The sequence below is a fragment of the Corallococcus terminator genome, assembly GCF_049194865.1.
GTDB lineage: Bacteria > Myxococcota > Myxococcia > Myxococcales > Myxococcaceae > Myxococcus > Myxococcus terminator_A.
Window position 1 is genome coordinate 1 of the sequence record NZ_JBLZWL010000145.1, and the last position, 43,827, is coordinate 43,827.

The window sequence follows — 43,827 nt, forward strand, 5'->3', positions numbered from 1 at the left end:
AGAAGGGATGGATGTCATTGGAGCCCGGTCGCACGCCCTCCAGGCGGTAGCGCCCCTGGGCGTCTGTGATGGACTGGAGGGGCATCCGGCCTTGCGAATAGGCCATCAAGCGCACTCCCTGGGCAGGCGTCCCATCGGGCTGGAAGACGGTGCCGATGACGGCGGCGTCATCAGGGGTCGGGGGCAGCGAGAGCTGAGCGGTGATGCTTCCTCCGGCGACGAGCCCCAGCTCCAGTGAGCAGTCTTCCCCGTGGCCCGCGCCGCGCGCGCACAGGTGGAAGATGCCCGGGGTCGCACTGGGAATGCGGGCGATGCCCTCTTCATCCGTCGTCGCCGACTCCAGGGGCTGGTCCAGGTGGACGGGCCTCCGGATGATGGCGACCGTGGCGCCCGCGAGGGGGCGCTGGTCCTGGGCGGAGACGACGCGGACCTCCGCGAGGCCCATCCCATTGAGCGTGGGCGGTGTCATGGGCGCACGCGGCCTGGGTGGGGACGGCTTCGGTGCGGGCGGCCGGATGTCGGGCTCGCTGGAGATGGGCGTGAGCGCGGCCGAGGGAGGCGGTGGGGCGGCACGCGGCACCACCCATTGCTGGCGCAGCAGCGCGGCGAGCCCGAGTGCCATCACGACTCCCGCGGTCGCGACCCATCCAGCCTTTGCACGCATGGTGTGGACCTCCCTGGGGCCTCGCGCCACGCAGGCTGGGCGAGGGGGGTGGAGAGTAGCATTCCAGGTCATGCCACGGCAGCGAGGGGCGCTGTGAAGGACGCGGGACTAGGGTAGGGTGCCCGCCCTTCTCGCACCTCTGGATTCAGCCACCGCATGTCCACCGAAGTTCCTGTTTCAGAGGCCCCGCTCCGGATATCGCTGGGAGCGCGGCTGCGAGCGCTAGGGGCGGAGCTGGCGTTTCCCGTGGCGCTCTTCTTCATCAGCCGGCTGGCGCTGTTGCTGCTCGCGCGCGTGTCGCTCGTGTTCGACAACAGGCTTCACCGCGCGCCCTTCCAGCAGCCGAACCTCGCGGGGCTGGATGCGTTCTGCCGGTGGGACTGTGGTTGGTACACGGAGATTGCCCAGCAGGGCTATGCGAGGCCCCAGGCCACCAACTTCTTCCCGCTCCTGCCGATGCTGGGGCGGCTGGTGCGAGACACCACGGGCCTGAGCATCCAGGTCTCACTGGTGCTGGTGGCCAACATCGCCGGGCTGCTGGGGCTCATCGTCCTGTATCGGCTGTTTCGCGTGCTGGAGGGCGAGGACACGGCCCGCGTCTCGCTGTTGCTCTTCACCGCGTATCCCTTCGCCTTCTTCCAGTCCGCGGGCTACCCCGAGTCCTGGATGGTGTTCCTCACCGCGCTCGCGCTGCTCTTGAGCTTGCGAGGGCGGCACTGGTGGGCGGCGGTCGCGCTGGGCTTCGGCGGACTGGCGCGTCACCTGTCGCTGGTGGCGGGCCTGTCCCTCTTGTTCCAGCAGCTTCGCTCGCGAGGGGGTGGGCTGAAGGCGTGGTTCCACCGCGACATGCTCGCGCTGGCGATTCCGTTGGTGATGACCTCGCTCTACTTCGTCTTCCTCTGGCGGAAGTTCGGCGACCCGCAGATCTGGTGGAAGGTACGAGGGGGCGAGTGGGCGGGAGCCTGGGCGGGGCTGGCGACCTGGTGGAAGGGCGACTGGGCGCCCGAGGTCACCCTCTACGTGACGCTCTCCTTCATCCCCGGCGTGGGGGCCCTCCTGCTCACGGCGCGCAGGCGCTGGTGGACGCTGGCAGCCTTTGGCCTGCCGTTGATGCTGGTGCTGTGGACGGTGGGGCTGGTGGGCCTGGGGCGCTACAGCGCGGCCGTGTGGCCCGCCTTCCTGCCCCTGGGCGCCTGGCTCAGCCGGCACCCCGCGCTGCGAGGGCCCGTGGTGCTCGGCTGTGCGTTGTTTCAGGGCATGCTCGTCTTCCTCTTCGTCCACGCGTACCCTATCAATTGATGCTCGACTCGCCGTATTCCAGGGCGTCTATCCGCACTTGTGCGACTTCGTGGTCGTAGCGAAGTCGCTTCTGGAACCGCCCGTCGTCACGCGTGGGCTTGAATCAGACAGGGTCTAGCACTCATCCCACTTCTTGCCCGCGTAGGCCAGGCCACGCTGCTTGCAGTAGTACTTCCCGTAGTTCAGGCAGTTTCCATACTCGACGTTCCGGAAGGGACCCCTCCACACCGTGTCGGTCGAGCAGTAGACGAAGCAGCAGGCTTTGAGCTCTCCCACGGGAGTGTCTTCGTTGAAGACAGTTTCGTCCTGCCCGATATACTCCTCGGGAATGGCGGTTGGCGCAGGGCTGTCACCATCGAGCGGCTCGTTCGCTGTGCCACCGCAGGCCAGGAGGAGGGTGGCCGCCAGGGAAAGCAGCCATGCATTCTTGAATTGGATCTTCATGGGCGTGTCCTTGAGTGATTGAAGAGGACTAGCATTTCTTCCAGCCATAGGTCTGATAGACGAGTCCCTTCTGCTGGCACTTGTACTTCCCGTACTGATGGCAATTGTTGTATTGAACGGACGGGTAGGGGCCATACCAGTTATCTGAACACTTGATGTGGCAGCAGATGGCGCTACTTCCAACCTCCCCCTGGACCGCCTCTTCATCCTCGGCGCCGAGGTACTCAGACGGGATGGCCTCCGACGAGTCGCTGTCCTGGGGCTGCGTCTCTTCCTGGGGAGCGCCACCACAACCCACGGCAATCACTGCTCCAAGTGCAAGCAGGCACAGACCTCTGAGACTGTTCTTCATGGGAACCTCTTCGAAGGCTCTGGGGGCCGATGCGGAGACCGCGAGCCGGTGTCTCCCAGAGGGTTTATCTTCATTGAGGTTAATAAGGTCTAGCCTGATTTGCCTGTTTTGTGTGCGGGTTGGACAGTCGTGACTGTGTGGCGTGGAAAAAGAGTCAGACGCATGTGCGGAACGGATGGTGCGATTGATTGGATGGGAGATGAATGGGAATGGCAATCGCGCGGGGTGTTCCAAGGTTGTCGGAAGCATGCCCTGGAGCGCCATATAGGAACGAGGAGGCTCTTCGGGGAAGAGCCCCTGATGGGCCATGTCTTCCTGCAGTGCACCGGCAGGTCAGTCGAGGGGCAGGAAGTCTGGCCGGGACGCGCTCTTGGACATGGGGCCGGTGGGCCCGTCGTTGAGGATGCACTCGCCCGCGATGGGCTCGGAGACGTCGCAGCCCGACTTCGGGTTGCCCCAGCGCTCGGTGCGGTTCAGCCAGGACAGGCTCCCCTCGAAGGTGCCCGGCGTGCGCCAGTCGAAGGGCACCAGCGCGCTCCACGTGTCCCAGGCGATGCCTCGGCCAGTGTCATCCGCCAGGAAGTCGCCGTTGGGCAGGTTCCGGTAGATGTGCCGCGCGGCATCCGCGTAGACGCCGTGCGAACCCTGGGCGGAGAAGAGCTCCGGTCGCCAGCCCAAGAGTCCCAGGCCCTTGTCGCCATAGGTGAACGTCTGCCCGCTGGCGTGCTGGCTCAGGTAGACCTGCGACGGGCGGCCCTCCACGAAGCGCACCGTGGCGTGCTCCCAGTCCCCCACGTGGTTGCCAAAGGTGGAGTAGCCCCCCACGCAGCCCCAGGGCGAGTACCAGCCGATGCAGACACGCTTGCCATTGTTGTACGGATAGAACATCCAATACACCACGTCAGTGGTGGACGTGGGCAGGCCATTCACGGTGCGGGTGATGAGCTCCGCATAGACAGGCACCGGCGTCTGATTGGGCCGCTGTCCATCCAGGAACTGCGGGTCCGTGCAGGAGTCACAGCCCAGCGCCTGGTTCGTCACCTGATGGCCGCCCTCCACGTGCACGTTGGCCAGGTGGAACTCCGTGGAGGAGGGGAAGTAGGCCTCGTTCGGGTGCATCCACACGCGAGGGGCGAAGGCCGCCGCCGTGGCCGCGCTCACGGGCAGCCCCTGAAGCTCCGGGTGCGCCGTCGCGCTCTTGTTGATGGACCAGTAGCGGCTGCCTCCCGTGTCGGAGTGACTGGGACGCGCGACGAAGGTGGTGGCGGGCAGTCCCCGGTGGTCCCGGGCCTGTGGCTGCCAGAGCCCCACGTCGTTGTTCGCGCCGGAGCCGCTGTCATTCCAGACGGCGCCTGGATTGGCGGCCACCACGTACTCGCTCTTGAGGCAGCGGATGAGGTCCGTGGAGGGCTTGCCGTATCCCAGCACTCCCACCGCGCCCAGACAGGTGTAGCCAGCGGGCGCGAGGGGCTCCCAGAACGAGCCATCATGGGTGCCGCCAGAGCCCTTGTCGTCCCAGACCCAGACGTAGTCCACGGGCCGCGCGAGCAGGTCTCCCTCGCCCTGCACCACGAGCGCCGTCGAGGGCGCGGGGCCACCGCCGCCGTTGGGCATCATGACATCGCCCAGCGAGTAGTAGCCCGGAGCCTGGGCGAGGTTGGGACGCCAGATGGAGACGTCGTCGTTCGAGCCCGTGCCGCTGTCGTCGTAGATCCACTGGAAGGTCGACACGGGCTTGAGGAGCAGGCGCTGGCTGAAGCGCAGCGGCGCCCTGTCGGAGACGAGGGTGAGGTCCGCGCTCTGGCCCGGTGAGGCGGTCGCCGCGACGAGCTTGTACGTGCCGGGGGCCAGGGAGACGGAGAGCCGCGCCCCCAGGTTGCCCGCGCTGTTGTCATCCTCGGCGAGCACGTTGCCGCTCGCGTCGAGGAGATAGAGGTAGGCGTCCACGGGCGAGGTGAGGGTGAACGTCAACGTCGCCGTGGGGCCCGCGTGGTCGACGACGAAGGTGCGGTTGCCGGGATGAGTGGGGCTCCGGCCCCCCGAGCCAAGCCAGCGCCCATATACGGTGTTGCCCTGGAGTCCCGCGAGGGACGCCTCCGTATCGCGGAGCGCTGTGTCTTCCACGGCCTCCAGCGAACCGCCACATCCCAGCGCGCCCAGTCCCAGCGATGACAACACGAGCCAGCGGAGTGAACCCAGACGTCCAGCGAGCATACGGGCCTCTTCATGTCCCTGCGTGGACGCGCAGGATGCCCTCAAGTCTCTTCAAGACACCAGTGTGACGTCTGGATGGAATGCGTCAGCGTGGGGGGAGCCCGAGCTGGAACGTCAGCCGCACGTTGTCCGAGCGCAGTCCCACCGGACCCTCGAGCGCGAGGGCCTCGGGTGGAAGGTCGCCTTCCCAGGTCAGCACGTCGTCCGTCCACACGCGCAACGTCACGCCGCGCAGCTCCACGCGCAGGGTGTGCTCCTCGTCCCAGCCAGGCGCGCTCACCGCGCTGCGTCGGAAGGGGGCCACGGTGACATAGCCCCGGTTGCCGCAGTCGCTGCTCTGGTGCTGGTCGGGATTGCGCTTGTAGTTGACGACGACGCCTGCCTTCGGAGCGAAGCGCCACATCACATACAGCACGTTGCAGCCGTCGAGCGCGCGCAGCTTGAGGCCCACCTGCTGGCGCTGCGCGCCGGACTGCAAGGCTCGCTGCTCTCCACTGGGCCCTCGGGGCAGGAAGCGCAGCTCGGCGCGTGAGGCCCTGTTCGTGCCGGGCACGACGGCGCGCAGGCGAGCCCCGTCCACGTCGATTCGTCCATCGGTCCGTTCGCGCGGCGAGCCCTGCGTCACCTTCCACTTCGACAAGGGCACCGGGGCGAGCGTCGTCACACGTTCCTTCGTCGGCGGAGGTCGCTCCCACCCGAGGCCCATCAGCGCGCCCAAGCCCAGACAGGCCACGAGGACTCGGCTCCGGGCCACGGTGGGCATCAGGGACGCGTCGTCCCGAGGAACGCCGTGAGCGCCTCCACGTGGGCCGTCAGGTAGGCCTGCTCAGCGCGCAGCCGCGCCAGCTCCAGCAGGAGGTAGTCTCGGAACCGGCGTATCTCTCGCGTCTGGAGCGCCTCCACCTCGCGGAGCTGGCCCTCCAAATCCGTCACGAGCGACGACACCTCCCGCAGCCGCGACTCCTCCATGCGGTGTCGCGAGCGCAGCTCCACCAGCAGCTCGGAGACCTGTTGGTGCACGCCCTCCACCTCGTGCAGCGTCGAGCGGCGGCGACCGTCGCGCGCGCGGGCATTGGCCTTGCCCTGCCACAGGTGGCCCAGGTCATACGTCAGCATCACCTGCCCGAAGAGGGGGACGTCCTGGTCCAGGTCGAAGACCTCGTCGTAGCCGCCGCGAATGCTCAGCTCCCAGGCCTTGGCCCGGCGCAGACTCCCGGCGGCGACCTCCATCGCGTCATCCGCCGCGCGCAGCTCCGCCAGCAGGGACTCCAGCCGCTGGCCCGGAGGAAACGCGGGACGCGCCGCCAGCCGCTCTCGCGCCAGCGTCGTGTCGGTGCTCAGCGAGCGCAGGTTGTCCAGCCGCACCTGCATCGCGTTGAGTTCTTCCAGCGTCGCCCGGCCGTCCCGGAGGTCATCGCGCAGGGCCGTGACGAGCGCCTCCGCGCGGGGCAGGGCGTCCTGGAGCACGCGGGCCCGCGCCTCCAGCGCGGAGTCCTCACCCAGTCCGGAGCCCTGCCTCACCGCGGTCAGGAGCATGGAGAGGGCCTGGTGACGCCGACAGTCGGCCGCCGCGCGTCGGTGAATCTTGCTGCTCCGGTACAGGCCCACGAAGTCGTAGCTCAGGCCCGCCGTCACTCGCAGCTTGGGCTTGCCCAGCGGGAGGCCGCCCTCGGCCTCGCCGGTGTTCACCGCGCCGAAGCTGCCGAACACCTCCGGGGCCAGCTCCAGCGCGGCCTCCGCGTCGCCCAGACCTCCCACCCAGTCGCAGTAGCCGGCCGCGCGGTCCTCCACGCGGACGTCGGGTGGGGATGGCGCGGCGGGCGACTGCGCGAGGGCCGCCGGGCTTCGCGCGGCGAGCAACAGCAACACGCCGCAAGTGAGAGTCTTCCGCATGGGGCTTCTCCACGTTTTCATGGGCGCGTGCACTCACAGCACCAGCGGTGCGCGACCCAGGTGCAGCAGGTCCTCTCGCGCCGACGCGGAGTCGTTGAGCTTCACCTCCACCATCACCCCGCGCAGCATGTGCTGACGGATGGGGTGTTTGATGGAGACCTCGCCCTCCAGCACCCGGCCCACCACGCCCACCTCGCGGCACCAGACGACCTTCGCGGCGCACGCGAAGAGGGGCGTGCCCACGGCCGCGTTGTTCAGGTTCTCGTACGGCACGAAGGCCACCGTCAGGTCCTTCTCGATGGCGCGCAGATAGGGAGAGGCTCGCAGCGACGCGATGAGCGCCTCGTAGCGCTGGGACACGTCGTCGAGCGCCTTCAGGTCATGCTCCAGGCTGCGCAGCGTCGCCTCCGCGCGTCCCTGCTCCAGCACCGAGTGCGTGTACTCACGCTCCAGGAGCAGCACGTCCGGAGTGATTCCCGCGGGCGTGCCATCCTTGCCCATGCCGTCATGCACCGCCGTCAACCCGGCCAGCTCCCGTTGGAGCGAGTCCACTCGCGTGTCCAGGTCCACGGTGGTCTGCGCGAGGTTCAGGTTGCTCTGCGCGAGCTGCGCCAGGTGGTGGTTGATGGTGAGCTTGTCCTCCTGCTGGAGCAGCCGCGCTCCATACATCGCGTCCGTGCGCACGCGGGACAGCCCCGCGTAGGCGCGGTTGGACTTGAGGATCTCCTCCCGGGCCCGGCTGTACTCGTGGCGCAGCGAGGCCAGTCGCTTCGCGACGCGGTCCTTGGATGCGCGCTCACCGCGCAGGGCCACGAGGAAGCGCTGCTGGAAGGCCCGCTCCGCGGACACGGTGCGCTCCGCGTCCTCGATGCGGTTCTCCACCGCGCGTCGCTCCGCGACGACATGGTCCCTGGCTGACGTCTGCGCCGCGAGCTGGGTGTTCAGTGAGAGGATTTGCGGGTCCGTGGGAGACACCACGGTGGGCGTCACCCAGCCATGGCTCAGCAGGAAGAAGCCCTGGACCGCAAGGAAGGACACCAGCGCCGCCAGGATGAGCCCCAGGAGCACCGAGCCCAGGAGCTTGTACGTGGACACGGCGACGGCATTGATGCGATTCGCGATGCGTTGATTCATGGAGAGCCCTCTCCGGCGGGGTTGGGCGGCAAGCCACCGCGGTCTTCAGCGGTGGAAGGCACCTGGGCGGCGCTGGGACTGCCTCGGGTCTCCCAGCTCCCCGAGTCCAGTGTCAGCAGCGCCAGCGGTGTGAAGAGCGCGTACGTCACCGGCATCAGCAGGGCCATGGGCAGGAAGCACGCCCCATGCACCCGTCGGTCCTCGGGCAGGTGCCGAGTCTCCAGCCGGTAGATGATTCCCAGCAGTCCGATGACCAGGAAGTGGAACGAGAGGATGTCCAGGAACTCCCCGGTGAGGACGTTGTGGACGATGACGACGGGGTAGGCGAGCAGCAGCACGAGCTGGGACACGTAGTGGACGGTGATGACCGGATGCAGGCGCCACGCGTGTGACAGGCCGCCGAGCAGGTCGACGAGGTTGGAGCGCCGCCACCGGAGCTGCTGCGAGAAGTAGCTGGCCAGCGTCGCGGGCGCGGCGGTGAAGCAGAACGCGTCCAGCGTGTAGACCGTTTCATAGTCGTGCTTGACGATCTGCCGCGTGAGGAACCGGTCCTCGCCGTACTTGATGGGCACGCCCGCGATGGAGCGCGCCTCCAGGATGGGCTCCAGCTCCAGGAGCACGTGTCGGCGATACGCGGTGAGGCAGCCGGACAGACACATCACCTGTCGGAAGCTGCGCTCCAAATCCTTCAGCCACTGCTGGGCGAAGTGGAACTTGATCTCCACCATGCGCGTCAGCCAGTTCTGGTGGCGGTTCGTCACGAAGGTGCGACCGCCCACTGCGGCGATGCGAGGACTGACGAAGCGGCGGACGAGGTTGCGCACCGCGGACCGGTCCACGATGACGTCCGAGTCCACCGAGACGATGATCTCCGCGTCGACCGCGGCCTGGACGCCCCGGTTGATGCCCTTGCGCTTGCCCAGGTTCTCCGGGTTGCGCATGACCATGACGTTGGCGTGGCCCTCCGCGGCCTTCATCGCCCACGCGTAGCTGTCATCCTTGGAGCAGTCGTCCACCACCACGATTTGCAGCAGCTCGCTGGGGTAGTCCTGCTCCAGCAGGCTGCGGACGGCGTGGAAGATGCCTTTCCCCTCGTTGAAGAGGGGGATGACGATGGCGACACGAGGCCGGTACGTGTCGTCCGCGCGGTCGATGCTGGGCCCGCGCAGGCGCCGCAGGAACGGACCGAGGATGTAGCGGTTCATCAAGACGACGATGAACAGCAGATGGATGGGAAAGAGCTCCATCAGGTCCCGTCCCCACTCACGCCGCCACCCCTTCCCCATGGCGGCATCGACGCCGCCCCCGTTTCTCCCGTGAGGGAGCGGTGGGAAAGTTGGCGGGGAGAGGGCTCGCGCCAACTGCCCCGAGGGACGGAGGAGGGGAAATGCTCACCCAGCCGTCATCGCGCGCCCGGTGCCGTCCGGAACCCGTCAGCCTCCGGGCCCCGAGGGCACCCCGGACTTCGCATGCGCGACGTCCAGGCGGGTCAGTGCGCCGCGGGAGGCGACGGCGACGTCAGCGCGTCCGCGCGCTGCAAGTCCCGGAGCAGCTCCGCCTTGCGGGCATCTCGCTGGGCCGCGGAGGTGAAGGCGATGCCCTCCATCGACTCGCGCGCGGCGAGGGCCACCCGCGCCAGCCCGTCGCGGGAGATGAGGCCCAGCGCGAAGGCCTCCAGCGCGGCGCCCACATAGGTGTCGAAGAAGTGGATGCGCTTCTCGCGCCAGGCGCGGCGGGCGGTCTCCGGGGTGTCCACCACGTCATGGATGAACACGGCGTGGACGGCCTGCGGAGCGGCGGTGAGCATCTTGTCGCCGAACTCCACGTCGCCCTGGCCGCTGTCGCCCACGAAGACGAAGCCGTACTCCGGGAAGACGCGCACGTAGCGCTGGAAGTTGTCGAACTTCTTCGCGGCGATGCGGGAGTTGCCCAGCAGGTGGGTGAGGCTGCCGGAGAGCACGACGTGGGGCGGGACGCCGTGCTTCTTCAGGGTATCGAACGTCAGGTTCTCCACCGCGCCCAGCGGGTCCATGGGCCGCGCGGTGACGAACGTCAGGTCGCCCTCGCGGCCGGGGATGAGGCCGGGCCCGCGGTCCAGCTCCGCGTAGAAGGCGAGCACGCCCGGGTACACCGTCTTGGACGGGTAGCGCGTGTCCTTGAGGTTGGCGAAGAAGGTGTCGTCGATGTCGCTGAGGACCTTGTTCTCCCCGCTGGGCGCCGCCTCACCCTCGCGGTGGATGTGCGAGAGGATCTCCTCCCGCAGCGCCGGGTCGTCCACGTCGTCGAAGAGGAGCTTCTCCAGGTCCTGGTGGTTGTTGCCGGCGTCGAGCAGGTTCTTGAACGCGGTCAGCTCGCGGCCGTGCACGCTCAGGAACATGTCGCGCAGCGCTCGCTCGGCGGTGGTGGGCGTGCCTCCGCGCTGGAGCGCCGTCACCAGGCTGGCGCGCACCGGCAGGGCCAGCTGTGGGGCGCGCTCCCGGCAGAGCATCGTCAAGAGGGCGGTGTGGTGGTCGGGCCCGAAGATGCGGTCATCCAGGTCCCCGAGCAGGGACTCGAGGTCGACGTTGGCCAGGAGGTAGTTCAGCTCGGCGGCGGTGGCGTCCCGCAGGAGGTCCAGGATGCGACGCTCCTCGCTGGTGTCGGTGTGGCCGGCCATGAGCGTGCGCAGCGTCTCCAGCTTCTTCGTCGCGGCGTGCGGATCCATGTTTCTCCCCCCGTTCCGGCGCGAGGCCGGTCTTGGACCTCCGAGCCTACGCGGGGTGCCGTCCGCCGTGGTAGAGGAGAGGCATGTCGACTGTCGTGGGTCCGCTGGAGCTTCGTCCGGACGAAGTCCATGTGTGGATTGTCGAGCCCGAGCGCATCCTGGAACCCAGGCTCCTGGAGGCCTATTGGGGGCTCCTGGACGCAGGGGAGCGCGAGAAGCAGAAGCGCTTCCGCTTCGAGCGGCACCAGAAGCAATACCTGGTGAGTCACGCGCTGGTGCGGCTGACGCTGTCGCGCTACGCGCCGGTGGCACCCTCGGCGTGGAGCTTCTCGACCAACGCGTACGGGAGGCCGGAGGTGCGGGGCGAGTGGGGCGCGCACCTGCGCTTCAACCTGTCGCACACCGACGGCATGGCGCTGGTGGCGGTGGGACTGGACGCGGAGCTGGGCGCGGACGTGGAGGACGCGGAGCGTCACGGTGAGACGGTGGAGATCGCCGACCACTTCTTCGCCAAGCCGGAGGTCGCCGCGCTCCGGGCCCTCCCGGCGGCCGAGCAGCGCGGGCGCTTCTTCGAGTACTGGACGCTCAAGGAGTCCTACATCAAGGCGCGCGGCGCGGGGCTGTCCCTGCCGCTGGACCAGTTCGCCTTCCACCTGGAGGCCGGCAAGGAGCCGCGCATCTCCTTCGATGCGCGGATGGTGGACTCGCCGGAGACGTGGCGCTTCATGCAGCTGCGCCCGTCCGCGCGGCACCAGGCCGCCGTGGCGATGCGGGGGGCCAAGGAGCGGCCCTTCCGCGTGAGCTGGCGGTTCACCGTGCCGCTGGAGTCGGACGGGCCGCCTCGTGTCGAGGAGGCCTGAGCCTCAGGCCGGAGCGGCCATCCACCGCGTGAGGTCTTCGCGGAGGGCGGCGAGAATGGCGTCCTGCTGCTTGCGGATGAAGAAGTGGCCGCCCTCGAAGTGGCGGATGCGGAAGTCGGGGCTGCGCGTCTCCTCGCGCCACGTCTCCAGGCGCGCGAGCGACACGTGCTTGTCCTCGTTGCCGCCCATGACGGAGATGGGCACGTCGAGCTTCACGGGGACGGGGCCGTTCTCCCACCACGCCAGCGCGAAGTCCGCGCGCAGGGTGGGCACCAGCAGCTCCAGCAGCTCACGGTGCTGGAGGATCTCCTCCGGCGTGCCGTCGTAGCGGCGCAGCTCGTTGATGAAGTCCTCCTGCGGCAGGTGGTGGATGGGCTTGCGGTCCGTCTCGCGGGGCGCGCCGGACGCGGCCAGGACGATGCCTCGGGGCAGCGGCCCGTTGCGCGCCTGCAGCCGTCGGGTCAGCTCCAGGGAGATGCGCGAGCCCATGCTGTAGCCGAAGAAGGCGAACGGCTTGTCCAGCAACGGAGCGAGCACCGGCAGCAGCACGTCCATCAGCGCGGACATGTTGTCGATGGGCTTCTCCATCAGCCGCCGCTCACGGCCGGGGAGCTGCACCGCGCACAGCTCCACGCCTGGCGGCAGGCCTCCCTGCCAGCCGCTGTAGATGGACGCGCTGCCTCCGGCGAACGGCAGGCAGAACAGCCGCAGGCGAGGGTCGGGAAGAGGCTTCCGGGAGGGAAACCAACGTTCGGGAGAGTTCAGGTTCGGGGTGGGCGCACTGGGCATGTCGGTATGGTTCTGTCGCACAGCCGAGGAAAACGGGTCAAGGCCTCGGCACTTCGAGCAGGTTGAAGACTTCCACCCAGCATACAGGACTGGCTGACTGCGCTCGGAATCCGTGAATGAGTGGACTGGCAGGGCTCCTGCCGAGGCGTGCTAGCGTTTTCTGGTGAGCTACGAGCTGTCGCACCTGGACGCCCTGGAGGCGGAGTCGGTCTTCATCATCCGGGAGGTGGTCGCCGAGCTGGACAGCCCGGTGCTGCTGTTCTCCGGGGGCAAGGACTCCGCGGTGATGCTGCACCTGGCGGTGAAGGCCTTCGCGCCCGCGCCGCTGCCCTTCCCGCTGATGCACGTGGACACGGGGCACAACTTCCCTGAAGTGCTCCAGTACCGTGACGCGCGCGTGGCGGAGCTGGGCGCGCGGCTGCACGTGGCGTCCGTGCAGGAGGCCATCGACGGGGGCCGGGTGGCGGAGGAGAAGGGGCCGCGCGCCTCGCGCAACCGCGCGCAGACGGTGCCGCTGTTGGAGGCGATTGAAAAGCACCGCTTCAACGCCGTCTTCGGCGGCGCGCGCCGCGACGAGGAGAAGGCGCGCGCGAAGGAGCGGGTGTTCTCGTTCCGCGACGAGTTCGGTCAGTGGGACCCGAAGAACCAGCGCCCGGAGCTGTGGAACCTCTACAACGGCCGCCACCGTCGGGGGGAGCACCTGCGCGTCTTCCCGCTGTCGAACTGGACGGAGCTGGACGTGTGGCAGTACATCGCGCGGGAAGGCGTGGCGCTGCCCTCCATCTACTTCAGCCATCGGCGCGAGGTGTTCCGGCGGGACGGCATGTTGATGGCGTGGTCGCCCTACCTGCCGCTCTTGCCGGGCGAGGAGGTCTCCACGGCGTCGGTGCGCTTCCGCACGGTGGGCGACATGACGTGCACCGCGTGCCTGGAGTCCGGCGCCGTCACGGTGTCGGAGGTCATCACCGAGATTGTCGCCTCGCGTGTCACCGAGCGGGGCGCGAGCCGGGCGGACGACAAGTTCAGCGAGACGGCGATGGAAGACCGCAAGCGCGAGGGGTACTTCTAGTGGAACTGCTTCGTTTCGCGACCGCGGGCTCCGTCGATGACGGCAAGAGCACCCTCATCGGCAGGTTGCTCCATGACACCCGCTCGATTCTGGAGGACCAGCTCGCCGCTGTGGAGCGCACCAGCCGCGCGCGAGGGGACGAGTACGTCAACCTGGCGCTCCTGCTGGACGGCCTGAAGGCCGAGCGCGAGCAGGGCATCACCATCGACGTGGCGTACCGGTACTTCGCCACGGCGCAGCGCAAGTTCATCATCGCGGACACGCCGGGGCACCTTCAGTACACGCGCAACATGGTGACGGGCGCGTCCACGGCGGACCTGGCGCTCATCCTGGTGGACGCGCGCAAGGGCGTGCTGGAGCAGACGCGGCGCCATGCGTTCCTGGCCTCGCTCTTGCGCGTGCCGCACCTGGTGCTGTGCGTGAACAAGATGGACCTGGTGGGCTTCGACGTGGCCGTCTTCGAGCGCATCCGCGAGGAGTTCCGCCAGTTCTCGATGAAGCTCGACGTGGCGGACCTGTCGTTCATCCCCATCTCCGCGCTGGGCGGGGACAACGTGGTGACGCGCTCGGAGCGGATGCCCTGGTACCAGGGGTCCACGCTGCTGCACCACCTGGAGAACGTGCACATCGCGTCGGACCGCAACCTCATCCACGTGCGCTTCCCCGTGCAGAGCGTCATCCGGCCCATGTCGTCGAAGTTCCCGGACTATCGCGCGTACGCGGGGCAGGTGCTGGGCGGTGTGCTGCGGCCGGGCGACGAGGTCATGGCGCTCCCCTCCGGCTTCACCACGCGCATCCGCGAGCTGGACCTTGCGGGGAAGGCGCTGGCGCAGGCGTTCCCGCCCATGTCCGTGAATGTCTCGCTGGCCGACGAGCTGGATATCAGCCGGGGCGACATGCTGTGCCGGCCGGGCAATCCGCCCATGATGGGGCAGGACCTGGATGCGATGGTGTGCTGGCTGGCGGAGGGGGTGTCACTCCAGCCAGGCGCCCGGTTCGCGCTCAAGCACACCACGCGCTCGGCGCGGGCCCAGGTGAAGCAGCTCCACTACCGGCTGGATGTGAATACGCTGAGCCGGGACGAGACGAGTCCCCGGCTCGCGCTCAACGAGATTGGCCGGGTGACGTTGCGCACCACGGTGCCGCTCTTCTTCGACGAGTACCGCCGCAACCGCCACACGGGCAGCTTCATCCTCATTGACGAAGCCACGAACGCGACGGTGGGGGCCGGGATGATCAACGGCCCCGCTGTCTGAGGTGCGCATGAATCGGCAAGGCTCCGGGTTCATCCTCTGGCTGACGGGCATGTCCGGCGCGGGCAAGAGCACGCTCTCGCGAGCGCTGCGCTCGAAGCTGGAGCCGCTGCGTCCGGTGGAGGTGATGGACGGCGACGAGGTGCGCACCTGGCTGACTCGCGGACTGGGCTTCACTCGGGAGGACCGCGAGGAGAACGTCCGGCGCATCGGCCACGTGGCCCGGCTCCTGGCCCGGCACGGCGTGGGCGTCATCGTCGCGGCGATTTCGCCCTACCGGAGCTCGCGCGCGGAGGTGCGGGGGTTGGCCGAGGAGGCGGGGCTGCCCTTCGTGGAGGTCTACATCGAGGCGCCGCTGGACGCGCTCATCGCTCGCGACGTGAAGGGGCTCTACAAGAAGGCGCTCGCGGGGGAACTGCAACACTTCACCGGGGTGTCGGACCCATACGAGGCCCCCGAGGCCCCCGAAGTCACGGTCCGCTCGGACTCGGAGGCGGTGGAGGTGGGGCTGGAGCGCGTGCTGGCCGCGCTCCAGGCCCGGGGCCTCTTGGCGACGCGCGCCGCCTAGAGCACGCGCTCCATGCGCACGTAGGGCCGCTCGGCCTGCATGCCCTTGGAGCGGCAGTGGTCGATGAACTTGTTCGACTCGATGAGCTGCGGAGTCGTCTCGTTGTAGACGAGGATCATCACGTGGCGCAGCCAGGGCTCCTGGCCCATGGCGTAGACGTAGACCTCCTTGGGCGTCAGGTGGTTGGTGATCTCCATGGCGCGGTTGCAGTCGGAGCCGTTGAGGCGCCGCGCCTGGTCCATCTTCCGAGGCAGCGGGTTGGACAACAGCGGGCCGTACATCCAGCTCATCGGGCCGCCCTCGCACTCCATGCCGAGGAACAGGATGTCGATGGGGCCGATGATCTCGCGCAGGTGCTGATACATGCGCGGCTCAATCGCGTTGGAGTCCGCCGCCATCAGGATGGACTTGCCACCGATGCGCACCAGGTGGGCCGTCTTGGCCTGGATGGACAGGTCGCTGTGCTCGCCGAGGAAGGGCAGGCCGGTGATGGAGCCGCCGGGGATGGTGATCTCCTGGAGGTCGTCGATCTCCACCACGTTCTTGAAGCCCGTGTGGTGGAGCATCAGCCGCAGGGACGGGTCCGCCAGCGAGTTGCCGTTGTTGCGCGGGACGATGATGGTGCCCACGCGGTGACGCAGCTGGAGCAGCGTCTCCATCATCAGGTGGTCGGCGTGGCCGTGGGTCAGGACGACGTAGTCCACGTGCTCGGGCAGGTCCGCGTGCGTGTAGCGCGGCAGGTCCGTGGGGAACTCGTAGCTGATGACGGGGTCGGTGAGGATGCTGACCTCCTTCGTCTCCAGCAGCACGCAGGCGTGGCCGAAGTAGCGCACCCGCACGCCCTCGCCGTCGTAGCGAGGCGCCTTGCGAGGCACGACGTCCGTGAAGAGGTCGGCGAACGCCGCGGCGGCCGAGGACGGCACGCCGAGCATCTCCGCCACCTGTCCCGGTGAGCCCGGGGTGTGGCGCATGCGGAACAGTGCGTCCAGGCCCTCGTGGCGGTAGGGCACCTTGAGGTGGACGGGCATGTCCTCCTCGAGGCGCGGCGTGCTGAAGATGTACGGGCGCCAGTCGCCGTCCACCTGCATCAGCGTCACGCTCTGCGCGGACTCTTGATAGAAGCGGCTCTTGTACAGGAGCGGCTCGATGTAGCGCGCGCTGGCGCGGTTGCTGAGGTCATACGTGAGCTCCACGTAGCCGCGCAGCAGGTCCGGCACCTTGGGGTAGAGCGCCTCCAGGGAGCCGCCGTTGTTCGGAGCCATCAGCTGCTCCAGCTCGGCCACCGCCTTGGTGTACGCGAGCATGTGCGCCTGTTCCTTCTGGTTCCGCTCCAGCAGCTCCTTCACCTTGGCCGCGCGCGCGGTGGGGTGGTTGATGAACGGACCGCCCATCAACATCGGGTTCTTCAGCGCGGCCACGTGCACGTCGGGGTTGGCGACGAAGGACTGCATCAGCTTCTGGTGCAGGTTCGTGACGAACAGCGGCGCGGTGGCGGGAGACAGCAGGTACCACCAGGCGTACCACTGGTTGTACAGTGGCTCGAGCGCCACGTTGGGCTTGAGGTACATCGGTCGGTCCAGCATCGGGTTCTCCAGGCGAGCGTCGATTATCTGGGACGACGTGGAGACAGGGAAGCCCCTGTTGACGATCGCCTGCCTGCTGGAGGCGTGGGGTAGGGCCCTCGGTACACACGGGGAGTCTCTCCCTGTCGCGGCTGTTCACCCTGGGGGCTTTCCCCTGCGCTACGATTGCGGCGGACTTTCAAGGGTGCGCATGTTTTGCGCGTCGAAGTCCGGAGGTATCTCCCCGTGACGGCATCTTTGACCTCCTCCGAGTTGCCGCTGGCGTCCTGGGCCCGGCGCCTGGCGCCCTCGGCCATCCAGGACATGTTGCAGAAGATCACCCGGCCCGGCGTGTTCTCGCTGGCGCTGGGGCTCCCCGCCGCGGAGCTGTTTCCCACGCAGGGCATGGCGGAGGCGGCGGCGCGGGTGCTGGCGGAGCAGGTGGGGGCGTTGCAGTACTCGGCGACGTTGGAGCCGCTGCGCGAGCAGGTGGTGGCGCTGATGGCGAAGCGCGGGGTGCGCTGCTCGACGAGTCAGGTGTTCCTGACGACGGGGGCGCAGCAGGGGATGAATCTGCTGACGCGACTCTTGCTGGAGCCAGGGCAGGCGGTGCTGCTGGAGGACCGGGTGTATTCGGGGTTCCAGCAGGTGCTGGACCCGTTCCAGGCGCGGCGGCTCACGGTGAAGCGGGATTCGCGGACGGGGTTGGATCTGGAGGGGGTGGAGGCGCTGCTTGAGTCGGGGGAGCGACCGGCGTTCATGTACACGATGAGCGACGGGCACAATCCGCTCGGGACGAGCCTCGCGATGGCGGAGCGGGAGCGCCTGGTGGAGCTGGCGCGGGAGTACCGCATGCCCATCATCGAGGATGATGCGTATGGGTTCCTGCACTACGAGCAGGGTGGGGCGCTGCCTCCACTGCGCTCGTTGGATGAGCAGTGGGTGTACTACGTCGGCTCGTTCTCGAAGATTCTCGCGCCGGCGTTGCGGGTGGGCTGGGTGGTGGTGCCAGAGGCGCTGGTGTTCAGGCTGGCGACGGTGAAGGAGTCGAGCGACATCGACACGGCGACCTTCACGCAGCGGATGGTGCTTGCGTTCCTGGAGTCGGGGAAGTTGGACGGGCACCTGGAGCGGCTGCGCGGGGAGTACCGGCTGCGGCGGGACACGCTGCTGCGGGCGCTGGAGGAGCACCTGCCGGACGGGGCTTCGTGGACGAAGCCCACGAGCGGAATGTTCGTCTGGGTGGAGCTGCCGGAGCGGTTCGACACCACGGTGTTGCTGGAGCGGGCGCTGGAGACGCAGCAGGTGGCGTTTCTTCCGGGGCAGGCTTTCGCGGTGAGCGGCGGAAGATCGGCGTCACATGGACTGCGATTGAACTTCTCGCACTGCGAGCCGGCGCGCATCGAGGAGGCAGTGCGGCGGTTGGGCACGGTGCTTCGGGCGGGCTGAGTGCGCCTCTGGGGCGGTGGGCTGGAAGAGCGCCACCACCCGCGCCCGGCGTCAGCTTCGGCTCGTTCAGCCCTGGCCTCTTTGCGTATTCCGGCCATGCCGATCAACGATTCCGGATGAAGGCGAACACCCGTTCCGGAGCATGCCGAACACCGGGCTGCGCGCCTGGGAGCAGGTCCGGCCTCACGCTGTCGGAGTGTGAGGCGGAGAGGCTGGCATGGTGCCGTGACGTGATGCCTCTGCCTGTGATCTGACGAAGTCGGGCTGTCGGCGACTCCTTCAATGCAATGCATTCGTCCGTGGCCCGGCGTCCTGTCGGACCGAACGTGGAACCTCTGTCCTTTTGGCCCCTGTGGGGGCCTTTTCTGGAGGCGTCGGTGTTCGTGCGTCGGAACTGGACTGCCGTGTTGCTGTTGCTCTTACCCGGAGCGGGGTTGGCGGAGGAGATTGTCGATCCCCAGGACGACGAAGAGGTGGACGTCCCCCGGACTGCCGAGCCGGAGGGGGACGTGCTGCTTGAGCCTCTCATTGCGGAGGAGGACGAGCGGGCCGAGGACAAGTCTTTGGTTCCAGCCACCCCCGGCTCGAACTCTCAATGGCTGAACCGGCTGAGCCTGGAGACCACGACCTGGACGTTGCTGCCCCGTCGCGGGGCCGGGAGGGACGAAGGCTTTCTGCAGGTGGCGCCGAGGTGGGTTGTGGACCGGCCAGGAATGTTCCACCTCGACCTGGGCGCCCCGGTACGGCTGCGGATGTGGGGTGGCGGGGATGGGGACGGCGTCGTCAGGACGGAGGATTGGGACACGCTGTCCGACTGGGGCCAATGGGTGCGAGCGCTGACGGTGGGAGGCGACGCGCCGAACTTCGTGTGGGCAGGCGCGCTGGAGTCCTACACGCTGCTGTCCGGGCACCTGGTGCGCCGCTACAACAACCGGGGCAACCCGGACTACCACCCCGTCGGGTTGGTGGTGACGGGCATGCTGAGGCCCTTGTATGTGGAGGCCTTCGCTTCGGACGTGCTGGGCGCGCGGCTGCTGGGGGCGGAAGTCGCCCTGGACATTCGGCACCTCCTCTTCGGCCCGGCTCCGCATCCGTTCCAATACATGGTGTCGCTGTCGGCGGTGCATGACTGGGGGAAGGCCGGAGGGACGTTGGAGCCCGTGACGCTGGCCCACGTGGATGGGACGGCCATCCTCGTCCGGCGCGGAAACGACGAAGGCGGCTTCGAGCTGCAGTTGAATGGGGGGTGGGGCGGGCGCCCTGGCGAGGACGGTGCGTGGGGCGCGGTCGCGGGGATGGGCGCGGAGTACATGTCCTCGAGGATGGACCTGCGAGCGCGTCTGGAAGGGCGCCTCCAGCGCGGAGGCTTCCGTCAGGGTGCCTTCGGCCCGGACTACGAGTTGGCGCGCTTCCAGGTGGCGGGGCCGGCCGCCCTGCCGCAGGCGGACGCGCCCTTTCCGGACGGGTTCTCGGCCCACGGCGAGGTGATTCTCACTTGGGACGCGGAGGGCTTGGGCGTGTTGGGGCAGCGCCACTTCCGCCTGACGTTGGGGACCGAGGTTTTCAACTGGGGCCGGGCGGACGTGGACGGCCAACTGGAGGTGCAGGTTCTCCACCGGAACCTCACCGTGGCGGTGGGCGGGTTGGCGGTGGGCGCGGGCCAGCCGGGAGCGCGCTACCTCGCCTCGGGCGAGGCGCGGTGGCGCTTCCTGGGAGGGACGCTGTATGCGGTGGGGCAGGGAGGCACGCTGCTGTTCCCGACGGCGGAAGGTACGCTGAAGCCTGGCGCCTTCGCTTCCGTGGGGCTGGGGATGGACCATGCGCGCTGAGCGGTGTTGGCTCGGCGAGTTCGGCCTCGTGCTGGGAGTGGCGCTCCTGGCCTCCGGGTGCGCCTCGTTGCCGGCGAGGCCGGGCCATGGGGAAGGCCTGGCCTTCAGGCCCTTCTCCGCGCCCTCCCAGGCGGTGGCGGGTGTGTCCCAGGAGGAGCAGTCAGGCTCCGCGGGTGGGCTGCCCGTGGCGGCGCCGATGGGCTTTCGACGCGGGCCTCTGGGGGCGACTGTCAGCAGGGAGGGAACACGAGCTTCGGGCGAGGAGCGCGGCGCCGTCGCCTGTGGTGGCAAGGCCGTGCCTTCGGGATGGCCCCACCTGGATTCCAGCCGAGAGGTGCTGGCGCCATTCCTGGCGTGTGCCTCGCCCGCGGAGTTCGTGGCCATGCAGCGCGGGGTGGACATGGCCGCGCTGGTGGCGTCCCTCGATGACTGGGACGCCGTCCGCCTGGGGGCCTGGGGGCCACTGGACGCGCGGGCGTCGGAAGCGCTCGTCCGCAAGCGCGCGGCCTTCCTCGTCACGGCCTCCGAGAAGTACGGCGTGCCGTATGCCGAGGTGCTCGCCCTCTTCGTTCTCCACTCGGCTTTCGACGACGAGCTGCGTGAGCTGGTGCGACTGCTCGCCCGCGACAAGCAGTTGGAGGAGACGCTGGGCGCAATGGCTGCCGTCCGCGAGGAGCTGACGCGGCGGGGCCAGGAACTGGATGGTTTTCCGGAGCGAGGAGAGCAGGCCCGCGACGTGCTGCGCGGGTTGGGGCGCGCGGGCCGGGACATGCTCTCCAGCACCTTGGTGAGTGGTGAGGCCCGGTACACGGAGCTCATGGCGCTGCGTGGACAGTTGCCACCGCCGTACCAGGCCGCCCTCGACGAAGTGCGGAAGGCGTTGATGGAGCGGCACTACGCGCCGGGAAGTGTCTCGGCCGGGGCGTTCGATTACCTGACCTTCGGCGTGCCGGTGGGCTTCTACCACCTGGCGGTGGGGACGGGGCACGGGGCGTACTCGCTGGCGCAGGGCAGGTACGAGCAGGCCACGCGCGAACTGGCGCCGGCCGCGTTGGCGGTGGCGCTGTACGCCGGGGGCAAGGGCGCTCGGGCATTGGTGGAGTCGCGCGGAGGGATGCGTCGGCTCCAACTGTCGGCGCTCGACGTGGATGGGATGAAGGCGCTGATGGCTCGCCTGGAGGAGCAGTTGGGCGTCAACGCCGCGCGAGACTTGCTGCGCTATCTCCAGGCGAGCCGCGAGGGCGCGCTGGTGGCCGCCGAGTGGGGCGAGGCGGGGCTGCTGGCGCTGTACGAGGCGCGCGGCAATCCATCGAAGGCGCAGGCGGTGCTGGCCGAGGCCAGTCGTGAGTCAGCCGGCCACGCGGCGACAAAGGGCGCGGCAGGGATGCGTGGTGGAGGCTCTGACCTCTCTGCGCGGAACGCCGGGGTGTCCGCCGCGGAGGCCGCGAAGACGAAGTTGCTTCAGGCGGAGCTGGAGTTCACGGGACCCCGCTTCCCGAAGGACGTGAAGCTGCTGAAGAAGCTTGCCCCGAAGCTGGATGCGCCACCGCCGGGAGTCGAGAAGGGGGCGGTGCTCTGGCAAGAGTACGTGGCCTACCGCAAGAGCCGGCTGAAGGAGCTTCAGTCCGGTGACGCCGTCAAGGGCCCCTTGAAGTGGGATGGCTACGAGGGGATGCGCGCCTACTATGCGCGGGGCATGGCCTTCGAGAAGACCATGGTCGCCATCCTTGAGGCGGACGCTGCCTTGCCCCGTGCACAGCGGCGCTGGCTTGGTGACTTCGACCAGCCGCGCATCGAGACGCATGTGGGCGTGGCGAAGGTGGACTTCCGATACGCCGACGTCCTCGTCATCGAAGAGCGCCCTCCACCGGGTCAGCCACCTCGGGTGGAGACGTTCAGCTTCAAGAGTCGTAACCTCGCTGCCTTGGGCGAAGATGCGCTGCCTGTACAGGTGAGTACGGACGCCAGTAACGCAATGAAGTACTACGGTGGAAAGTTGAAGATTCTTCGGGACGGTATGCGACAGCAGGCGGATGTTCGGAGGGTGCGCCTCGTCTACGAGGGCGGAGAACTTCTGCCCGACAACCGAGTTTCGCTGGATGGTGTGGTTGTAGGCACGCAGAGGTCGATTGAGGGCGTGGAGGTGCTGTTTCAATGAAAACGCTGACCTTGCATGACTTGGATAAGGTGAACAATCTTCGCTTCACCTTCGACGGGACCTATGACCCGAGGAATGGTCTGGAGCAAGCTGTTACGCCATTTCTGGAGTCTTTGGAGTCGTGTGCCGACGGGTGGATGCCGACAATCGTCAAGGCCAGCCGGACGCGCAAATACTCCCGAGCCGCAGTAGGTCGTGCGCTGGAAGAACGGCGCCAGGAGTACGGGACGATCATCGGACTGTTTCGGTCAGAAAATCCTGGCGTGTCATTGGTTCTCAATCTCGGGCCTGAGCGAGAACGGTCTGTCTTGAATATCAGTCTCAGTGTGCAGCCACTCACGTTCTTTGATGAAGTGGAGCGCTGTCGCAACTTCGTGCAAGTCGCTCGGGCCTGGGCCTCCCAGTATCCGGCGGACTATGCGGTGGCGCACAGCGATGCAGACATGCATCTCGCGAAATTCCCCTCCTTCGGTCGCGAAAAGGAGACGTGGATGCGAGATGGATTCGACAAGATTTATGAGCTGTTTTGGCTGAACATCTTCGGCCCGAAATTGGTGGAGTCCGTAGGTCGAGAGCGGATGCTCTCGACGCCTGCACACATTGTGGAGGAGCTTCCCAATGGCTCCGTTCTCCTGGTGCTGCGGCCCACTTCCGCCGACTTCGACAGCGAAGAGGCGCGTGTCGCGCAGGCCCTCGCCCATGTCCACCTGCGGCCGGACCACGATTTCGACACGGTGCTACGCACTCTGAAAGAGCGCAGTGCCGTATTCGTTCCCGTCGAGCCGCGCTTTAGTCCTGACGTGGCGCCGCTCCTGGCTCGACTTACGGACGATTCAGGTGTCGCCACGCGGCAGCGGAAGATTACCGAATTCAACTCCCTCCATCCGCCTGAGCCGGAGGAGTGGCTCCCGGTCGCATTGCCATCCGACGTAGAGAACCCGGAGCGTGTCCGCAGCCACTATGACGATCTGTCCGAGGGCCTCGTGGCGGTGCTTCACACGGATGTGCCCTCCATCATGAAGGAGACGCCTGAGTCTCTCACGGACCTCGACTTCCACTTCTGGACGAGCCACTTCCCCGAGCGGTACACGCGCGAGGTCCTCGACGGGCATTCGATACCGGCGTTAGGCGTCTATCTGGGGGACGTGCTGGTGCGGCGACTGGGAGGGACGTGGGTCCTGCGGCAGAAGATGGAAGAGTCACAGGTGCGCGTTGGCAATCGCGTCTGGCTGCCCTTCCTACGCGCACGTCGGTACATGCAGTCCCGCCAGTCGCTGTTGGAGTATTCGCTCACCCAGTTCTTCAGGGAGGCGGAGCGGTACCGGCACTGACTGGGGCGTAGTCGGACCTGACTGCGGGGCCTCGGCTTCCGCTCCGACGGTGATGATGAGCCAGGTCCTCCCCGAAGCGCCGCCCCCTGCTCTCAGCCCGCTTCGACGCGGTCGCAGTAGGCGTCGAACGTTCTCTTCCAGGCTGGGCGCGCGATGCAGCGCCTCTGGAAGGCGAGCAGGTTGGGATGGTCCTTGACGACACTCTCGTCGATGCCGGCGCCCAGCACATGCGTCATCAAGAGGTCCGCGACCGTGAACTCGTCGGTCGCGATGAACTCTCTGCCCGCGAGCCAGCCGTCGAGCTGCTTCAGGCGCATGGCCCCCCACTGGTGAAGCGCATCGCTTCCCGGAGTGCCCTTGCCGCCGTTCAGGTCGACGAACCACGCGCTCAAAATCGGAACTTCGATCGAATTCAGCGCCGCGACGCACCAGCGCAGCACCTGCGCTTCGCCGGCGAGGTCGCGCGGCATCAGCTTGCCGCTCTTGCGCGCGAGGTAGAGCAGGATCGCGCCCGACTCGGTGACGACCACGCCATCGTCGTCGATCACCGGAATCTGTCCGAACGGATTGAGCGCGCGATACGCGGGCGTATCGAGGTCGTGCCGAGGATGATCCATCCCCACGACCTCGTACGGCAGCCCCATTTCTTCCAGCGCCCACAGCACGCGCAGGTCGCGGGTCTTGCCGCGCGCCATCTTGTTCACTCGGGAGAAGCCATAGACCTTGAGCATGCGCGCATCCTACTTCGCGTGCGGATGGGTCGCGCAGGTCTCATTGGGTCGGTAGTCCGCCAGCGCTGGCGCCAAGACCAGATATCCCTGCCAGATGTGTCTGTTTGGCGGTTTTTCGTGTCTTTCTATTGCGCACACAGGGAGCCCGCACAAAGTGAAACAGCCGCAACTCCGTGTGGTCTTTGTGTCCGTTTGTGTCCGTCCAGGCCCCCCTGTTTCATTGGGATTTTGATTCTGTATACTGGTGGATAATTACGCTGACCGTGGACCCTACGGGGCAGAGGTCCGAGGCTGTTCGGCCCCTCCGCCATGAGCGTGATCCTTCCGGCAGCGGTGCGCCACCACGGGTGCTGATGGCGGGAGTTCCCCTGAACGCTGTGTGGAGTCAATTCAATGCCCAAGCCGTGGCCCCGGTGGCCTCTGCTCCTCGCCAGTCTTTTCTCGGCGAGCTCATCTCTCGCGGCTGAGAAACTCACCCCCGTTTCCCTCCCCGCGCTGACGCAACTCCAGGTCCGGGAGCCCGCCCGTGTGGCGGAATCCCTGGCAAGCCTCAAAGCGCAAAGCCTTCAACTCGGGCTGGGTTCGCGGGACGGCTTCCAGCTGTCCAGCTCCAGCACGGACCGCTTTGGTCAGACGCACGCGCGCTTCGCGCAGACATACCAGGGCGTACCCGTGTGGGGCGCCGTGGCCATCACCCACCAGGGACTGTCAGCGAGGGACCTCCGCATCACCACCGACGGCCTGCGCAAGGGCATCCGCCTGGACGTGTCGCCCACGCTGGACGCGAAGTCCGCGGTGACGAAGGCCACCCAGCAACTGGCGCCCAAGGGCGAGTTCGGCGTCGCGCCGAAGAGCGAGCTCATCGTCTATCCCCAGACGCGGCTCGTGAACCGCTACCCCGGCAAGTCCGTCGCCAAGCAGAACGCCGCGGACTTCGACACGCAGGTCGTTGGCTACCGGCTCGCGTACCACGTGCACACCGAGCTGGAGAACGCGAAGGACGGCGTCAAGCACACCGACTTCATCATCGACGCGCACTCGGGCGACGTGCTGAAGAAGTGGAGCTCGCTCCAGACGGCCGCCGCCAAGGGCCTCGGCCGCTCGCAGTACAGCGGTGACGTCCCGTTGGATGTCTTCCAGAACGCCCAGGGCCTCTTCGAGCTGCGCGACGTCACGCGCGCCGGCGGCGAGGGCATCCGGACCTACGACGTCAACCACGCCGCCGTGCAGAACGGCGTCATTCCCACGTTGAACCTCTACACCGACGCCGACAACGTCTGGGGCGACGGGCAGAACTACATCGTCGGTGCCAACAACACCCTGAGCACCAACGGGCAGACCGCCGCCGTCGACGCGCACTACGGCCTGCTGGCGACGTGGGACTTCTTCAAGAAGATCTTCGGCCGCGACGGCGTGGACGGCTTCGGCTCGCCCACCTACAACCGGGTGCACGCCGGCAACCTCTACAACAACGCCTTCTGGAGTGATGGCTGCTTCTGCATGAGCTACGGCGACGGCTCGTTCCCGGCCGCCGACGGCTTCAGGTCCATGGGCGTGCTCGACGTGACGGGCCACGAGATGACCCACGGCGTCACCTCGCACACGGCAGGCCTCATCTACGACGGCGAGTCCGGCGGCCTCAACGAGGCCAACTCGGACATCTTCGGAACCCTGACGGAGTTCTGGGTGGCCAACGGCCGCGGCAGCGTCATTGGTGACGTCGGCGGCAACTGGCTCATGGCCGAGCAACTCAGCGACGTCCCGCTGCGCGTCATGTTCCGCCCGTCGCGGGACGGCTCGAGCGTGGACGCCTGGTACCCCGGCCTTGGCAACATCGACGTGCACTTCAGCAGCGGCCCGATGAACCGTGCCTTCTACTTCCTGTCCCAGGGCGCGCAGCCGCTGTCCGTCGGCACCGACTACTCCAGCACCTATCTGCCCTCGGGCATGAGGGGCATCGGCAACGACAAGGCGGCGGCCATCTGGTACCGCGCGCTCACCGTCTACCTGTTCCCGTCGTCCAACTACATGTCGGCCCGCACCAGCAGCCTCCTGGCCGCGGCGGACCTCTTCGGCTCCCAGTCCAACGAGTACCGCGCGGTGCAGAACGCCTTCGCGGCCATCAACGTGGGCTACACCGCCGGGACCTACGACGACCGCACGAACCCCACCGTCTTCGCGAGCGTCTCTGGCAGCGCGCCTGTGCTCCAACTGCATGCGCAGGCGGACGACAACGTCGGCGTGGCCCGCGTGGAGTTCTCCGTCGATGGCGCCCTGGCGGGGAACGTCTCCGCCCAGCCGTACCAGCTCGCGCTGGACACGACCTCGCTGTCCAACGGCACGCACCAGCTGGTGGCGGTGGCGTACGACGCGGCCGGCAACTCCACCGCGTCCGCTCCGGCGAGCTTCACCGTCTCCAACAGCTTCGAGCAGCTCCTGACCGACCCGGGCTTCGAGCTGGCCGGCCAGGGCTGGACGGCGGACCCGCCGGAGAACATCAACTTCCCGGTCTCCTCCGGCACGCACTCCGGCCAGGGCTACGTGTGGCTCAACGGCTGGGGCACGACGCACGTCGACCGGCTGTGGCAGGACGTCACCATTCCCGCCGGTATCACCCAGGCCTCGCTGACCTTCTTCCTCAACCTCCTCACCGCCGAGACGACGACCACCGCCGTCCGCGACACGCTGACCCTGCAAATACGCGACACCTCGGGCGCGGTGCTGGGGACGGTGGCGACGTGGTCCAACCTGGACGCGACGCTGGGCTGGGTGCAGCAGAGCGTGGACTTGACGGCCTACGCGGGCCAGACGGTGCGCATCTTCGTGGAGGGCAGCGAGAACTCCACGCTCGCCACCAGCTTCCAGTTGGATGACTTCTCGCTGCGCGTCAGCCACGCGGCGGATGCCGAGGCGCCCCGTGTGAGGGCCACCGTGGTCTTCTCCGGCGCGCGCGTGGGCTACCTCGCGGAGGTGTCCGACAACGGCTTCGTCAACGCGGTGGAGTTCCTCGTCGACGGCGTGTCCCTGGGCAACTCGGTCAAGTCGTTCACCCGGGTCGTCAACCTCTCCACGTTGACGGCCGGCGCGCACACGCTCGTCGCCCGGGCCACGGACGCGGGCGGCAACGCGGGGGACTCTCCCACGGTGATGTTCTACGTGGACACCACCGCCACCCAGCGCGTGCTCAATCCCAGCTTCGAGACCTTGACGAGCTGGACGGGGGCGACGACCTTGTCGGGCTCCGCGGGCATCTTCACCAACGCGGCCTTCGCGCGCACGGGCAGCCGCCTGTATGTCTTCTGGACCAATGCGGGTCTGGCGCGGCACTCCGTCCGTCAGTCCCTGGCCATTCCGGCGACCGCGACCTCGGCCATCTACAGCTTCTGGTTGCGCATCTACAACGGTGCGTTCACCGACGCAGTGGCCCACCACACTTTCAGCGCGAAGGTGCGGGACTCCGCCGGCGCCGAGCTGGCGACGCTGAGGACGCTCTCCGACGCGGATGACACCAACGGGGAGTACATCCAGCACCGCTTCGACCTGACCGCGTACCGGGGCCAGACGGTGCAGTTGTTCTTCGACGTGGACCAGACGGCGGCCACGCCGAACCCGGCCGCGGTCACCCAGTTCTTCCTGGACGACGTCAACCTGGTCACCTCCACTCAGGCGGATATCCAGAGCCCAACGCTGTCAGCCGCGGTCGAGGGCAGCTACGGGACGGTGCAGCTCCGGGCCTCCGTGAGCGACAACGTGTGGACGTCCACCCTCGCGTTCCTGGTGGACGGCGCTCCGGTGAGTTCGTTCACGGACGTCCAGGGCATCTACGCGACGGCGTTCGACACGAGGAGCCTGTCCAACGGCTCGCATGAGTTCAAGGCGACGGCCACGGACAAGGGGGGTAACACGACGGAGCGCACGGTGACCTTCGAGGTGCGCAACTCCACCATCCAGGACCAGGGCGCGCCGCACATCACCGCCAGCGTGGAGGGCCTGTTCGAGAACTACACGATGCGGGCCGAGGCCACCGACGACACGGGTGTTGCGTACGTGGAGTTCTACGTGGACGGCGCACTGAAGGGCAGGAGCACGTCCGCGCCGTACACGCTGCCGCTGTTCCCGATTCCGCTGGCGCCGGGGGAGCACGTCCTCGAGGCGGTGGCGTATGACGCCTACGGCAACTGGTCCAAGGCGACCACCCCCTTCACGCTCCATCCCGTCACGGTGGAGTTCGAGGTGGCGCAGCACGTGGTGCCGGTGGGGGCCTCCGTCGCCCTGCGGGCGAACGTGGCGAACGCGGTGGACACGGCGGTGAGCTGGTCCGTGGCGGAGGGCCGCATCTGCGGCACCGTCAGCGCGGACGGCGTCTACGCCGCGCCGATGGTCCGTGGCCTGTGCCACGTGTCCGCGGTGAGCGTCGTGGTACCGACGGCGAAGGCCGTGGCGACCTTCCGGGTCTACACGGGCGACATCAATGGCGACAACGTCGTGGACGGAGAGGACATGGGCCTGCTCGCGCAGGACTACGGCACCAACGGCTCCGAGGAGACCAACCTCGACGGCGTCGGCTCTGTGAACGACAGCGACATCACCCTCTTCGTCAGTCAGTTCGGACGGTAATCCCCATGAAAACGTGGATGAAGCTCATTGTTCCGCTCCTGATTGGGGCGCTGGCGGCCTGCTCCGACTCCGATTCGGGGCCGGTGACGGTGACTCCGAAGAACGTCACGGTGAAGGCCGGTGAGAAGGCGACCTTCAGCGCCTCGGTGAAGGATGCGAAGGACCCGCGCGTCCTCTGGTCGGTGGAGGGAGGCGACTCCCACGGCACCATCAGCAGCTCGGGCATCTACACCGCGCCGGCCGAGGCTGGCACGTACACCGTGGTGGCCACCAACGCGGTGGACACCTCGAAGAAGGACTCGGCCACCGTCAAGGTGGAGGCGGTCCAGACTCCGACGGTCATCGTGAAGGTGACGCCGGAGGTGGCGACCATCGGGCAGGGGACCGCCACGGACCTCACGGCGGAGGTCTCCGGTTCCTCCATCACCGCGGTGCAGTGGTCCGTGGAAGGTGGCGACGAGAACGGCACTGTCAGCAGCACGGGTCGGTACACGGCGCCGAACAGGCCGGGTACGTACACCGTGACGGCCACCAGCGTGGCGGACCCGACGAAGAAGGGCTCTGCCTCCGTCACGGTGGAGCCTGTCGTCGTCGGGGAGGTGACGGTGACGGTGAGCCCCTCGTCGGGCAGCACCACCTGGGATGGCACCGTCCAGCTGACGGCCGAGGTCACCGGCACCAACAACCTCGCGGTGCAGTGGTCCGTGGAGGGTGGCGACGCGAACGGCTTCGTCAGCAGCACGGGCGTGTACCGCGCGCCGAACAAGACGGGCACGTACACCGTGACGGCCACCAGCGTGGCGGACCCGACGAAGAAGGGCTCCGCCTCCGTCGCGGTGGAGCCTGTCGTCGTCGAGGCAGTGGCGGTGACTGTCTCTCCGAAGACGGGCACGGTGGAGCAGGATGGCTCCTTCTCCCTGTCCGCGCAGGTTACCGGGACGAACAACCTCGCGGTGCAGTGGTCCGTGGCGGGCGGTGACGACAATGGCACCGTGAGCAGCACGGGCGTGTACCGGGCGCCGCGCCGCGCGGGCACGTTCGTCGTGAGGGCCACCAGCGTGGCGGACCCGACGAAGTCCGACTCGGCCACCCTCACCGTGGGCGCCATCGTCGTTCCGACGGTGGAGGTGAGTGTCACTCCGAAGACGGCGACGGTGGGGCAGGGGGCCGTCGTCAATCTCACGGCCGAAGTCACGGGCACTTCCGTCGTCGCGGTGACCTGGGCCGTCGAGGGTGGTTCGTCCAACGGCACCGTGAGCAGCACGGGTGTGTACGCCGCGCCGAACAGGCCGGGCACGTACATCGTGACGGCCACCAGCGTGGCGGATGCGTCGAAGAAGGACTCCGCCGTCATCACCGTGCCCGTCGCCGGCACGGTGAACTACGTGGACCCCACGGGGACGGGCTGGCGCCTGGTTCGCAACGCCAGCCTGTCCACGGGCAACACGCTGGTGCTGGACCTGGTGGGTCCCACGGGCCAGTCCGGCCGCGGCGCGGACCTGACGCTGGGGCTGGATGCGGCCACCGCGTCCTGGTCCACCGTGGACGGCTCCGAGTACGTGGCCAACCGTGGCTACGAGCTCGGCGCCGCGCCCCAGTTGCTCAAGTCGGGCGTGAAGGGCAGCAGGCTGAGCGTGGGCGTGTACCAGAAGGGCGCTCCGGCGCACGCGTACGACGGTGCGCTGCTGTCCGTGGCGCTGACCGTGGAGGCCATCGCCGAGACGCCGGCCGGTATCGTGGTGCCGCTGACCGTCATCAAGGCGCACGCGCTGCCAGCTTCCGGCCCGCTGCAGGCCATCAGCGTGGCGGTGGGCACCATCACCACCGCTCAGTAGTCCGGGGCCAGAAGCAGTGAGAGCGGCGGCCTTCCCCAGGGGAGGCCGCCGTTTTCATTGGCCGCTGCACCTGCTGCCGCCTCGCGCGCCGTCTTGAGATTCCGACTCCGTAGCGCGCCGTTCAACGCGATTCGCGCGAACGCGCTTGCGTTCAATTAACCGAATGGTTAATTTCCCAATGGGTTAAATAAGCCATGCCGATCGATCCGCTCAGCGCCACCTTTGCCGCACTCGCCGACCCGACCCGGCGCGCGATCCTCGCGCGGCTCTCGAAGGGTGAAACCTCCGTCACGGAGCTCGCGCAGCCTTTCGAAATGAGCCTCCCTGCCGTGACGAAGCACCTCAAGGTGATGGAGCGCGCGGGGCTGATTACGCGGAGCCGCGAAGCGCAGTGGCGACCCTGCCGACTCGCGCCGAAGCCGTTGAAGGACGCGAACGCATGGCTCGAGCACTACCGCGAATTCTGGGAGGGCAGCTTCGACCGGCTCGAGGACTACCTCGCCGACCTCCAGGGGCAGAAGCGCCCGGAGCGTGCCCGCAAAGTTCCAGCGCCGAAGAGGCCCAAACGAGGAACACACACATGAATGCAGCGCTCGACCTGAACGAACTCGCGAAGCGGCAGCTGGAACTCTCGCGGCTGATCAGCGCCCCGCGCGCGCTGGTCTTTCAGGCGTTCACCGACGCGAAGATGATCTCCAACTGGTGGGGGCCGAACGGCTTCCGCACGACGACGGTGAGCAAGGATGTGCGTCCGGGTGGCGCGTGGAAGTTCACCATGCACGGACCCGATGGCACCGACTTCCCGAACCACATCGTCTACACGAAGGTCGTCCCCAACGAGCGGCTCGAGTGGGATCACGGCTCGAAGGAGGGCGAGGTGATGTTCAAGGCCGTCGTCACCTTCAAGGATGAGGCGGGAAAGACGCGCGTCACGTTGCAGCACACGTTGCCCACCGTCGAAGCGCGCGAGCAGGCGGCGAAGTACGCAGTTGAAGGTGGCAATCAAACGCTCGCGCGACTCGAGCAGCACCTTGCGACGCAGCAGTAGTCGCGCGTCGCTACGGCGCCTCGCGGCCTCGGGGCCACGGCGCTGTGGTTGCCGGGCCGCGCTTCTCCCTGCTCTCGTGCGTGAGGTGCCCGCTTCGGCGTGGCACACGCATCGCAAAGGTGCCGGTTCATGAGCATTCCGAAGACTCAGTGGCGAGGAAGGTGTCTCGCCCTGGGCATCACCCTTGCCGCTGGCACCCGCGCGGCGGCCGAGACGCCGTGCGAAGTCCCCGGCAATCCCTCGACGTTGTTCTGTCAGTCGAATCCCTCGCACCACAGCTCTGTGTGCCAGGAGGTCTGTACGCAGGGGTTCTGCATCCGCACGGATGAGCAGCACTTCCAGAGGGGGAAGAGCGGGCTGTGTGCTCGCGCTCGATTCCCGGACGCGAGCGGTGACTGGCTCCTGGTCGCTGGGCCCTGGAACCTTCGGTCGCACGGGCCTGGACGTGTCGGCGTCGGGCATGGTGGACCTGACCTTGCTCACCGGAGGTGCTGTCGGCCATGGCCGGCTCACCCGCACCCCGGAGGGGAAGCTCGAAGTCTCGGAGCCCTTCACGTTCCGTCCGCCGCTCGAGGGCCCACCACCCGAGGGCAGCTGCTCGGTTCCGGATCGATGGCAGGAGCGCGTTGCCTGTACGGGCAGGGCGCCGTCCCCCGAAGTCTTCGACAAGGCCCGCGCCGCCTGCACGAGTCTCGGGTATCCCGCATCGATGCAGACGCCGCCACAGGGCGCGTGCTCCGCACACGGGTGTCTCACGGCCGTGCCCGTGCAGAAAGGCGCGCTGGATGTGGGCGGGTGGTGCCTGGCCTGGGTGGATACGCAGGGGCCCGTCCATTGGCTCCCGAAGCCTGGCGAGTACAGGGCCGCCTTTCAATGGGACGTGCGGGGCGAGACGCTCTGCGCGCACGTGTACGGGGGCTGCACGAACCGAGAGGCATGCCTGAAGGAAACCTGCTTCGCGGCGGCCCCTCCGCACCGGCGGCTGCTGCCGCACCAGCGCTCGCCGCTGGAATCGGACGGGGAGTACTTCGTGGGTCCGGCGGCGTCTCTGGTGAGGATGGATGGGACGCTCGATGACGCCGCGTGGGGCCAGGCCCGCGAGGTGGTGGCCGAGACGCGGGCCCGCCTGAGGTACGGCGCGCGTGCGTGGAGCGGTCCCGCGGATTCTTCCGTCCGGCTCAGGCTGCTGCATGACGCGGACGGCATGCTCCTCGCCGCCCGTGTCCGGGACGACCGGGTGGTTCCGCTCGCGCGGGGCGTCCCAGGCGTCGGAACGGACCACCTGGAGCTCGACTTCAGCCACCAGGGAATCAGGCACGCCCGGTACGCGCTGTTGCTCGGTACGGACCGAAAGGTGTCCCTGCGGCAGTGGCGGGATCGGAGGGGGCGTGACGTCGACTGGCCCCTCGAGTCCCAGTGCGTCTGGGCCCCCGAGGACGGGGGGTATGCGGTCGAGTGCCGCATCCCGAATGGCGTCATCCTCTTCATCCCTGCGGTGCCCGGTACATCGTGGTTCTCCGTCTGGGGCTCGGACGCGGACCAGCCCGGGACGCAGAAGACGCTGATGGGAGCGCTGCTGAGTGAAAGCTTCGTAAGCGAGGTGCGGCCGACCCTGGAGGAGGCGCTCTCCATCGAGCAGCAGAAGGGTGCGAGGCTTCCATGCGTGGACGGCGAAGAAGGGCGTTCCGGCTCGCGCTGGTGGGGCTCTTCGTCCTGGCTTCGCGCGCCTCCGCGGGCGAGCCCTGCCGCGACGTAGGGGCGGCGTCCGACGTGGTGTCGTGCATGACGGACCCCGAGGACTGGGAACGCCTCTCGTGCGACACGCGCTGCCAGGAGGCCTACTGCGTGGCCCTGCGCAATGACTCCCTGCGGCCCGGCATGGCCGCGGAGTGGTGCCTGGTGGTGACAGACCGGCAGGGCACGGTGACAGGGAGCCTGACGCTCACTGAAACCGAGGACCCGAAGGTCACCCGGGCGAGCGAAGCGGGGGTCATCGACGTGCGGGGATGGGGCGAAGCGCGTCGCACGTTCATGCTGCGCTCGAAGCGCCAGAAGGACGGCTCGCTCGTGGAAATGGCCCGGACGCTCGGGCGCACGCCCCAGGCGACTCCCACTCCCATACCCAAGCCGAGACAGAAGGCGGAGGCTCGTTTCCTTCGGTGCGAAACCGAAGGCGGCAGCAAGGCGGTAGACTCTTGGGCAGCTGCCATCGAAAGAGCCGGAGCGGCTCCTGTAACTTCGCTGAAGGTCCCGTGATCATGGTTCGCTTGGACTCGATATTTCCTGACCTGGCCGAGCGATTCAGGCTCGCAACCCCTGAGCAGCAGCGGAAGGCCGCTCTGAATGCAATCGTGCTTGCTGCCATGAGGGTTGGCCTCGAAGGCGAAGGAGTTGTTCCCGCGCTTGAGCAGCTTCGTCGTGGAGGAGAGGTGGATCGCGAGCTGCTCGCGAAGGTCGAGCGCCTCGCTACCCGGCTCGATGATGAATATCTCCGCATGGATGAGGACAGCGAGGAAGCGAAGAGGCCGGAGGCGCTCAAGCTTTTCTCGAAGGCGCGGGCCGCCTCCGCTCTGCGGTTTGCCCTTTCCGAGGCCCCTGGGCAGCTACATGAGGCGATTTATGAGGCGATTACAGCGGTGGACGATCCCGCTGTAATCGTAGGGCCAGTGGCCAATGAACTCCGGCGATGACGACCAACTGGAGCTGCTTCCGTCACTGGGAGCAGCCCAGTTCCGTGGGCACCCGAGATGTGATGGACGGTGTCCGGCGGCCAGTCGCGGAAGCGCCGGTAGGCTGAAGAGGGGTGGCACGGGCCGGTGGCCCTCAGGGCGCCCCACTGCATGCCTGTGCGCAGCAGCAGCAGGATGGCGTCCATGGCCAGCCGGTCGGGCAGAGACTCCGGTGTAACGCGGCTGGCGGCAATCCACGACCGTGCCCCGGCTCGACCGACGCCGGGGCGCGGCCCTGGTTGCTAGGGCGTGTTCAGCACGGCGACGTCGCAGGCGGTGAGCTCGCGGCTGTAGGTCCGGACATCGTCGAACGAAGCCGGAATGCTGGCGAAGGTGCTCGGGCAGGTCGGCAGCCTGCGGCCGATGCGGAACGAATTGGCGCCCGTGAGGTTCGTCGTCGCAGCGCTGGTCGCGGAGCCGACCAGCACGCCGTCAATGTACACTTTGAGCGAGGTTCCGCCGCGGGTATAGACGACGTGGTGCCAGTCGCCGTTGTTGAGCGGCGATGGAGAGACGTTGACGCCGGCACCGTTGGTGCCTGCCGCGTTCTCGTACATCTCAAGCGACGCTACCGAGGTGCTGCCGTTGAGCCTTGCAGAGAGGTAGTTGCCTGCGCTACCGGCCACCCGGTTCCCGATGAGATCTCCGCCGCGGGCGGCGCTGAAGGTCGTCTTCAGCCAATAGCTCACGGTGAAGTCGTTCGTCCCGAATTGCCCGGGCGCGAGGCCGAAGTCGACGTGGGCGTTGAGATCGCACTGCTGGGTGGGCGTGAGGGTGATTGCGCCGGAGCCGTCGAAGCTGACCGTCCGCGACGCCGAGCTGCCCAGCGTTCCGTTCGACGTACCCGCCGAGTCCAGGGCGGTGCCGCCGCTGGCCTCGTCGAAGGTCCACCGGTGGGCCAGGTTGCTGGTCGTGTCGCCGGTGAGCGGGCCACCGGTGCAGCTCCCCTCCTGACAGGTGTCCGGCTGGGTGCAGGCGTTGCCGTCGCTGCACGCCGTGCCATTGGGGGCCGCCGGATTGGAGCACTGCCCGGTCGACGGATCACAGGTGCCCGCGACGTGGCACGCGTCGAGAGGCGCGCAGACCACCCCCGCGCAGAGGTCGGGCTCGCAGGTGTAGCTCCCGGGCGTGTTGACGCAGATTTCACCCGGCTGGCAGTTCGCCGTCCCGTTGGCGCACTCGTCAATGTCGGTGCAGACGCTCGGCTGTCCCGTGCAGGTGTAGCCCGGCTCCACTGCGCAGACGCTGTTGCAGCCGTCTCCAGAGAGTTGATTGCCGTCGTCACAGATTTCGAATCCGCCCAGCACCCCATCACCACAGACGGGCCGCAGCGACGTCTCCACCGCGTCCACCAGGTAGAGCGCGACCGCACCCTTCAGGCGCACGTAGCGATAGGGTACGTTCCCCGGGTACGTCGCCACGGCGATATGCGTCCCCAGGCCCAGCTCCACCAGGTGCAACGAGCTGGAGCCGATGAAGGTCCCATCCGCCTTCAGGAAGTCCACCTGCGCCACCAGCGCCAACGACAGGCCCTGGTAATAGACACGCAGATCGCCGGTGCCTTCCTCGCCCGCCCCCAGGTCCAGCACCAGCGCCGCGTTGAGCAGGCCCAGGAGCGTCGCCGCCTGTCCATCCGGCGCGCCCAGCGCCGCGCTCGCGTTGAGCACCGCCGCGTTGGTGCCCGGCGCGACCGCGTCCGCATACGGGTCCCACGTCAACGAGGCTTCCGGACGCTCACGCGTCAGCGCCCCGTTGTCCTCTTGCGACACCCCCTCTTCAGGAGGACGTACCTTCTCCCCCAGGGACTCCACACCACACGCCCCCAGCGACATGGTCAGCGTCACGGCCAGACCCCAAGACCACAGCACACCAGAATAGATTCGCATCGAGTGGCTCCCCGATGAGCAGGATGAGGCCCGGAATGGACAGTCCCCCCTCATGGAATTCAAGACACTACTCCAGGCTTCCGACAGCTCGGCGCGCAAGATTTGGATGGCCAGCGTCGGCCTGACACCAGCCGACAGGCACTTGAGTGCCATGGACACCTGATTCCCGACATGCATCCGCCCGCCTCCTCGAATCGACGTGGGCAGGAATTGGTCCGCTTGCGGCGTGAGGCGACGGTGCTGCGAGAGGCGCGTGGCCTTGACCCGCTCATGACGCAGCGACCGAAGCTTGGATAGCACAGGCACCCAATTCGGCTCGGCGCTGCTTCCGGTACGGCCCCGAATCCGCAGGCCTTGGAGTGGGAGGGCGGACGCCGGAACGGACACGCTATTGGTTGTTGAAGTGCACTGGAACACGCCTCGCGTTTCGCGCGTCGCATGCGCAATTCAGCCTCCCCAAGAAGGTAGCCGGGGAGGGGAAATGAATCGATTTGTTGTGCTGGGGTTGATGGTGTCGAGCAGGGGCGGGGAATGCCTTTCGATACGGGAGACGGGGAAAGTCCCATTGTATCGTCTGTATAAGGGTGCCGTGGGCGACCATTTCGATACGACCTCCTGGCAGGAACGGGACATTGCAATCGTGACGCATGGATACGGCTACGAGGGAATCGCCTGCTATGTCTTCGCCAGCCAGGCTGAGGGTACGTGTCCCTTGTACCGACTCTGGAGCGGCAGCGATCACTTCTACACGCTGTCGTGGGGGGAGGCGCCCTCTGCCCTCGTGGCGCACCTGCCAGCGCCCGTCGCTATCCCGTCAGACACATACCTCCTGACAGTGACAGCCCAGTAATTTCGAAGACGCCCACGTCACCCATGAACGAACCGACCACGGGCGGCTCGAGCACGCCCCGGCGATTGTCCGCCCAATTGAGGCGACACGAGCCCTCGTTTGGGATCGACGACTTCCACGCCACGAAGTGCTCCAGCGTGGAGGCGCGGACATTTTCGTGCCGAGTCACGCTGGAGGGATCGCGGCCCGCCATCGAGAAATTGATGCTCCGGAATCCGGAGCAGGCGTGTGCTTCAGCCCGGCCAGCGCTGGAGCGAACCCTCGAGGTACTTCGCCCGACAGGCCCGGCGCTGGACCTTGCCGCTGGACGTCTTGAGCACCTCGCCGTGCTGGAGCAGGACGAGCTCGTGGACGTCGAGCGAATGCGCCGCGGCGACGGCCTGGCGCACCTTCTTGAGCACCTCTGCCTGCTCCAGGACGTGCGCTCCCGCTCCGTCTCCGGGGGGCGTGTACTGACGGTCCACCTCGATGAGCACCACCAGCTTCTCCTCGTTTGACTGCTCCACCGAGAAGGCCACGCAACAACCCAGCCGGAAGCCCTCGTGCTGCGTCTCCACCGTCTGCTCGATGTCCTGTGGATAGTGATTGCGTCCATCCACGATGATGAGGTCCTTCAGGCGCCCGGTGACGAACAGCTCTCCCTCTCGCTGGAACCCCAGGTCCCCCGTGCGCAGGAAGCCGCCCTCGGCCTCGTGGCCTCGGACTCGCGCCTGGAAGGTCTCCGCGTTCTGCTCGTCACGGCCCCAATAGCCCTGGGTGACGTGCGGCCCGGCGACCCAGATCTCTCCCACCTCACCGTCGGCGCACGCCTCGGACGTCTCTGGATTGACGATGCGCAGCTGGCCTCCCGCCCAACCCCTCCCGCAGCCCACCAGCGTCCGCGTGCCCTCCGCGCCGGGGACGGCCTCGACGACGCGATTGCGCTCCAGGGCTCCCGCATCGACGCCCAGGGTGCGGTGAGAGGCCATGCGGGCCCCTCCCGTCGCATAGAGCGTCGCCTCGGCGAGTCCATAACAAGGGTAGAGCGCCGCCTTCTGGAAGCCCTGTGGCGCGAAGGACTCGGCGAAGCGCTCCAGGGTGTCTGCTCTCACGGGCTCCGCGCCGTTGAAGGCAATCTTCCACGAACTCAGGTCCAATCCCTCGCGCTGCTCGGGCTTCACCTTCCGAACGCACAGCGCATAGCCAAAGTTGGGACCTCCGCTCACCACTCCCCGGTATTTGCTGATGGCTCGCAGCCACCGCACCGGGCGCTGCAAGAAGGAATAGGGCGACATCAACACGCCGTGCGAGCCCAGGAACATGGGCTGCAACACCGTGCCGATGAGCCCCATGTCGTGGTACAGCGGCAGCCAGCCCACGGTCGTCGAGGTCGAGTCGTTGCCGAAGCCCTGGCGAATCATCTCCTCGTTCGCGAGCAGGTTCCGGTGCAACACCATCACGCCCTTGGGCGTCGACGTGGAGCCGGACGTGTACTGGAGAAAGGCCATGCTGTCGCCCGTGATTCGCGGCGGCCTCCAGCTCGCCTCCTGGCCCTCGGGCAGCGCGTCCACCGCCAGCCACCGCAGCTCCTTCAGCACCGGGTACATCTCCGAGAACGCCTTCACGCTCTCCAGGATGTCGCTCGTGGTGAGCGCGAAGCGCGGCTTTGCGTCCGCGATGATGGAGAGCAGTCGCGCCAGGGTCTGCTCGTTCTGGGGCGGGTAGACGGGCACCGCCGTCACGCCCGCGTCGAGGCAGCCGAAGAAGGACCCGATGTACTCCAGCCCCGGCGCGAACAGTAGCAGGGCCCGGTCCTCGCGAGCGCCCTGCTCCTGGAGCGCCGCGGCGACGGCCCGAGAGCGCTGGTCCAGCTCCGCGTAGCTCCAGCGCTGCTCTTCGTCCTCTCCATTGACGAGGAAGGTATAGGCGGGCGCCTCGGGCTGGACGCTGGCGCGCCACCGCAGCAACTCGCTCAGCGTGGTGATGGACGGAGGAATGGCGGTCACGGTGTGGCTCCTTCAGAGGATGGGGAGATGGGCGGCGCCTCGGCGTGCGGGCCAGGGGCCACCTCGCGCTCGGCTTCGAGCGCGTGCAGGGGACGGTGGAGGGCGACCAGGCCCGTCAACAGGACGGTCAGCGTGCCCGCGAGAATGAACATCACCGCGATGCCTCGCCCCGCTCCCGTGCCGACGAATGTCCCCAGCAGGGGGACCAGCGCTCCTCCTGGACGGAGCGCTGGCTCGAACACGAGGTCCGCCAGGGGACCGGAGATGGCGTAGGCGAGCGGCAGCATCATCCCGGTGAGGGCCCCGCTCATGGCGAAGACCCGGCCCCGGAGCGGCAACGGGACGATGCTTTGGAGGATGGACTGGCTGGAGCCGTTGATGATGGGAATGCCGAAGAAGAATGCGAAGGCGACGCCCGCCAGCAATGGGAGCGAGGTCCCCAGTCCGACCATGACGAGGCACAGGCCGCACGCGAGCTGGAAGAGCAGGACGCCGTGAATCTTGCGCCGGGGGCCGCCCCAGGCGCTCATCACCACGCTGCCCGCCATCAGCCCCACGCCTCCCGCGGTGGTGAGCATGCCCAGCGCCTTCACGTCCGCGAGCGCCAGCACCAGCGGCGTCACCAGCACCTCGACGACGCCGGTGATGAAGTTGCTGCCCGCGAGGAAGCCGAGCAGCGCGAACAGGCCGGGCGTGGCTCGCATATAGGCGCCGCCCTCCCGCACCGAAGTGAGAAGGGAGGGCTGTCCCGCCTCGGACATGGCGGCGGCGGGGCGCTCCGGGAGGCGCAACACGAAGAGCGGCAGGACGCCGAGGGCGAAGCTCACCGCGTCGATGAGCAGGATGCCCTCCAGGTCGACCACCGCGAGCAGGAAGGCGCTCATCAGCGGCGCCCCCAACTGCGCGCAGGCGAGCCCCAACTGGAGCATGCCGTTGGCGCGGCCCAGGTGTTTGGGCGGCACCATCGTGGAGACCAGCACGGCGAAAGCGGGCTGCTGGAACGCGCCAGCCACGGAGACGATGGCCGTCGTGATGTACGCGTGCCATGGGCGGAGCTGTCCCGTGAAGAGCAGCACGGCCAGCACCAGCGTCATGAGTCCGGCCGTCAGGTCGCTCAGCAGCAACACCCGCTTTAGCTTCCACCGGTCCACCAGCGCGCCCGTCACCGGTCCCAGCAGGACGCCCGGGAGCGCGGCGCACAGCATGATGAGCGCGAAGCGCGTCACGCCTCCCGTCGTCTGGTACATCCAGACGCCCAGGGCGAAGCTGGTCAGCGAGGAGCCCAGCAGGGACACCACCTGCCCCAGCCAGAGCGCCAGGGCGCGTCCGAGCGAGAACTCAGGCGCGGGCACCACCGTGGCCGCCGTCATGAGCCACGCTCCGTGGACGCGTGCTCCAGATGCCAGCGCACGCGCTCCGCGAGCACCTCGACGTGTGGCGCGGCCAGCATCGTCATGTGGTCGCCCGGGACGTCTTCGACGACGACGGGGCGTGGTGCGTGGTGCCGCCAGCCCCAGGTGGCGTCGTCCTCGAAGTCGCCTGGCAGGACGCCGTCCTCCTCGTGCCGCTCCCTGGCCCGGAAGAGGGTGAGGGGGGCGGGGCGCGCGTCCGCCGGGAGGATGTAGGTGATTTCGTAGGCGCGCTTGTAGACCTGGATGAGGCCACGCACCTGCTGGCTGTCTGCGTCGGGGGGCAGCAGGCCCCCTTCTACGAGCCGCCCGGTGACGTGGGCGAGCCGTTCCTCCGGGGTGAGGGGCCTGAGCGCCTCGGCGGAGACTCCAAGGTCCACGCCATACAGCCGGCCCGCGACGCTGGCGACGGAGGCCATCCAGTCCGCGTCGTCGAGCGCGGGCGATTCGGAGGCGGGCTCCTGGTGCCTGGGCACCGGAGTGTTGAGGAGGCCCAGGAAGGCGACCTCCTCGCCTCGCGCGCGAAGCCGCTGCGCCATCTCGAAGGCCACCCAGCTCCCGAAGGAGTGGCCCAGCAGGTGGTAGGGGCCGTGCGGCCGCACCCGCTGGAGCGCCTGGACGTAGCACTCCGCCATCTCCTCCACGGAGGCGTGCGGCGGCTCCGCTCCATCCAGTCCCCGTGCCTGGAGTCCGTAGAGGGGCCGAGACGTCCCCAGCCGCCGCGTCAGCTCACGGAAGTAGAGGACGTTGCCGCCCGCGCCCGGTACGCAGAACAGCGGCGGCCCTTCGCCCCCGGCGTGGAGTGTCACCAGCGGAGACCACGGGCTCGCGCCGTCATGCTCAATCGCTCGCGCGAGCTGCTCGAGCGTGGGGCCCTGGAAGAGGACCGCCAGGGACGGCGCCTTGCCGAAGCGCTCGCGAATCCGAGCCACCAGCCGGACGGCGAGCAGGGAGTGTCCGCCCAGGTCGAAGAAGCTGTCGCTCGCGCCGATGGGGCCCGTTCCCAGCAACTCCTCGAAGAGCGCAGCGAGCTTCTGCTCGGTGTCTCCGCGCGGCGCGATGAAGCCCTCCGCCGCCTCTCGCCGGGAGTCCCCAGGCACAGGCAGCGCCTGCCGGTCCACCTTGCCGTTGGGCGTGAGGGGGAAGGCGTCCAGGAGCACGAAGGCCGAGGGCACCATGTACACGGGCAGGTGCTGGCGCAGGTGCTGACGGAGCGCCTCCTCGCCCACCGCGTCGGGCGCTGTCAGCGTGAGGTACGCGACGAGCTGCCGCGCCGCCCCGTCGCCTCGGACGAGCAGCTCCACGGCGCGCACGCTCGCGTGCTCCAACAGCTTCGCCCTGATTTCATCCAGCTCGATGCGATGGCCGCGCAGCTTCACCTGCGTGTCATTGCGCCCGATGAACTCCAGCGTGCCGTCCGCCGCGTGGCGCGCCAGGTCCCCCGTCCGGTACAGGCGCGCGCCGGGCTCATCGCTGAAGGGATGCGGGATGAAGCGCTCGGCCGTGAGGCCCGGCTGCGCCCAATAGCCTCGTGCCAGCCCCACGCCGCCGACGAACAGCTCCCCCGCGACTCCGATGGGCACGGGCTGCAGCGCCGCGTCCAGCAGGTACATCTCCGCGTTGGGGAAGGGGCGGCCAATCGGGACCGTCTGCTCGCTGGGGCTGGGCGTGACGGACTCGAAGAAGGTGCTGTCGATGGTCGCTTCGCTGAGCCCGTATGAACTCACCAGCCGCGTGTCCGCGCCGCACAGGCCCCGGAGCTGGGTGTACTCGCGCATGTCCCACGTATCCGAGCCGACGATGAGCAGCCGCATGAAGTCCAGCCGCTGTCCTCGCTCCTGGAGGTGGGCCATCAGCAAACGGACCACCGCGGGCACGAACTCTCCACAATCCACCTGCTCACGCACCATCAGCGCGTGCAGCCGCTCGGGCTCCAGCAGCCACTCACGTGGGCAGAGCACGAGGGCGGCGCCCGAGCCGAGGGCTCGCGCGAGATCCCCGCTGAAGACGTCGAAGGAGAAGCTCGCCATCTGCAGGTGAGCACGCAGCGTGGGCAGCCGGTAGTCGTGCTCCCAGGCGAAGTAGGCGTTCGCGAGCCCGCGATGGTCGACCATCACTCCTTTGGGTCGCCCTGTGGAGCCCGACGTGTAGACGACGTACGCGAGGTGCTCCGGTCCGGAGCCTCCAGTGGGGGCCGTGTCCGGGCGGCCTTCGATGGCGAGGGCGTCCTCGTCCAGGCTCACCACGGCGGGCCGGGACGCAGGCAGCGTGGCGCGCAGGGTGCTCCGGGTGATGAGCAGCGCGGGCTGGCTGTCGGAGAGCATCAGCGCGGTGCGGTCCGGCGGATAGGAGGGGTCCAGCGGGACGTAGGCGCCCCCGGCCTTGAGCACGGCGAGGACGGCCACCACCAGGTCGACGGAGCGCTCCAGGAAGATGCCCACGCGCTGCTCGGGGCCCACGCCCAGGGCGCGCAGGTGGTGCGCGAGCTGGTTGGCGCGCTGGTCGAGCCGGGCATACGTGAGACGGCGCTCCGGGTCGACGACCGCGATGGCGTCCGGTGTCCTGGCGGCGTGGGCCGCGATGAGGTGGTGCAGACAGGCCCCGTCCGGGACCTCCAGGCGGGCCTCGTTCCAGCCGTGCAGCACCTGCTGTCGCTCTTCCGGCGGGAGCAGTGGCAGCGTGGCCAGGGGCTCGTCGGGCAGCGCGGCGATGCCGGCCAGCAGCGTCTGGAAGTGCGCCACCATGCGGTCGGCGGTGGTGGCGTCGAAGAGGTCCCGGTTGTACTCCCACGTGCCTTGCAGTCCGTCCGCCTCCTCGGCGAGCCAGAGCGTGAGGTCGAACTGGGCGAAGGACTCTCCCGGGACGGAGTAGGACTCCAGCCGCAGTGCCCCGACCGCGGCCTCGGCCTCGGGGGTGTTCTGCAGCACCAGCATGGCCTGGAAGAAGGGCGGGAAGCTGGTGTCGCGCGTGGGGGCCAGCTCCTCCAGCAGCTTCTCGAACGGGACGTCCTGGTGCGCGTAGGCCCCCAGCGTCACGTCCACCACGCGCCGCAGCAGCTCACGGAAGCGCGGGTTGCCGGACAGGTCCGTGCGCAGGACGAGGGTGTTGAGGAAGAAGCCGATGAGCGGCTCGATGGCGGCGCGGTTGCGATTGGCGATGTACGTG

General features: G+C 68.0%; 33 protein-coding genes and 1 pseudogene. 17 read left to right on the top strand and 17 right to left on the bottom strand.

Features of this window, described 5'->3' with window-relative positions; all coding sequences use genetic code 11:
• On the bottom strand, positions 1–622 hold a 622-nt coding region (locus ACN469_RS43160; RefSeq protein ID WP_498778192.1), incomplete at its 3' end, for an MSCRAMM family protein.
• 198 nt (positions 623–820) lie between these two features.
• Here ACN469_RS43160 and ACN469_RS43165 point away from each other — a divergent pair.
• Positions 821–1,963 (top strand): mannosyltransferase family protein, encoded by a 1,143-nt coding sequence (locus ACN469_RS43165; protein ID WP_498778194.1) that lies wholly within the window; start codon positions 821–823, stop codon positions 1,961–1,963.
• 114 nt (positions 1,964–2,077) lie between these two features.
• On the opposite strand, the gene ACN469_RS43170 is transcribed toward ACN469_RS43165, so the two are convergent.
• From ACN469_RS43170 to ACN469_RS43205, 8 genes are all read right to left on the bottom strand, one after another.
• Positions 2,078–2,407: a hypothetical protein gene (locus tag ACN469_RS43170; RefSeq protein WP_498778195.1), complete on the bottom strand. Its 330-nt coding sequence runs from the start codon at positions 2,405–2,407 to the stop codon at positions 2,078–2,080.
• Positions 2,408–2,435: 28 nt separating this feature from the next.
• Complete coding sequence (locus ACN469_RS43175) at positions 2,436–2,714, bottom strand: hypothetical protein (protein ID WP_498778197.1); 279 nt, start codon at positions 2,712–2,714, stop codon at positions 2,436–2,438.
• Positions 2,715–3,092: 378 nt separating this feature from the next.
• Complete coding sequence (locus tag ACN469_RS43180) at positions 3,093–4,973, bottom strand: Vps62-related protein (protein ID WP_498778198.1); 1,881 nt, start codon at positions 4,971–4,973, stop codon at positions 3,093–3,095.
• An 85-nt stretch (positions 4,974–5,058) separates the two neighbouring features.
• Positions 5,059–5,736: a hypothetical protein gene (locus tag ACN469_RS43185; RefSeq protein ID WP_498778200.1), complete on the bottom strand. Its 678-nt coding sequence runs from the start codon at positions 5,734–5,736 to the stop codon at positions 5,059–5,061.
• On the bottom strand, positions 5,736–6,866 hold the full coding sequence (locus ACN469_RS43190) for a hypothetical protein (RefSeq protein ID WP_498778202.1): 1,131 nt from the start codon (positions 6,864–6,866) through the stop codon (positions 5,736–5,738). The genes ACN469_RS43185 and ACN469_RS43190 overlap by 1 nt, the downstream gene beginning before the upstream one ends.
• Positions 6,867–6,899: 33 nt before the next feature.
• Entirely contained in the window at positions 6,900–8,000 is a 1,101-nt protein-coding gene (locus ACN469_RS43195) for a hypothetical protein (protein ID WP_498778204.1), read from the bottom strand.
• A complete protein-coding gene (locus ACN469_RS43200; RefSeq protein ID WP_498778205.1) occupies positions 7,997–9,247 on the bottom strand; it encodes a glycosyltransferase family 2 protein in 1,251 nt (416 codons plus the stop codon). Before ACN469_RS43200 ends, ACN469_RS43195 begins: the two co-directional genes overlap by 4 nt.
• 242 nt (positions 9,248–9,489) lie before the next feature.
• Complete coding sequence (locus ACN469_RS43205) at positions 9,490–10,704, bottom strand: phosphatase domain-containing protein (protein WP_498778207.1); 1,215 nt, start codon at positions 10,702–10,704, stop codon at positions 9,490–9,492.
• A gap of 83 nt (positions 10,705–10,787) precedes the next feature.
• On the opposite strand from ACN469_RS43205, the gene ACN469_RS43210 reads away from it, so the two are divergent.
• Entirely contained in the window at positions 10,788–11,564 is a 777-nt protein-coding gene (locus ACN469_RS43210) for a 4'-phosphopantetheinyl transferase family protein (RefSeq protein ID WP_498778208.1), read from the top strand.
• A 3-nt stretch (positions 11,565–11,567) separates the two neighbouring features.
• Here the strand turns inward: ACN469_RS43210 and ACN469_RS43215 are convergent, their stop codons facing one another.
• The gene (locus ACN469_RS43215; protein WP_498778210.1) at positions 11,568–12,353 is read right to left on the bottom strand and encodes a thioesterase II family protein; all 786 of its coding nucleotides are present in this window, start codon (positions 12,351–12,353) and stop codon (positions 11,568–11,570) included.
• 163 nt (positions 12,354–12,516) lie between these two features.
• Between ACN469_RS43215 and cysD the strand changes: the two genes are divergently transcribed.
• From cysD to cysC, 3 genes are read left to right on the top strand one after another with little or no spacing between them, the layout of a single operon-like run.
• Positions 12,517–13,422, top strand: coding sequence for a sulfate adenylyltransferase subunit CysD (gene cysD / locus ACN469_RS43220; protein ID WP_498778212.1), 906 nt, complete (start codon positions 12,517–12,519; stop codon positions 13,420–13,422).
• Positions 13,422–14,678: a sulfate adenylyltransferase subunit 1 gene (locus tag ACN469_RS43225; protein ID WP_498778214.1), complete on the top strand. Its 1,257-nt coding sequence runs from the start codon at positions 13,422–13,424 to the stop codon at positions 14,676–14,678. The genes cysD and ACN469_RS43225 overlap by 1 nt, the downstream gene beginning before the upstream one ends.
• Before the next feature lie 7 nt (positions 14,679–14,685).
• Positions 14,686–15,243: an adenylyl-sulfate kinase gene (cysC, locus tag ACN469_RS43230; RefSeq protein WP_498778215.1), complete on the top strand. Its 558-nt coding sequence runs from the start codon at positions 14,686–14,688 to the stop codon at positions 15,241–15,243.
• On the opposite strand, the gene ACN469_RS43235 is transcribed toward cysC, so the two are convergent.
• Positions 15,240–16,826: an MBL fold metallo-hydrolase gene (locus ACN469_RS43235; RefSeq protein WP_498778217.1), complete on the bottom strand. Its 1,587-nt coding sequence runs from the start codon at positions 16,824–16,826 to the stop codon at positions 15,240–15,242. The two genes, cysC and ACN469_RS43235, sit on opposite strands and share 4 nt — an antisense overlap.
• 225 nt (positions 16,827–17,051) lie before the next feature.
• On the opposite strand from ACN469_RS43235, the gene ACN469_RS43240 reads away from it, so the two are divergent.
• The 4 genes from ACN469_RS43240 (at position 17,052) to ACN469_RS43255 (ending at position 23,572) form a co-directional block, all read left to right on the top strand.
• Complete coding sequence (locus ACN469_RS43240) at positions 17,052–18,254, top strand: aminotransferase-like domain-containing protein (protein ID WP_498778219.1); 1,203 nt, start codon at positions 17,052–17,054, stop codon at positions 18,252–18,254.
• Positions 18,255–18,631: 377 nt separating this feature from the next.
• Positions 18,632–20,083, top strand: coding sequence for a hypothetical protein (locus ACN469_RS43245; RefSeq protein WP_498778221.1), 1,452 nt, complete (start codon positions 18,632–18,634; stop codon positions 20,081–20,083).
• Positions 20,073–22,241, top strand: a complete 2,169-nt coding sequence (locus ACN469_RS43250; protein WP_498778222.1) for a hypothetical protein — start codon at positions 20,073–20,075, stop codon at positions 22,239–22,241. Before ACN469_RS43245 ends, ACN469_RS43250 begins: the two co-directional genes overlap by 11 nt.
• Positions 22,238–23,572, top strand: coding sequence for a hypothetical protein (locus ACN469_RS43255; protein ID WP_498778224.1), 1,335 nt, complete (start codon positions 22,238–22,240; stop codon positions 23,570–23,572). The genes ACN469_RS43250 and ACN469_RS43255 overlap by 4 nt, the downstream gene beginning before the upstream one ends.
• A 92-nt stretch (positions 23,573–23,664) precedes the next feature.
• Here the strand turns inward: ACN469_RS43255 and ACN469_RS43260 are convergent, their stop codons facing one another.
• Positions 23,665–24,303, bottom strand: a complete 639-nt coding sequence (locus ACN469_RS43260; protein WP_498778226.1) for a glutathione S-transferase family protein — start codon at positions 24,301–24,303, stop codon at positions 23,665–23,667.
• A gap of 528 nt (positions 24,304–24,831) precedes the next feature.
• On the opposite strand from ACN469_RS43260, the gene ACN469_RS43265 reads away from it, so the two are divergent.
• The 7 genes from ACN469_RS43265 (at position 24,832) to ACN469_RS43295 (ending at position 34,493) form a co-directional block, all read left to right on the top strand.
• Positions 24,832–28,920 (top strand): M4 family metallopeptidase, encoded by a 4,089-nt coding sequence (locus ACN469_RS43265; protein ID WP_498778228.1) that lies wholly within the window; start codon positions 24,832–24,834, stop codon positions 28,918–28,920.
• A 17-nt stretch (positions 28,921–28,937) separates the two neighbouring features.
• On the top strand, positions 28,938–30,755 hold the full coding sequence (locus ACN469_RS43270) for a hypothetical protein (RefSeq protein WP_498778229.1): 1,818 nt from the start codon (positions 28,938–28,940) through the stop codon (positions 30,753–30,755).
• Positions 30,756–30,949: 194 nt separating this feature from the next.
• The gene (locus ACN469_RS43275; RefSeq protein WP_498778231.1) at positions 30,950–31,339 is read left to right on the top strand and encodes an ArsR/SmtB family transcription factor; all 390 of its coding nucleotides are present in this window, start codon (positions 30,950–30,952) and stop codon (positions 31,337–31,339) included.
• Complete coding sequence (locus ACN469_RS43280) at positions 31,336–31,803, top strand: SRPBCC family protein (protein WP_498778233.1); 468 nt, start codon at positions 31,336–31,338, stop codon at positions 31,801–31,803. Before ACN469_RS43275 ends, ACN469_RS43280 begins: the two co-directional genes overlap by 4 nt.
• A gap of 391 nt (positions 31,804–32,194) precedes the next feature.
• Positions 32,195–33,559 carry a hypothetical protein gene (locus ACN469_RS43285; protein WP_498778234.1) on the top strand — a complete coding sequence of 455 codons (1,365 nt, stop codon included), beginning with the start codon at positions 32,195–32,197 and terminating at the stop codon, positions 33,557–33,559.
• Positions 33,560–33,585: 26 nt separating this feature from the next.
• Entirely contained in the window at positions 33,586–34,059 is a 474-nt protein-coding gene (locus ACN469_RS43290) for a hypothetical protein (protein ID WP_498778236.1), read from the top strand.
• Positions 34,060–34,061: 2 nt separating this feature from the next.
• A complete protein-coding gene (locus ACN469_RS43295) occupies positions 34,062–34,493 on the top strand; it encodes a hypothetical protein (RefSeq protein ID WP_498778238.1) in 432 nt (143 codons plus the stop codon).
• Positions 34,494–34,573: 80 nt separating this feature from the next.
• Here the strand turns inward: ACN469_RS43295 and ACN469_RS43300 are convergent.
• Together ACN469_RS43300 and ACN469_RS43305 are read right to left on the bottom strand one after the other, a co-directional pair.
• Positions 34,574–34,696 (bottom strand): annotated as a pseudogene (locus ACN469_RS43300) (transposase); the annotation flags it as partial.
• Positions 34,697–34,774: 78 nt separating this feature from the next.
• The gene (locus tag ACN469_RS43305; protein WP_498778240.1) at positions 34,775–36,418 is read right to left on the bottom strand and encodes a LamG-like jellyroll fold domain-containing protein; all 1,644 of its coding nucleotides are present in this window, start codon (positions 36,416–36,418) and stop codon (positions 34,775–34,777) included.
• 481 nt (positions 36,419–36,899) lie between these two features.
• Here ACN469_RS43305 and ACN469_RS43310 point away from each other — a divergent pair, with 481 nt between their 5' ends.
• Positions 36,900–37,268 carry a hypothetical protein gene (locus ACN469_RS43310; protein WP_498778241.1) on the top strand — a complete coding sequence of 123 codons (369 nt, stop codon included), beginning with the start codon at positions 36,900–36,902 and terminating at the stop codon, positions 37,266–37,268.
• A 233-nt stretch (positions 37,269–37,501) separates the two neighbouring features.
• Here the strand turns inward: ACN469_RS43310 and ACN469_RS43315 are convergent, their stop codons facing one another.
• The 3 genes from ACN469_RS43315 to ACN469_RS43325 form a co-directional block, all read right to left on the bottom strand.
• Positions 37,502–39,253 carry a fatty acyl-AMP ligase gene (locus ACN469_RS43315; protein WP_498778243.1) on the bottom strand — a complete coding sequence of 584 codons (1,752 nt, stop codon included), beginning with the start codon at positions 39,251–39,253 and terminating at the stop codon, positions 37,502–37,504.
• The gene (locus ACN469_RS43320; RefSeq protein WP_498778245.1) at positions 39,250–40,623 is read right to left on the bottom strand and encodes an MFS transporter; all 1,374 of its coding nucleotides are present in this window, start codon (positions 40,621–40,623) and stop codon (positions 39,250–39,252) included. Before ACN469_RS43320 ends, ACN469_RS43315 begins: the two co-directional genes overlap by 4 nt.
• Positions 40,620–43,827 (bottom strand): non-ribosomal peptide synthetase (locus tag ACN469_RS43325; protein WP_498778247.1); only part of this gene is annotated, 3,208 nt, incomplete at its 5' end. The genes ACN469_RS43320 and ACN469_RS43325, both read right to left, overlap by 4 nt.

Coding starts and splice junctions, on each gene's coding strand:
- ACN469_RS43165 (WP_498778194.1), top strand. CDS start 821: ATGTCCACCGAAGTTCCTGTTTCAGAGGCCCCGCTCCGGATATCGCTG.
- ACN469_RS43170 (WP_498778195.1), bottom strand. CDS start 2,407: ATGAAGATCCAATTCAAGAATGCATGGCTGCTTTCCCTGGCGGCCACC.
- ACN469_RS43180 (WP_498778198.1), bottom strand. CDS start 4,973: ATGCTCGCTGGACGTCTGGGTTCACTCCGCTGGCTCGTGTTGTCATCG.
- ACN469_RS43185 (WP_498778200.1), bottom strand. CDS start 5,736: ATGCCCACCGTGGCCCGGAGCCGAGTCCTCGTGGCCTGTCTGGGCTTG.
- ACN469_RS43190 (WP_498778202.1), bottom strand. CDS start 6,866: ATGCGGAAGACTCTCACTTGCGGCGTGTTGCTGTTGCTCGCCGCGCGA.
- ACN469_RS43195 (WP_498778204.1), bottom strand. CDS start 8,000: ATGAATCAACGCATCGCGAATCGCATCAATGCCGTCGCCGTGTCCACG.
- ACN469_RS43200 (WP_498778205.1), bottom strand. CDS start 9,247: ATGGAGCTCTTTCCCATCCATCTGCTGTTCATCGTCGTCTTGATGAAC.
- ACN469_RS43205 (WP_498778207.1), bottom strand. CDS start 10,704: ATGGATCCGCACGCCGCGACGAAGAAGCTGGAGACGCTGCGCACGCTC.
- ACN469_RS43210 (WP_498778208.1), top strand. CDS start 10,788: ATGTCGACTGTCGTGGGTCCGCTGGAGCTTCGTCCGGACGAAGTCCAT.
- ACN469_RS43215 (WP_498778210.1), bottom strand. CDS start 12,353: ATGCCCAGTGCGCCCACCCCGAACCTGAACTCTCCCGAACGTTGGTTT.
- cysC (WP_498778215.1), top strand. CDS start 14,686: ATGAATCGGCAAGGCTCCGGGTTCATCCTCTGGCTGACGGGCATGTCC.
- ACN469_RS43235 (WP_498778217.1), bottom strand. CDS start 16,826: ATGCTGGACCGACCGATGTACCTCAAGCCCAACGTGGCGCTCGAGCCA.
- ACN469_RS43250 (WP_498778222.1), top strand. CDS start 20,073: ATGCGCGCTGAGCGGTGTTGGCTCGGCGAGTTCGGCCTCGTGCTGGGA.
- ACN469_RS43255 (WP_498778224.1), top strand. CDS start 22,238: ATGAAAACGCTGACCTTGCATGACTTGGATAAGGTGAACAATCTTCGC.
- ACN469_RS43260 (WP_498778226.1), bottom strand. CDS start 24,303: ATGCTCAAGGTCTATGGCTTCTCCCGAGTGAACAAGATGGCGCGCGGC.
- ACN469_RS43270 (WP_498778229.1), top strand. CDS start 28,938: ATGAAGCTCATTGTTCCGCTCCTGATTGGGGCGCTGGCGGCCTGCTCC.
- ACN469_RS43275 (WP_498778231.1), top strand. CDS start 30,950: ATGCCGATCGATCCGCTCAGCGCCACCTTTGCCGCACTCGCCGACCCG.
- ACN469_RS43280 (WP_498778233.1), top strand. CDS start 31,336: ATGAATGCAGCGCTCGACCTGAACGAACTCGCGAAGCGGCAGCTGGAA.
- ACN469_RS43290 (WP_498778236.1), top strand. CDS start 33,586: ATGACGGACCCCGAGGACTGGGAACGCCTCTCGTGCGACACGCGCTGC.
- ACN469_RS43295 (WP_498778238.1), top strand. CDS start 34,062: ATGGTTCGCTTGGACTCGATATTTCCTGACCTGGCCGAGCGATTCAGG.
- ACN469_RS43305 (WP_498778240.1), bottom strand. CDS start 36,418: ATGCGAATCTATTCTGGTGTGCTGTGGTCTTGGGGTCTGGCCGTGACG.
- ACN469_RS43310 (WP_498778241.1), top strand. CDS start 36,900: ATGAATCGATTTGTTGTGCTGGGGTTGATGGTGTCGAGCAGGGGCGGG.
- ACN469_RS43320 (WP_498778245.1), bottom strand. CDS start 40,623: ATGACGGCGGCCACGGTGGTGCCCGCGCCTGAGTTCTCGCTCGGACGC.